45 protein-coding genes and 1 tRNA gene (2 of these 46 running past the window's edge) are annotated in these 57,671 nt (G+C 60.9%); 23 read left to right on the forward strand and 23 right to left on the reverse strand.

Annotated features, from left to right (window positions below; translation table 11 throughout):
• Together GGU46_RS04040 and GGU46_RS04045 are read right to left on the reverse strand one after the other, a co-directional pair.
• On the reverse strand, positions 1 to 19 hold the beginning of the coding sequence (locus GGU46_RS04040; protein ID WP_183402252.1) for an NAD(P)/FAD-dependent oxidoreductase. The gene continues 995 nt to the left of window position 1, outside the view; the window shows 19 of its 1,014 coding nt (coding positions 1-19); it begins with the start codon at positions 17 to 19; its stop codon lies beyond the left edge, outside the window.
• A 148-nt stretch (positions 20 to 167) separates the two neighbouring features.
• The gene (locus tag GGU46_RS04045) at positions 168 to 473 is read right to left on the reverse strand and encodes a hypothetical protein (RefSeq protein ID WP_215906249.1); all 306 of its coding nucleotides are present in this window, start codon (positions 471 to 473) and stop codon (positions 168 to 170) included.
• A gap of 420 nt (positions 474 to 893) precedes the next feature.
• Between GGU46_RS04045 and GGU46_RS04050 the strand changes: the two genes are divergently transcribed.
• Entirely contained in the window at positions 894 to 2,165 is a 1,272-nt protein-coding gene (locus tag GGU46_RS04050; protein WP_215906250.1) for an MFS transporter, read from the forward strand.
• Between the two features lie 108 nt (positions 2,166 to 2,273).
• Here the strand turns inward: GGU46_RS04050 and GGU46_RS04055 are convergent.
• Both GGU46_RS04055 and GGU46_RS04060 read right to left on the reverse strand, forming a co-directional pair.
• Positions 2,274 to 2,347, reverse strand: a tRNA-Arg gene (locus GGU46_RS04055).
• A gap of 131 nt (positions 2,348 to 2,478) precedes the next feature.
• The gene (locus tag GGU46_RS04060; RefSeq protein WP_183402254.1) at positions 2,479 to 3,204 is read right to left on the reverse strand and encodes a TVP38/TMEM64 family protein; all 726 of its coding nucleotides are present in this window, start codon (positions 3,202 to 3,204) and stop codon (positions 2,479 to 2,481) included.
• Between the two features lie 161 nt (positions 3,205 to 3,365).
• Between GGU46_RS04060 and GGU46_RS04065 the strand changes: the two genes are divergently transcribed.
• The 4 genes from GGU46_RS04065 (at position 3,366) to GGU46_RS04080 (ending at position 9,241) form a co-directional block, all read left to right on the forward strand.
• A complete protein-coding gene (locus GGU46_RS04065) occupies positions 3,366 to 4,538 on the forward strand; it encodes a cystathionine gamma-synthase (RefSeq protein ID WP_317171863.1) in 1,173 nt (390 codons plus the stop codon).
• On the forward strand, positions 4,538 to 5,062 hold the full coding sequence (locus GGU46_RS04070) for a hypothetical protein (protein ID WP_183402256.1): 525 nt from the start codon (positions 4,538 to 4,540) through the stop codon (positions 5,060 to 5,062). The genes GGU46_RS04065 and GGU46_RS04070 overlap by 1 nt, the downstream gene beginning before the upstream one ends.
• A gap of 181 nt (positions 5,063 to 5,243) precedes the next feature.
• Positions 5,244 to 5,948, forward strand: a complete 705-nt coding sequence (locus tag GGU46_RS04075; protein ID WP_183402257.1) for an SGNH/GDSL hydrolase family protein — start codon at positions 5,244 to 5,246, stop codon at positions 5,946 to 5,948.
• 536 nt (positions 5,949 to 6,484) lie between these two features.
• Positions 6,485 to 9,241: a TonB-dependent receptor gene (locus GGU46_RS04080; protein WP_183402258.1), complete on the forward strand. Its 2,757-nt coding sequence runs from the start codon at positions 6,485 to 6,487 to the stop codon at positions 9,239 to 9,241.
• A gap of 82 nt (positions 9,242 to 9,323) precedes the next feature.
• On the opposite strand, the gene GGU46_RS04085 is transcribed toward GGU46_RS04080, so the two are convergent.
• Together GGU46_RS04085 and GGU46_RS04090 are read right to left on the reverse strand one after the other, a co-directional pair.
• On the reverse strand, positions 9,324 to 10,580 hold the full coding sequence (locus tag GGU46_RS04085) for a hypothetical protein (protein ID WP_215906251.1): 1,257 nt from the start codon (positions 10,578 to 10,580) through the stop codon (positions 9,324 to 9,326).
• Between the two features lie 248 nt (positions 10,581 to 10,828).
• Positions 10,829 to 11,836, reverse strand: a complete 1,008-nt coding sequence (locus GGU46_RS04090; RefSeq protein WP_317171849.1) for an OmpA/MotB family protein — start codon at positions 11,834 to 11,836, stop codon at positions 10,829 to 10,831.
• Between the two features lie 379 nt (positions 11,837 to 12,215).
• Here GGU46_RS04090 and accD point away from each other — a divergent pair, with 379 nt between their 5' ends.
• From accD to GGU46_RS04120, 6 genes are all read left to right on the forward strand, one after another.
• Entirely contained in the window at positions 12,216 to 13,103 is an 888-nt protein-coding gene (gene accD / locus GGU46_RS04095; protein ID WP_183402260.1) for an acetyl-CoA carboxylase, carboxyltransferase subunit beta, read from the forward strand.
• A 228-nt stretch (positions 13,104 to 13,331) separates the two neighbouring features.
• A complete protein-coding gene (locus tag GGU46_RS04100) occupies positions 13,332 to 14,075 on the forward strand; it encodes an OmpA family protein (RefSeq protein WP_246398637.1) in 744 nt (247 codons plus the stop codon).
• Positions 14,076 to 14,447: 372 nt separating this feature from the next.
• A complete protein-coding gene (locus GGU46_RS04105; protein WP_183402261.1) occupies positions 14,448 to 15,152 on the forward strand; it encodes an OmpA family protein in 705 nt (234 codons plus the stop codon).
• A gap of 133 nt (positions 15,153 to 15,285) precedes the next feature.
• Positions 15,286 to 16,047 (forward strand): endonuclease III domain-containing protein, encoded by a 762-nt coding sequence (locus GGU46_RS04110; protein WP_183402262.1) that lies wholly within the window; start codon positions 15,286 to 15,288, stop codon positions 16,045 to 16,047.
• 87 nt (positions 16,048 to 16,134) lie between these two features.
• Positions 16,135 to 17,118 carry a radical SAM protein gene (locus GGU46_RS04115; protein ID WP_183402263.1) on the forward strand — a complete coding sequence of 328 codons (984 nt, stop codon included), beginning with the start codon at positions 16,135 to 16,137 and terminating at the stop codon, positions 17,116 to 17,118.
• A gap of 85 nt (positions 17,119 to 17,203) precedes the next feature.
• Positions 17,204 to 17,719, forward strand: a complete 516-nt coding sequence (locus tag GGU46_RS04120) for a gamma carbonic anhydrase family protein (protein ID WP_183402264.1) — start codon at positions 17,204 to 17,206, stop codon at positions 17,717 to 17,719.
• Positions 17,720 to 17,801: 82 nt separating this feature from the next.
• Here the strand turns inward: GGU46_RS04120 and GGU46_RS04125 are convergent, their stop codons facing one another.
• Positions 17,802 to 19,157 (reverse strand): hemolysin family protein, encoded by a 1,356-nt coding sequence (locus GGU46_RS04125; protein ID WP_183402265.1) that lies wholly within the window; start codon positions 19,155 to 19,157, stop codon positions 17,802 to 17,804.
• Between the two features lie 228 nt (positions 19,158 to 19,385).
• Here GGU46_RS04125 and GGU46_RS04130 point away from each other — a divergent pair, with 228 nt between their 5' ends.
• The 3 genes from GGU46_RS04130 (at position 19,386) to GGU46_RS04140 (ending at position 23,929) form a co-directional block, all read left to right on the forward strand.
• Complete coding sequence (locus GGU46_RS04130; RefSeq protein WP_183402266.1) at positions 19,386 to 21,614, forward strand: protein-disulfide reductase DsbD family protein; 2,229 nt, start codon at positions 19,386 to 19,388, stop codon at positions 21,612 to 21,614.
• A 648-nt stretch (positions 21,615 to 22,262) separates the two neighbouring features.
• On the forward strand, positions 22,263 to 22,748 hold the full coding sequence (locus GGU46_RS04135) for an AsnC family transcriptional regulator (protein ID WP_139925867.1): 486 nt from the start codon (positions 22,263 to 22,265) through the stop codon (positions 22,746 to 22,748).
• A 221-nt stretch (positions 22,749 to 22,969) separates the two neighbouring features.
• On the forward strand, positions 22,970 to 23,929 hold the full coding sequence (locus GGU46_RS04140; protein WP_183402267.1) for an energy transducer TonB: 960 nt from the start codon (positions 22,970 to 22,972) through the stop codon (positions 23,927 to 23,929).
• A 76-nt stretch (positions 23,930 to 24,005) separates the two neighbouring features.
• Here the strand turns inward: GGU46_RS04140 and trxA are convergent, their stop codons facing one another.
• The 5 genes from trxA to dnaE all read right to left on the reverse strand — a co-directional run bounded on the left by trxA (position 24,006) and on the right by dnaE (position 30,812).
• Entirely contained in the window at positions 24,006 to 24,335 is a 330-nt protein-coding gene (gene trxA, locus GGU46_RS04145; protein ID WP_044003005.1) for a thioredoxin, read from the reverse strand.
• A gap of 208 nt (positions 24,336 to 24,543) precedes the next feature.
• Positions 24,544 to 24,912 (reverse strand): hypothetical protein, encoded by a 369-nt coding sequence (locus GGU46_RS04150; RefSeq protein WP_183402268.1) that lies wholly within the window; start codon positions 24,910 to 24,912, stop codon positions 24,544 to 24,546.
• A gap of 65 nt (positions 24,913 to 24,977) precedes the next feature.
• Entirely contained in the window at positions 24,978 to 25,898 is a 921-nt protein-coding gene (locus tag GGU46_RS04155; protein WP_183402269.1) for a TIGR01777 family oxidoreductase, read from the reverse strand.
• Positions 25,899 to 26,002: 104 nt separating this feature from the next.
• Complete coding sequence (locus GGU46_RS04160; RefSeq protein ID WP_183402270.1) at positions 26,003 to 26,524, reverse strand: GbsR/MarR family transcriptional regulator; 522 nt, start codon at positions 26,522 to 26,524, stop codon at positions 26,003 to 26,005.
• 571 nt (positions 26,525 to 27,095) lie between these two features.
• Positions 27,096 to 30,812: a DNA polymerase III subunit alpha gene (gene dnaE / locus GGU46_RS04165; protein WP_183402271.1), complete on the reverse strand. Its 3,717-nt coding sequence runs from the start codon at positions 30,810 to 30,812 to the stop codon at positions 27,096 to 27,098.
• Between the two features lie 286 nt (positions 30,813 to 31,098).
• On the opposite strand from dnaE, the gene GGU46_RS04170 reads away from it, so the two are divergent.
• On the forward strand, positions 31,099 to 32,280 hold the full coding sequence (locus tag GGU46_RS04170; RefSeq protein ID WP_183402272.1) for a DUF4249 domain-containing protein: 1,182 nt from the start codon (positions 31,099 to 31,101) through the stop codon (positions 32,278 to 32,280).
• Between the two features lie 132 nt (positions 32,281 to 32,412).
• Here GGU46_RS04170 and GGU46_RS04175 read toward each other — a convergent pair whose 3' ends face one another.
• The 7 genes from GGU46_RS04175 to GGU46_RS04205 form a co-directional block, all read right to left on the reverse strand.
• Complete coding sequence (locus GGU46_RS04175) at positions 32,413 to 33,153, reverse strand: LysM peptidoglycan-binding domain-containing protein (RefSeq protein WP_183402273.1); 741 nt, start codon at positions 33,151 to 33,153, stop codon at positions 32,413 to 32,415.
• Positions 33,154 to 33,201: 48 nt separating this feature from the next.
• On the reverse strand, positions 33,202 to 35,439 hold the full coding sequence (locus GGU46_RS04180) for a LysM peptidoglycan-binding domain-containing protein (RefSeq protein ID WP_183402274.1): 2,238 nt from the start codon (positions 35,437 to 35,439) through the stop codon (positions 33,202 to 33,204).
• A 232-nt stretch (positions 35,440 to 35,671) separates the two neighbouring features.
• Entirely contained in the window at positions 35,672 to 38,656 is a 2,985-nt protein-coding gene (locus GGU46_RS04185) for a TonB-dependent receptor (protein ID WP_183402275.1), read from the reverse strand.
• A gap of 450 nt (positions 38,657 to 39,106) precedes the next feature.
• Positions 39,107 to 39,751, reverse strand: a complete 645-nt coding sequence (locus tag GGU46_RS04190) for an O-methyltransferase (protein WP_183402276.1) — start codon at positions 39,749 to 39,751, stop codon at positions 39,107 to 39,109.
• 159 nt (positions 39,752 to 39,910) lie between these two features.
• Positions 39,911 to 40,348 (reverse strand): YDG/SRA domain-containing protein, encoded by a 438-nt coding sequence (locus tag GGU46_RS04195; protein ID WP_183402277.1) that lies wholly within the window; start codon positions 40,346 to 40,348, stop codon positions 39,911 to 39,913.
• 178 nt (positions 40,349 to 40,526) lie between these two features.
• A complete protein-coding gene (locus tag GGU46_RS04200) occupies positions 40,527 to 41,759 on the reverse strand; it encodes a M16 family metallopeptidase (RefSeq protein ID WP_183402278.1) in 1,233 nt (410 codons plus the stop codon).
• Between the two features lie 307 nt (positions 41,760 to 42,066).
• Positions 42,067 to 43,104: a glycosyltransferase family 9 protein gene (locus tag GGU46_RS04205; RefSeq protein ID WP_183402279.1), complete on the reverse strand. Its 1,038-nt coding sequence runs from the start codon at positions 43,102 to 43,104 to the stop codon at positions 42,067 to 42,069.
• Positions 43,105 to 43,569: 465 nt separating this feature from the next.
• On the opposite strand from GGU46_RS04205, the gene GGU46_RS04210 reads away from it, so the two are divergent.
• The 3 genes from GGU46_RS04210 (at position 43,570) to GGU46_RS04220 (ending at position 47,395) form a co-directional block, all read left to right on the forward strand.
• The gene (locus GGU46_RS04210) at positions 43,570 to 44,859 is read left to right on the forward strand and encodes an aminopeptidase P N-terminal domain-containing protein (RefSeq protein ID WP_183402280.1); all 1,290 of its coding nucleotides are present in this window, start codon (positions 43,570 to 43,572) and stop codon (positions 44,857 to 44,859) included.
• A gap of 339 nt (positions 44,860 to 45,198) precedes the next feature.
• Positions 45,199 to 46,680 (forward strand): OmpA family protein, encoded by a 1,482-nt coding sequence (locus GGU46_RS22420; protein ID WP_183402281.1) that lies wholly within the window; start codon positions 45,199 to 45,201, stop codon positions 46,678 to 46,680.
• Between the two features lie 154 nt (positions 46,681 to 46,834).
• Entirely contained in the window at positions 46,835 to 47,395 is a 561-nt protein-coding gene (locus GGU46_RS04220) for a DUF4252 domain-containing protein (RefSeq protein WP_183402282.1), read from the forward strand.
• 143 nt (positions 47,396 to 47,538) lie between these two features.
• On the opposite strand, the gene GGU46_RS04225 is transcribed toward GGU46_RS04220, so the two are convergent.
• The 3 genes from GGU46_RS04225 to GGU46_RS04235 all read right to left on the reverse strand — a co-directional run bounded on the left by GGU46_RS04225 (position 47,539) and on the right by GGU46_RS04235 (position 50,525).
• The gene (locus tag GGU46_RS04225; RefSeq protein WP_183402283.1) at positions 47,539 to 49,119 is read right to left on the reverse strand and encodes a hypothetical protein; all 1,581 of its coding nucleotides are present in this window, start codon (positions 49,117 to 49,119) and stop codon (positions 47,539 to 47,541) included.
• Positions 49,120 to 49,307: 188 nt separating this feature from the next.
• Positions 49,308 to 49,715, reverse strand: a complete 408-nt coding sequence (locus tag GGU46_RS04230) for an EVE domain-containing protein (protein ID WP_183402284.1) — start codon at positions 49,713 to 49,715, stop codon at positions 49,308 to 49,310.
• A 408-nt stretch (positions 49,716 to 50,123) separates the two neighbouring features.
• Entirely contained in the window at positions 50,124 to 50,525 is a 402-nt protein-coding gene (locus GGU46_RS04235; RefSeq protein ID WP_183402285.1) for a hypothetical protein, read from the reverse strand.
• Positions 50,526 to 50,711: 186 nt separating this feature from the next.
• Here GGU46_RS04235 and GGU46_RS04240 point away from each other — a divergent pair, with 186 nt between their 5' ends.
• The 4 genes from GGU46_RS04240 to GGU46_RS04255 all read left to right on the forward strand — a co-directional run bounded on the left by GGU46_RS04240 (position 50,712) and on the right by GGU46_RS04255 (position 54,688).
• Complete coding sequence (locus tag GGU46_RS04240) at positions 50,712 to 52,466, forward strand: helix-hairpin-helix domain-containing protein (RefSeq protein ID WP_183402286.1); 1,755 nt, start codon at positions 50,712 to 50,714, stop codon at positions 52,464 to 52,466.
• A gap of 83 nt (positions 52,467 to 52,549) precedes the next feature.
• Positions 52,550 to 53,614, forward strand: a complete 1,065-nt coding sequence (locus tag GGU46_RS04245) for a glycosyltransferase family 9 protein (protein ID WP_183402287.1) — start codon at positions 52,550 to 52,552, stop codon at positions 53,612 to 53,614.
• 311 nt (positions 53,615 to 53,925) lie between these two features.
• Positions 53,926 to 54,375 (forward strand): OsmC family protein, encoded by a 450-nt coding sequence (locus tag GGU46_RS04250; protein WP_183402288.1) that lies wholly within the window; start codon positions 53,926 to 53,928, stop codon positions 54,373 to 54,375.
• Between the two features lie 46 nt (positions 54,376 to 54,421).
• On the forward strand, positions 54,422 to 54,688 hold the full coding sequence (locus tag GGU46_RS04255; RefSeq protein WP_183402289.1) for a UBP-type zinc finger domain-containing protein: 267 nt from the start codon (positions 54,422 to 54,424) through the stop codon (positions 54,686 to 54,688).
• A gap of 71 nt (positions 54,689 to 54,759) precedes the next feature.
• On the opposite strand, the gene serS is transcribed toward GGU46_RS04255, so the two are convergent.
• Positions 54,760 to 56,034, reverse strand: coding sequence for a serine--tRNA ligase (serS, locus tag GGU46_RS04260; RefSeq protein WP_183402290.1), 1,275 nt, complete (start codon positions 56,032 to 56,034; stop codon positions 54,760 to 54,762).
• A 499-nt stretch (positions 56,035 to 56,533) separates the two neighbouring features.
• Here serS and rho point away from each other — a divergent pair, with 499 nt between their 5' ends.
• Positions 56,534 to 57,671, forward strand: the 5' portion of a protein-coding gene (rho, locus tag GGU46_RS04265) for a transcription termination factor Rho (protein WP_183402291.1). Its footprint extends 1,085 nt past the window's final position; only the first 1,138 of its 2,223 coding nucleotides appear in the window; it begins with the start codon at positions 56,534 to 56,536; its stop codon lies beyond the right edge, outside the window.

Raw genomic sequence — 57,671 nt, forward strand, 5'->3', positions numbered from 1 at the left:
CAGTGGAAATAGAATTCATCAGCGAAAAGTGAAAACAAAACAACGAGCGGGCGAAGCGCCGGGGTACTAACCACCAAACCCGCCAAAACGTTGGGGGATGCCTCACTTGCGGGCGCAAAGATAGGCAGGCCACGGCAGCTAGCCCACCCCCGGCCTGTTCTACTTCGCTAAGCGGGCTGGGCCAGGCTGTAGCCCAGCAAAAAGTACTCGGCCTCAGCGCGGTCCGTAAACTGGTATACCGGTAAGGCCAGCCGCTCGCCCAGCAGGCGGCTCAACGACTGCATGGTGAGGGAGGAGGGGTGAACCTCGGCCATGACCGATATACCCGATTCCTTCAGCAACTCCCGCAGCTGCACGTACAGCGGAACGAGCCGCACGTTGGGGCCCAGCGTCCGCGAGACGTCGCAGAGCACCGTGAAGCCCGGCTGCACCCGTTGCAGAATGCGCTGCCAGTCAGCCAGGAAGTAGGGCATAGCCTGAGCAAGCGTTTGCTCTTCCCGGCGTTCGTAGGTGATGTGGTTGTGTAGAGAATCTAAATAAATCCGGTATTCGGGCCGATAGGCGACGAGTTGCATGAAGGTGTGTGCTATGAGGCCAGGAACGTGCCCCCGTAAACGCAGTCGGCGGCAAAAAAAGTCCATGGATGGGAAAATCGTCTGTCTACTATTGGGAAAGAGAAAGTGGAGACGGTTTTCCTGAGGCCAGTGGTTGGCTACGGGCAGTGCTGGTAAGAGTGCCTCCCGTTAATGGGTCCAATGTGCCGCTGTGGCAGGGCAGCTACTTTCAGCTGCTGCCGTAGGGTAGGCGGACAGCTGTAACGAAAAGCGTTAGGTACCTTCACCCAACCAACTTGTTCAGCTACGCCAGTGCTGCCTTCTCCAATCCACCCACCAGTGCCCCGCGCTCGGCTTTCCCGGGCTTCCCTGGTAGTAGCCGCCTGCTCTACCATCATTGAGTGGTACGACTTCACGCTGTGCCTGTACTTTGCCACCGTTCTTTCCCGGGTGTTTTTCGGGCCGGGCGAAACGTCACTGCTCACGGCCCTGGGCGGGTTTGCGGTATCCTATCTGATGCGGCCGCTGGGGGCACTGGTTTTCGGGCACATCGGCGACCGGTACGGCCGGCGGCGGATGATGCTGTTATCTATGGCCTTGATGACGGGCGCTATGCTCGCTACGGCGCTACTCCCCACCCACGCTCAGATTGGGAGCCTAGCCGGTTGGTTGCTCTTGGTGCTGCGGTGCCTGATGGCCTTTTCCGTGGGTGGCGAATACACCGGGGTGGTAGCCTACCTGCTGGAGGGCGCCCCACCCCGCCGCCGGGGGGCGGTTACCTCGCTGGCCGCGGCGGCCAGCGAGGTGGGGGCCTTGCTGGCCGTAGGGGTGTGCGCCCTGCTCGTGTACGCGCTACCCCCACCTAGCCTAGATACCTGGGGGTGGCGCCTACCCTTCCTGTTCGGGGCAGTTCTGGCCGGCGGCGTCTGGGCGGCCCGCTCTACCATGCAGGAGTCGCCGGACTTCGAGCGGCAGCAGCAAGCGGGTACGGTGCCTGCCGAGCCTCTGCTCCACACGCTACGGTACCACCGCGCGGCTATTCTGCGCACATTTTCCATTTCCGCCCTTGGCTCCATTACCTATTACGTGGGCATTACGTACGTGCCAACCTTTCTGGCTACCACCGGCCGGCGCGGCGAAGGGGAGGCGTTGGGCCTCTCGACTGTTGCCGCCGTCGTGGTCATTCTGGTAACCCCCTTCGTTGGGTTGCTATCCGACCGCCTGGGCCGTAAGCCGGTATTGGCTGTACTGGCCGGAGCCAGCGCCCTGCTACCCACCACCTTGTTTTCCTGGATGCGGGGCGGTAGCTCCGGGCAGGCTGTAGTGGGGGCAGTGATACTGGCGGCGGTGGCCGGCGGCGTGAGTGCCGTAGGTGCCGCTGCCACTGCTGAGCAGTTCCCCGGCGAGGGCCGATTAAGCGGATTAGCCTTGGGTGCCACGGTCGCCACGGCCGTTTTTGGCGGATTAACCCCCTTCTTGGCGGAACTGCTTATTGCCCGCACGGGTTGGCCGCTCGTGCCCGGAGCTATGATTGCCGTGGTGGCGTTGCTGGTGTTGCCCGTTCTGCTCACTATGCCCGAAACTGCCTTCTTGCACAGGAAACAGGCGTAAGCAAATCCAACCCCAGGATTGCCCCATCAGGCGTACTGAGAGCGGAAAGGAAATCAGAAAACCTGAAAAAACGAAAAAGCCCTTAGCAGCTTGCTAAGGGCTTTTCTGTGGTCACGTAGGGAGTCGAACCCCAAACCTTCTGATTCGTAGTCAGATGCTCTATCCAATTGAGCTACGCAACCATGTTGTTACCATTTCGGGAGCGTTCCACCGTTTTGGTTGTGCAAAGATAGCGGGTAAATTTCCGGACCTGCAAGCTGTAAGGTAAAATTCGTGCAGAAAAAGGGAGCGTAAGACTGCAAGATGCTGAAATTCAGCTGAAATTTTTTTGCTCTTTTTCAACACCTCGCTGCAGTGCCCGCTTGAGAGCCCGGGTAAACAGGAAGTACAAGCCAAATAACGACACGGCTACCAGCACTACCACCAGCACCTTGCCCGCCGTGCCCGTATCGGGGTCCTGAATAAGCAGGAGCACATCCTGCGCCTTGGTACCGAGCCAATAGAAAAACAGCGTCCGGGGCAGCATCCCGACCACTGAAGCAGTGAGAAACTGCTGGCGCGGCACCCCCATTACAGCCAGAATGAACGTGATAAGGGCAAACGGCAGCACCGGCGAAAGCCGGGTGAGCAACACCAGCCGCCAGCTGTCGGCGCGCAACTCGTGCATGATGGCGTGCGCCTTCGGGAATTTCTCTAGCAGGCCAATCAGCTTGCCCTTGTCCAAGGAGGTAGCCAGCATGTGCCCGAATAAAGCGGCCAGGATATAGGTTAACAGCATGCCCGCGAAACCAGGCCAGCCGAAGTAAAACGCCGTGACCAGTACTACCACCGTGGTATGGGTGAGGGCAAACGTCATGGTAAAAGCCACCACCACAAAGTACAGCAGCATCTGTAAGGCCGAGGGATGCCGCAGCCACTCGGCATTTTCGTGCAGGCCCCAGGCCAGAGCACTATCCCCGACCAGGGGCAGCACCGCCAGCAGAAACAGGGAAATCAGGGTGGAAGTATTCTGGTGAAAAAGCTCTTTCAGAAAAGCCATAGGCAGCAATAACACGCGGACCGGCAGTGTGCGGCCGGCCCGAAGGTAAGAACGTAAGAACCGGCGCGAAGGCTACAGGCTGCCACGCTTAGCCAAGCGCAGGGGGGAGCAACGCACCGGGTAACTAAAGCTTCCGGTGCGTGGTTACCTTTGCCAACACGATTACGGACTCTTATTCCTTCAGCTCCCGCCAGATGAAATTCGGAACCAAGGCTATTCACGCGGGCGTGCACCCCGACCCCACCACCGGGGCCATCATGACGCCCATTTACCAGACCTCAACCTACGTGCAACGCTCGCCCGGCGACCACAAAGGCTTCGAGTACTCGCGCACCCACAACCCTACCCGCTCCCAGCTCCAGGATGCGCTGGCCGCCCTCGATAACGGCAAGCACGGCCTGGCCTTCGCCACCGGCATGGCCGCCATCGACTGCATCGTGAAGCTGCTGCAGCCCGGCGACGAGGTGATTTCAACCAACGACCTGTACGGGGGCTCCTACCGCCTCTTCACGAAAGTGTACCAGAACTACGGCATCAAGTTTCACTTTGTGCCCATGCACGACATGACGGCCGTGGAAGCCGCCGTGACCGAGCGCACCAAGCTGATTTGGGTAGAAACGCCCACCAATCCGCTGCTGAACGTAATTGATATTGCCGCCGCCTCGGCCGTGGCCAAGAAAGCCGGTGCCCTGCTGGTGGTGGACAATACCTTCTCCACGCCCTACCTGCAAACCCCGCTGGAACTGGGCGCCGATATGGTGATGTACTCCCTGACCAAGTACATGGCCGGCCACTCCGATACGGTGATGGGCGCCGTGATTGTGAATGATGACGAGCTGCACCAGCGCCTGAGCTTCTACCAGAACGCCTGCGGCGGCACGCCCGGCCCCCAGGACTGCTTCCTGGTGCTGCGTGGCCTCAAAACCCTGCACGTGCGCATGCAGCGCCACTGCGAAAACGGCCGCAAAGTAGCCGAGTTCCTCAAGGCTCACCCTAAAGTGGAGAAAGTGTACTGGCCCGGCTTCGAGGATCACCCCAACCACGCCATTGCCGCGAAGCAAATGCGCGACTTCGGGGGCATGATTTCCTTTGTGCTCAAGGGCGACCGGCAGGCAGACGCCGTGGCCTGCCTGGAGAAATTCCAGCTGTTTTCCCTGGCCGAGAGCCTGGGCGGCGTGGAAAGCCTCTCGGGCCACCCGGCTACCATGACCCACGCCAGCATTCCGGCTGAGGAGCGCCGCAAAGCGGGCCTGTCGGACTCGCTGATTCGCCTGAGCGTGGGCATTGAGGACGCCGATGACCTGCTGGAGGACCTGCAGCAGGCCATTGGGTAGTGCGCGGCTTTGTGCTCCTGATGGGGGTAGGCCGGTTGCTGGGCCCGGCTGGTGCGGCCGTGGCTCAGCAGCCGGGCCCACCCGCCGCTACCCCGTTTAGTCGGGCCAACATCATTCGGGTGCAGACTGCCGCTCCGCCGGATTCTGTGCTGGCGCAGCTCAGGCAGCACCTAACTGCCCGCGGCTATACCATCGACAGCCTGGATGCCGCCCGCGGCCTGCTGACTACCAGGGTGGTAGTGCCCGCCACACGCCCGGCGGAACAGCTGAAACTGCGCGCCGTGCGCGGGGCCTTTGGCTGGAAAATAACTGGCCTGTTCACCCTGGAAGGCCCCATGCGCGGCAGTGCAACGGCGTTTCCGGCTCAGTTTCTCGGGCTGGAAAATGCACCGGCCAAAACGGCTTTTCGGGAGGTAGAGGCTCTGGCCCGCGCCGTGCCGCGAGGCACCCTAAGCTACGACCGGGCTAAGGTCAGCTTCGGGCCTTTCACGAAGCTGGAGGAGGCCTTGAAAGCGGTATGGTAACGAAATGCACGTAATGCTCAAACGCCCGGCCTGCTGGCCGGGCGTTTGTTTTACCGGGTGGCGTAGCGCACGTGCCGGTCGGGCGGGCTTGGTCCTGGGGGCGCCCGGGAATCAGCCGGTGCAATCTGGGAGCTTTACCAGCCCGTATATGATGGCCTTGTTCTCTGCTGTGTTTCTGCGTATGCGCCTTCTGGTTTTGTTTTTCCTGCTGCTTGGCTTTGGCTGCACCGAGCCGGCCACCGACCCGGCCCCGCGTACTACCCCGCCCCAGGCGCCAAAGCCGGCCGCGGCCCAGATCCGCTACCTGGCCCTCGGCGACTCGTACACCATTGGGGAGGGCGTGCCCGCCACGGACCGTTGGGGCGTGCAGCTGGCCCAGCTGGGCCAATCCGATGGCATTCAGCCGCCCGATATCATTGCCCGCACCGGCTGGACCACCGCCGAGCTGCAGCAGGCCATCAGGGCGGCCGACAACCGCAACACCTACGAGCTGGTTTCCCTGATGATTGGAGTCAATAACCAGTACCGGGGCCAACCGGTAGCCACTTACCGTACCGAGTTGCGGGAACTGCTGCAAACGGCTATTCGCTTTGCCGGCGGCCGGCCGGGCCGGGTGTTTATGCTGTCCATTCCGGACTGGGGCCGCTCGCCCTACGCCCGCAACCACGACCAGGAGCAGATTACCGCGCAAATAAACCAGTTCAATGCCGCGGCTCAGCAGGAGTGCCGGCAGGCGGGAGTAACCTACCTGAACATCACCGACCTGACCCGCACCGCTGCCCCCGACGCTACCCAGTTCGCCCCCGACGGCCTGCATTACTCAGGCAAGCATATGCAGCAGTGGGCGCAGCTGGCCTTGCCGGTAGCCCGGCAACTGCTGCAGTAAGGCTCGCCCTCAGGCCTGCCAGGCTGCCACAAACTGCACCGGGCCGGGCAAACAAAATCAGCCGACGGCTGTAGTAGTGCACAGGTAGCGCCTCTGCCCCGCAGTAAGGGTAGGGCGCTTTCTACCTGGTGCCGCGTGAAAAATCACTTCCTTGTTAGTCTCACTGCTCAGGAAAGCCGGTTGGATACAGCCTCTGGCTTCCGGAGCCCCCTTGATTTGCTTACCCCCTCGAAGCAGCTGGGGTGTTGTTGCTGTTGGTAGCAGGGCCGGCTGCGGGCCTGAAGTAAACTGCCGCCTCAATGCGGTTTTCCCGGTGACGTTGCTGGTAAGCTGAACCCTACCAGCCCTTGAGCGCCCCGGTGCGTATGGGGCAGAAGGAGCCAGTAAAAGTAGGTGAAACGTCCGCCGCAAAGCGGTTGCTCTGGTGTCGTTGGGCTGCCCGTGAGGCCGGCGCGCCTCTTTCCTGTGTTGGGCTGGCCGCTGACTTCCGTGGGGGAAGCCGGCGGCAGTACGTGTTTTTCTTTTTCTCTTTTCCTATGAATCACTTATCCGCAAGCCGAATGGGGCTGGTAACGGCGTTGTCGCTGACCAGTTTTGTTGCCGTGGCCCAGAACATCAGCGTGTCGGGGCGCGTGACCAACGCGGCCGGTCAGGGCCAGCCCGGCGTAACGGTGCTGGAGCGCGGCACCACCAACGGTACCAGCACCGATGCCGACGGCCGCTACCGCCTGGAAGTGGCGCCCACCGCTACCCTCGTCTTCTCGGCCATCGGCTCTACTACCCAGCAGCTGCCGCTCAACGGCCGTACTACCCTCGATGCCCGGCTCACGGATAATGAAACGGCGCTGAATGAAGTGGTAGTAACCGGCTCCCGGGCCACCGAGGGGCGCTCCAACATCCTGACCACTTCGCCCGTGGATGTTATTTCGGCCCGCGAAATCAAGGCCTACGCCCAGACCGACGTCACCCAGATTCTCACCTACATTGCCCCGTCGTTCCAGAGCAGCCGCCAGACCGTGACGGACGGTACCGACTTTGTGGACCCCGCAACCCTGCGCGGCCTCGGGCCCGATCAGGTGCTGGTGCTGGTGAATGGGAAGCGCCGCCACACCTCGGCCCTGGTGAACATCAACGGCACGCCCGGCCGCGGCTCGGTGGGTACCGATATGAACGTAATTCCGCCGGCGGCCATCAAGCGCATTGAGGTACTGCGCGAGGGCGCGGCGGCCCAGTACGGCTCCGACGCCATTGCCGGCGTCATCAACATTCAGCTCAAGGACGACACCACCGGCGTATTTGCCAGCAGCACCGTGGGCCAGACCGTGGAAGGCGACGGGGAGCTGGTGCAGGCCGATGCCAACGCCGGCTTTGGGCTGGGCCGCCGGGGCTACGTGAACGTGAGCGGACAGTTCAGCAACCGCTCCTTCGTGGACCGCAGCCGCCCCGATACGGCCCCCCTGATTTACCTGGGCAGCAACGGCACCTATCCCGGCAACCTCTCCGACCAGCAGAAGCGCGAGCTGAAAGCCCAGGACGATGCCCTGGTGGCCGGGCGGGGCTTCAACCGCCGCAACATCCGGGTGGGCAGCTCCGACGTGCGCACCTACGGGGGCTTTCTGAATGCCGCCTACACGGTAGCCCCGCGCCTGGGGCTGGAGGTGTACGTAACGGGCGGCCTGACCCGGCGCACCGGCCGGGCCGGGGCCCTCTACCGCCTACCCAACCAAGCCACCCAGAGCGACCTGACGATTTACCCCAACGGCTACCTGCCCTTCATCAACAGCACCGTGGATGATGCCTCGCTCATTACCGGCATCCGGGGCACGGTGCTGGGCTTCGCGGCTGATCTGAGCAATACCTACGGCCGCAACAGCCTCCGCTACGACGTCACGAACACGCTGAACGCCTCCCTACCTCAGGGCACCAGCCCCACCGAGTTTTATGCCGGCACGCTTACCTTCCAGCAGAACACCGTGAACCTGGGCTTCTCGCGCAAGTTTACCAGCGTACCGGCCCTGAGCACCCTGAACGTGGCCTTCGGGGGCGAATTCCGAACGGATATGTTTGAGATTGAGGCTGGCGAAGAGGGCTCTTACCTGGCGGGCACCCGCACCGTGACCGTGAACGGGGCCAGCGCCCGCGCCGCCTTCGGTTCCCAGGGTTTCCCCGGCTACACCCCCCGCGACGCCACCAACCGCACCCGCACCAACGTGGCCGGCTACCTGGATCTGGAAAGCGACATCACCGAGAAGCTGCTGGTGAGCGTGGCCGGCCGGGCCGAGCGGTATTCCGATTTCGGCAACAACGTAAGCGGCAAGCTGGCCGCCCGCTATAGCATTCTGCCCGATCTGGCCGTGCGCGGTAACCTGGGCAACGGCTTCCGGGCCCCCTCCTTGCAGCAGCGCTACTTTACCAACTCCAGCACCCAGTTTACAAGCGGGGAGCTGCGCGAGGTGCTCACCACCAACAACGACAACCCCCTGACCCGGGCCTTCGGCATTGGCTCCCTGAAGCAGGAGAAATCGAAGAACTACAGCCTGGGCCTGACGGCACGCATCCTCAAAACAATTACGCTGACGGTGGATGCCTACCAAATTGATATTAAGGACCGGATTGTACTCAGCAGCCAGTTCAACCGCGGCAACGCGGCCGTAAATACCATTCTGGGCACACTGCCGGTGCAGGGCATTCAGTTCTTTGCCAACGCCGTGAACACCCGCACCCGGGGCCTGGATATTGTGGCCAATGAGCGCCTGCAGCTCGGGCCCGACAGCCGCCTGACCCTGACGGCGGCGGCCAACTTCAACGAAACCACCGTGCGCAGCTTCAACAGCTCGGCTTTCATTGATGCCAACCCCAGCCTGCAGAACACCCTCTTCGACCGGGCCCAGCGCGCCCGCCTCGAAAACGGCCAGCCCCGCAGCAAAATCAACCTCAGCGCCGACTACGGCTACAAGATGTTCAGTGCCAACCTGCGCACCGTGCGCTTCGGGGAAATCCAGACCAAGGACGCCAACCCCGACCGGTCCTACATTGACCAGACCTTCTCGGCCAAGTGGGTGACGGACCTGGTGCTGAGCGCCCAGGTAATGAAGAATGTAGGCCTGAGCATCGGGGTTAACAACCTGTTCAACGTGTACCCGGACCGCCTCTACCAGGACCCCAACAACAACGAGCAGAGCCTGACCTACTCCACCCTGGATGCTACCAACCGGGGCCGCTTCCCCTACAGCTCCAACCAGTTCGGCTACAGCGGGGCCTTCTACTTCGGCCGCCTGAACCTGTCGTTCTAACCGATAGCAGCGCACCGCACCAACAGCAACGGCCGGCTTCCCACCTGGGGAGCCGGCCGTTGCTTTGGGTAGGGAAGCCGCGCTACTCGCGCAGCAAACGGACTTGCTCTTGCCCGTCGGCGGTGCGGGCCAGGTACAGGCCAGGTGTCAGGGCAGGGCCGGGCTGCCACAGCACGCTGCCATCGGGGCGGCTGGTGAGCTGGGCTACCGCGCGGCCGAGGCCATCTACTACCGTCAGGGAACGGCTACCCGGCTGGCTGAGCTGAAAGCGTACCTGCTCATGGAAGGGGGTAGGGTAGGCCTCCATAGCTCTGTCAGCGGCCCGTTTGGTGCCTGCAATCACCTGATTGGTTACCACAAAGGTGATGGGGCGGATTTCCTGGCCATACTGCTGGCAAAAATCATCTGTTACCGCCAGGCCAAACTGGTAGCGGCCCACGGGCAGCGAGGCCGGTATCTGCCAGGTCAGGCGGGCCTGGGTAGCCGATAGTTTCTGTATGGTAGGGAAGCTAGCGGAGGGGTATAAGGCCGAGTAAAGCATGGGAGTGAGGCTGCTGAAAGTCAGCTGTTGCCCGGCATCGGGGTCAGTAGCGGTCAGGGTTAGCTCAACCGTCTGGCCCGGATTTACGGGAATGGGCCGCGCGAAATCCAGTGTAGCATTGCCACGCTGCAGCGCACTGAAACGAGGGTTACTATTGGCGGTGGAAACACTGCGCACCAAGTACATGAAATCATGCTGCACGCTGCCGATTTTAGTCCAGCCGCCATTCAGCCGCCGAAATTCATTGGCCTGAATGGTAGTTACGTAATGGCCTTGCACCAGTGTGAAGGGCACGGTCTCTAGCACGCCCGTAACCGCATCGAGGCGGAAATGAGGCGGCTGAAAAAACCCATCTGCCGGCCGGGGGCAGCTCCGGGCGCTAAGGCCCTGTTGTGGCGTCACGAATTCGTACGCAACCGAATCACCGTCAACATCAATGGCCCTGGCCGTTAAACGGTGATACTGATTGCCGTTTAGGCTGGGGATTTCGGTAGAAATAAACTCCGCTGAGTTATTCACCAAGCCGGTAGAGTTATCCAGGGTTGTGGCAATGGTACCGGTGGTCGCAACCGAGTTGGAGATGTTGACAATGCCGCCTCGTCGGTTGACGTTATCAACCAGGAGTGTCCAGCGGTTAGGCGGAAGCGTAATCAGAGCAGTATAAAAGTTCTTTCTGACGGTGAGCGCGCCGCACTGGGCCGAGATAAGCTCAAAGCGCTGCCGCGGTATTCGCACCGTTACCTCATTTTGAAGAGCATCAGCGCAGCCTGCCTCCAGGTTGGGCAGGCAATGAAGCACGGTTTCTGGCTCGTCAGCGCTGGGTTGGCCAGAAGAAGTAACATAGTCTGTGTAGAGAACGACCTGGACTGCGTACTGATTGGCTTGGATGTGACGGTACGTAATGGTACCGCTCAGGTAATGCGTTGCACTGGCGGCCAAGCTGCCACACAGCAGCAGGGCACAAATACTTAGGCGGAGTAGGTTATAAGCTGACTTCATAGGGTAGATTGTGTTGTTTGTTATCGGTATCAAGATACAAGAATAGATTACTTGGTACCTACTGATGAATTGGAATCCAGAATCTTAAGCAGCTCGTTGAGCTTGGGCGTCAGGATGATTTCGGTGCGGCGGTTCAGGGCCTTGTTCTGGGGCGAGTCGTTGGGGGCGACGGGCACGTACTGGGAGCGGCCCGAAGCTGTGATGCGGGCCGGGGCTACCCCGCCTACCGTCAGCAGCCGGGCAATTTCGGTGGCCCGCAGCACGCTCAGGTCCCAGTTGTCCTGCATGGCGCCGGCGGGCCGGCTAAAGGGCACGTTGTCGGTGTGGCCTTCCACCACCACGTTCACGTCGGGCTGCTGCTGAAGCACGGCAGCCAGCTGCTTCAGGGCCTCCTGGCCCTTGGGGTCCACCTTGGTAGAGCCCGATTTGAACAACAGCTGCTCCGAGAGCGACACGTACACCTTGCCGTCCTTCATCTGCACCTGCAGATCGGTGCCCTGGAAGCCGCGCAGGGCGTTGCTCACGCTGGCTTTCAGGTTATCCACGGCCTTATCTTTCTCGGCCAGCGCCTGCTGCAGCTCCGCCAGCCGGGCCTCGCGCACTTTCAGGTCGGCGTTCAGCTTATCAATATCGGTGCGGCTTTTCCGGAGGGTGGTTTCCAGCTCGCCCAGCTCGGCCTCGCGGCGGGCCAGGTCGCGGGCCACCTTGTTGTAGTCGGCCGACTTATCGGCCATGGCGCGGTCGGAGTTCTTGAGCAGCTTGTCGTAGGAGTCCGTGAGCTGGGCGTTTAGCTGCTGCAGGCGGCGCAGGCTACGGCCGGTTTCCGTCGAGTCGTCCACGAGGCGGCGGGTATCGAGGCGCAGCTGGGCCAGCTCATCCGACGCCTTTTTCAGCTCCGCCACGGCCTGGCGCTGTTGGCGCTCCAGGTCGGTTTTGGCTTGCTCGGTGGCCATTTGGCGGGCTTTCAGGTCGTCGTATTTCTTGGAGGCCACGCAGCCGGGTAGGGCAGAGGCGGTAAGCAAGGTAGCAACCGCGAGAAAGGAAATGTTTTTCACGAAAAAAGCCTGGGTTGTGCAAGGTGGGGGCGGTAGGCCGCAAGGTCGGGCTTCCCGCGGCAAGGTAAGGCGCCCGGCCGGGAAGTGCTACCCCGGCCTCGCCCCGGAACGCTGGTGAAAGTACAAGAAGGAGCCGGCCGGCTCTTGCCTGTCGCGCTGAGGCAGCAGAGGATGGCTTCGGGAAGGTAGCAGGGGTAGGAAACCGAATGGCCGCCCCGGCAGCGGCTTTTCTGCGGGCGGGCCGGAAAGCAAACTCGCTTGCCTGGCATCTCACTATTTCCGCATCTGGCTTAACTTGCACCGAGGAAGCCGCTGCTGCCCGGCGGTAGCGGCTTTGCCTGCCTTCCCCCCTCTCACTGACTCAAGCATCTCCCTACCTATGTCCTCCTGGTTTAAGCGTAAAGAAAAAGGCATCGTCACGCCCACGGAACAGAAGAAGGAAACGCCCGACGGCCTCTGGTACAAGTGCCCCGAATGCAAAACCGTGGCCACCATGGCCGAGCACAAGCGCCTGCTCTCCACCTGCGGCAACTGCGGCCACCACGACCGGATTGACGCCGTCGATTACTTCGATTTCCTGTTCGACAATCACGAGTACCAGGAGCTGGACGCTGATTTGCGCTCCGCCGACCCGCTGAACTTCGTGGACACCAAGGCCTACCCCCAGCGCGTGGCCGCCACCGAAAAGAGCACCGGCCTGAAGGACGCCGTGCGTGCGGCCCACGGCCAGATGAACGGCCTGGGCCTGGTGGTTGCCGCCATGGATTTCAAGTTCATTGGCGGCTCCATGGGCTCGGTGGTGGGCGAGAAGATTGCCCGCGCCATCGACTATGCCCGCCAGAACCGCCTGCCCTTTCTCATGATTTCGCGCTCCGGTGGGGCCCGCATGATGGAAGCCGGCTATTCCCTGATGCAGATGGCCAAAACCTCGGCCAAGCTGGCCCTGCTCTCCGAAGCCGGCCTGCCCTACATTTCCTTGCTGACCGACCCCACCACGGGCGGCGTAACGGCCTCGTTTGCCATGCTCGGCGACTTCAACATTGCCGAGCCGGGCGCCCTGATTGGGTTTGCCGGCCCGCGCGTTATTCGCGAAACCATTGGCAAGGATCTGCCCAAGGGCTTCCAGAGCGCCGAGTTTGTGCTGGAGCACGGCTTCCTCGATTTTATTGTGGACCGCAAGGAGCTTAAGCACAAGCTCACGGATTTGCTGCTTATGCTCAAGCCGGCCGAAGTGCCTGCTGCTGAGCCGGCTGAGCTGGTACGATAGGCCCGCGCGCCAGCGGCCTTCTATTTTTCGGCAAGCTTTTTGGAAAATGCCCGTTGCGTGCACAGATGGTGCCTGCGGCGGGCATTTTTACTGGCCCGCGCCTCTGCCCGGAGCGGGGCAGGTAGCAGCACCGGCCTCGCCACGTTTGCCGAACATTTTTTGCTCAACCCAAGTAAGTACCCCCAACAGCTCATCGAGCCTCTTTCCCTTCACCCTATTTTCAAGCACATGACCTCTCGCACTTCCCTTCTTACGCTACTCATGGCCCTGGTGCTGTTTGTTAGCTCCTGCGCCAGCACCAACACCCGCAACCCCAACATTCCGGAAGCCGACACCAACGGTACCGGCCCGCGTAAAACCGGCACCAGCCGCACCGTGAAAGGCGGCGCCATTGGCGCCGGCGCTGGCGCCGTAGCCGGCGCCGTGCTGGGCCGCGTAATCGGGGGCAAATCGGGTACCGCCGCTGGTGCCATCATTGGGGCCGCCGTGGGCGGCACGGGTGGCGCCCTCATCGGCCGCAAAATGGACAAGCAGGCCGAAGAGCTGCAGCGCGACATGCAGAACGCCCGGGTTGAGCGCGTAGGCGAAGGCATCAAAATCACCTTCGACGCGGGCATCCTCTTCGATACCAACAAGAGCGACCTGCGCCCGGCTTCCATGAGTGAAATCCAGAAGATGGCCGAGGTGCTGAAAAAGTACCCCGACACCAACGTACTGGTAGAAGGCCACACCGACAACACCGGCTCCGATGCCATCAACCAGCCGCTCTCCGAGCGCCGGGCCCAGGCCGTGGCCAACTACACCACGTCGCAGGGGGTAGATGCCGCCCGCATCACGACCCGAGGCTACGGTTCGTCGCAGCCCCTGGCCGACAACACCACCGCCGAAGGTCGCCAGGCGAACCGCCGCGTAGAAATTGCCATCTTCGCCAACGAGAAAATGAAGAAAGCTGCCGAAAACGGCACGCTCTAATCTTCACGCTCGCAACCACTAAAAAAAAGCCGCTTCCCTCGGGGGCGGCTTTTTTAGTGCCCCTACTACCCCCGGGTAGGGTAGGCAGGGCCAGACAATCAAAAAGGATTATTACAGGTTGCGGCCACCAGGGAGGGTAGGGAAATAGCTTGGTTCAGAGTTGATTCAGACCTGCAGAATGGCTCGCGAAAGCAGCCTGAGAGGTAGTTAGAGCGGGGTTGCGGATAATTTTCCGGCGGTACGCACGTTTTTGGCAAGGTGGTTGCAATTCGGGTATTTACGGAAGAAGTATTCGAATGAAAGTTGTACCGAATACCTTTGCCGACACATTTTTCCGCACAGTCAAACCAATACACGCTAACTCCCCACGTCATGAAAAATCTTCGTTCCTTGTTTGCCTTGCTGCTGGCCGTGCTGCTGCTGGGCACCAGCGCTGCTGAAGCACAAACCACTACCACGAAAAAGCCCTGGAGCAAAACGGCTAAAGGCGCCGTTATTGGTGGGTTGGGCGGCGCGGCCGGCGGGGCTGTGCTGGGCCGCGTAATCGGCGGTAAGTCGGGCACGGCCAAAGGCGCCATCATTGGGGCCGCCGTAGGCGGTGCCGGCGGCGCCCTGATTGGTCGCCGGATGGACAAGCAGGCCGCTGAGCTACAGAAGGAAATGGCCGGCGCTAAAGTGGAGCGCGTAGGCGAGGGTATCAAAATCACCTTCGATTCGGGCCTGCTGTTCGCTAAAAACTCGTCGGCTCTGACTTCGTCGGCGCAGGAGAACATCAAAGACTTGGCAAAAACCCTCGTTAAGTACGGCGACACCAACGTTATTGTGGAGGGCCACACCGACAACACCGGCTCCGATGCCATCAACGACCCGCTTTCGCAGCGCCGGGCTCAGGCCGTAGCCAACTACGCCCAGCAGCAAGGCGTGGATGCTTCGCGCTTCACGGTATCGGGCTACGGCTCTAAGCAGCCCATTGCCGACAACTCGACGGAAGCCGGCCGCCAGGCCAACCGCCGCGTAGAAGTAGCCATCTTCGCCAATGAGAAGCTGAAGAAGGCTGCCGAAAAAGGCACCATCTAAGCTCTGGCAGCTTGCAAGCACCTGGCCCGGTGGCCCCTAGTGTTGGGGCCACCGGGTTTTTTGTTGGGCCAGCCCGCGCCGCGGGCCTAGCCAAGCGTGTAACCTGCCGCCCGGCCCGGCGGTACAACCGGCTATGCCTACCACCTACACCGCACCCGCCGCCGAGAAAACCACCGAAAATCAACGGATTCTGCAGGAGTTCTACCCCCCGCTAACCCAGGAAACCACCCGCCGCTCACCCATGCGGGAGCTGATTTCTACGGTTCTTTCGCACCGGACCACCCACGCCGATGAGGAGCTGGCCTACGACCGGATGCTGGAAGCCTTCGGCGACTGGGAGGGGGTAGTAAACGCGCCCACTCAGGAGTTGGCCCACGCCATCCGGACCACCCGCTGGCCCGATACCCAGGCCCCCCGGATTCAGGAAATTCTGCGCCGCATCAAGGCCGAGCGGGGCGAGTACAACCTGGATTTTCTGGAAGAATGGCCCACGGAGAAGGGCATGCAGTGGTTGAATGACATGCCCGGCATTGGGCTGAAAACGGCTTCTTTGGTGCTCCTGTTTAACTTCCGCAAGCCCGTACTGCCCGTGGATACGCACGTGCACCGGGTGGCCCAGCGCGTGGGCATGATCGGGCCAAAAGCCTCCGTGGAAAAAGCTCACCAGGTGCTGCTGGATCAGCTGCCGAAGGATTCCTTATTACTGCTCAACTTCCATAAGCACAACTACTGGCACGGCCAGAAAATCTGTTTTTTCACCAAGCCCAACTGCGCCCGCTGCCCGCTGAAAGGCTTCTGCAACTACTACCTGGAGCACTACGGCCCTGCTACGCCCGAGGCGCTGGCCGCCACCCCCGCCTGCTGGGATACGGCCTGGGGCGCGCTGCCGCACTAGCGGGGGTAGGCTAGCGCCTATCCTTTCGGTGGTTTCAGTGGTTGTAGGGCGGCGGCTTGTGTTTCCGCGCTGTACCTTTACTGCCCTATGCGCCTCGTTCGTCATCCGGTTTTGTGCAACTACTACGTCACCTACCGGTGCAATGCGCGGTGTTCGTTCTGCGACATCTGGGAGAAACCCTCGCCCTATATTCAGCTGGCGGACGTGGAGCGCAACCTGCGGGACCTGAAGCGTCTGGGCGTGTCGGTGGTGGACTTCACCGGGGGCGAGCCCCTGCTGCACCGCCAGATTCATGAGTTTGTGGGATTGGCGCACGACATGGGCTTCATCACTACGCTCACTACCAACTGCCTGCTCTATCCCAAATACGCCGAGAAGCTGCGCGGCAAGGTCGATATGCTGCACTTCTCCCTCGATGCCTCCGAGAAGGAAGTGCACGACAAGGGGAGGGGGGTAGCCTGCTTTGATTTCGTGCTGGAAAGCATTCGGGTAGCCCGGGAGTTGGGCGAGCGTCCCGACGTGCTGTTCACCGTGTTCCGCGAAAACCTGGCCGACCTGGAAAAGGTGTACCAGCATATAACCCAGCCCAATAAGCTGGTGCTGATCCTGAACCCCGCCTTCGAGTACAACGCCGTGAACACCGGCGAGCAGCTCACGCCTCAGGAGCTGAACTACCTTTCGGCTTTCGGCAAGCTGCCCGGCGTGTACCTCAACGAGGCCTTCATTCAGCTGCGGCGCGACGGTGGCAACCACGTAGCCGCGCCCGTGTGCCGGGCTGCCAGCACTACCCTGGTTATTTCGCCCAGCAATGAGCTGGTGCTGCCTTGCTACCACCTGGGCGAGCAGAAATTCCCGATTGACGGCCAGCTGTACGACCTCTACAACTCGGAGCCGGTACAGCAGCTGGCCGCGCTGGAGGGCCGCCTACCCCAGTGCGAAGGCTGCACCATTAACTGCTACATGCAGCCCAGCTTCGCGGTAGAAACCAGTAAGTATTTCTGGCAGGCCCTGCCCAGCACCCTCAAGTACAACTGGGAAAAAGGCACCTGGAAACGCATGGTGAAGTGGTGAGTTTGCTGTTCGGAAGGCGCCACCAGCGTAGTTTGCGCCACCAGAACGTCAAACTCACCATCTCACTATTTCACCACCCCACCATATGCCTCTCATTCTTCCGGTTCAGGGCAAACATCCGCAGCTGGGCCCCGACTGCTTCGTGGCGGAAAATGCCACTATTGTTGGCGACGTGACCCTGGGAGCCAGCTGCACCGTATGGTTCAACGCCGTAATTCGGGGCGACGTGAACAGCATCCGCATCGGTGACAAAAGCAACGTGCAGGACGGAGCCGTGATACATTGCACGTATCAGAAGGCGGCTACTACCATCGGCTCCCGCGTCAGTATCGGGCACAAGGCCATCGTGCACGGCTGCACCGTGCAGGACGACGTGCTGATTGGCATGGGCGCCATTGTGATGGACCAGGCCGTGGTAGGGGCAGGCTGCATTATTGCGGCCGGCGCCGTGGTACTGGAAAACACCCAGTGCGAACCGGGCTACCTCTACGCCGGCATCCCGGCCCGGAAAATCAAACCCGTAACCGAGGAGCAGCGCGCCAACATGCTCCGCACCGCCGACAACTATGTGATGTATGCCGGCTGGTTTAAGGCTGAATAAGGAGTAGGTTCTTTACAAAAGAAAAGGCCCGCAACTGATGCTGCGGGCCTTTTCTTGATGTGTAATATGTGGTTGAGGTGGTTTACAGATCCAGCGCTTCCTCGGTATCCTCGGTTTCTGTTTGGGTAGTAACCCGGAGCTGCACCAGCTCCACGGAGCGGCGGGAGCGTTGCAGCACCCGGAACTCGTAGTTGTCGAGCACGGCCACGTCGCCGACCTCCGGAATGTTGCCGTAGAGCACGTTCAGCAGGCCGCCCACGGTTTCGTAGTCGTCGCCCTCGGGCAGGGGGTAGGGGAGGTACTCGTTGGCGTCGGGAATGGCGGTAGCAGTGTTTACGCGGTACTCGGTTTCCGAAACCTTCTCTACTACCGGCACCTCGTTGTCGTATTCGTCCTGGATTTCGCCTACCAGCTCCTCCATGATGTCCTCGATGGTCACGATGCCCGACACGCCCCCAAACTCGTCGGAAACAATGGCCATGTGCATGTGCTTGCGCTGAAACTGGCGGAGCAGGCGGTTAATTTTCTTGGTTTCCGGCACGAAGTAGGCCGGCCGGATAATCTTGGCCAGCTCAATAGGCTCCTGGCGGCGGATAATCTGGAGCAGGTCCTTCACGTAGAGCACGCCCACAATGTTGTCGATGTTGCCCTCGTACACCGGAATGCGCGAATAGCCTTCGTTGTACACGGCTTCCAGCACCTCGTCCTGGGGCGTGCTTACATCAATGGCCGAGAGCTTGGTGCGCGGCACCATAATCTGCTTCACCATCCGGTCGTTGAACTCGAACACGTTTTCCAGCAGCTCGTGCTCCGACTCCTGAATTTCGCCGCTTTGCTTGCTCTGGTCCAGCAGCAGGCGCAGCTCCTCGGTGGTGTGCACCTCGTGCTCCGAAGCGGGCTGAATACCCACCAGGCGCAGAATGGCGTTGCTGAGCATGTTCATCAGCCCGATGATGGGGGAGAGAATCTTGTAGAACACCTTCAGCGGGCCGGCCACGATCAGGCTGACCGCTTCGGAGCGCTGAATAGCCAGGGATTTAGGCACCAGCTCGCCCAGCACAATGTGCATGATGGTAATCAGGGCAAAGGAAATCGGGACGGCAATGCGGTGGGCCAGGGCCTCGTTAACAACCACCCCGAAGTTTTCCAGCAGCGGCTTCAGGCCCGTGTAGGGCAGCACATCCAGCACAATTTCGGCCATTACTTCTTCGCCCACCCATCCCAGTGCCAGCGAGGCCAGCGTAATGCCCAGCTGCGTGGCCGAGAGGTAGGCATCGAGCTTGTGCACCAGGCCCAGTGTCAGCTTGGCCCAGCGGTTGCCTTCCTGCGCCCGCAGCTCCAGCTGCGAAACCCTGACTTTAACAAGTGCAAACTCAGCAGCCACAAAAAAGCCGTTGGCTACAACGAGCAGAATAGTAAATAAGATGTCTAAGCCCATGGGTGCGGAAGCAAGACTCGACCGGCCTGCCTTCCTTTGTAAGGCAAAAGTACGACATTCGGCGCAAGCGGTTCGGAATGAATGACGCACCGGCCCCGCAGAAGGTTTCTGCTCAGCCCGAAAGGAAACCGGCGGGTTGGTAAAACTCGTAGCCTAGCGTGGCTGTTGCGGTTTCTGCCGACCTTTGTTTTTTCATCGGCTTGTTCCTGTCGTTTCTTCCCTGAATTCATGCCTCGCAGTAAATTTCTGTTGCTTCCGCTGGTGCTGCTGCTCCTGGCCTTCTGGCCGGCGGCGGCCCAAATCCTGACGCCCACTAAGCTCTCCAGCGCCGTTAGCAAGTCGGCGGCGAAGGTGGGCGAGGAAGTGGAGCTTATCGTCAATGCCCGCATCGACGATAAGTGGCACCTGTACGCCACCAACTTCGACCCCGACCTGGGCCCCACAGTATTTACCTTCACCTTCGCCAAAAGCCCCGCCTACGAGCTGGTGGGCAAGCCGCAATCCATCGGCACCAAAAAGAAATTCGACGAAGTTTTCAAGGGCGACGTCACCTATTTCGAGCGCACCGGCCTGATCAAGCAGCGCATCCGGGTGCTGCAGCCCGGCACGCTCACCATTAAGGCGGAAACCGAGTTCCAGACCTGCACCGACGTGGATGGCCGCTGCATTCCCGGCGAGGAAAGCCTGAGCTTCGGCCCCATTGAAGTAACCGGCAAGGCTGCCGCACCCGCGTCTGCCCCCTCCGGTTCCCCGGGGGCCAGCGTAACGCCGGTTGCTCCCACTACCCCTGCTACCGCAACAGCTGTTGCACCTGCTGATACAGCCACGTCCGCCACGGCTTCCGCTGCCCCCGCTGCTACCCCCGATACGGCCGCAAACCCTACCGCAGTTGCTCCGGCTACCACCGCAGCCTCGGCCGCTACCCCGGCAGTAGCTGCCACAGCGCCCACGGCCGCGGCCACTGATACGTCGGCTGGCGGACTGTGGAGCTTCGCCCTGGCAGCCTTCATGTTCGGGTTAAGCGCGTTGCTGACACCCTGCGTATTCCCTTTGATTCCGATGACGGTGTCGTTCTTTACCAGCGGTAATGACAGCCGGCCCCGAGGTATCCTGAAAGCCTTTGTGTATGGCCTCAGCATCATCGGTATTTATGTTTTGGTTGGAGTAGTAGTAGCGGCTCTCCTGGGTGAGGATGGCCCGAACCTGATTGCCACCCATTGGCTGCCAAACCTGATTTTCTTCGCCGTATTCATGGTGTTTGGCTTGTCGTTTTTGGGCCTATTTGAAATCACCCTACCCCACGGTATGGTCAATAAGATTGATGCTCAGGCTGACAAAGGCGGCTGGGGCGGCGTATTCTTTATGGCCCTGACTCTGGTAGTCGTGTCGTTTTCGTGCACTGGGCCTATTGTTGCAACAATATTAGGTCTGGCCTCCCGGGGTGAGCGGCTGCAACCCGTAATTGGTATGCTGGGCTTTTCCCTGGCTTTTGCCCTACCGTTCACTCTGTTCGCCATTTTTCCGGCCTGGCTGAAAAGTTTGCCCCGCTCCGGTGGCTGGTTGAACACGGTAAAGGTGGTGATGGGCTTTGTGGAGCTGATGCTGGCCCTCAAGTTCCTGAGCATGGCCGACCTGGCGTACCACTGGAATCTGCTCCCGCGTGATATTTACTTGGTACTCTGGATTGCTTTGTCGGGCCTGCTGGGCTTCTACCTGCTGGGCCGCTTCAAACTCTCCCACGACTCCGATCTGACTCACCTGAGCGTAGGCCGCCTGCTGATGGCCGTGCTGGCCTTTAGCTTCATGACCTACCTCGTGCCCGGCCTGTTCGGGGCGCCGCTGCCCCTGCTGGCTGGCTACTTGCCGCCCCAGAGCCGCAACGACTTTACCCTGGCCGGTGGCGAAACCGCTGCCGCCGCAGTGCCTGCTACCACAGCTGCCAACGCCCTCTGCGAAGCCCCGCGCCACGCCGAGTTTCTGGAGCTTCCCCACGGCCTGCCGGGCTACTTCGATCTGGAACAGGCCCGCCGCTGCGCCCGCGCCGAGAACAAACCCATCTTTATTGATTTCACGGGGCACGCCTGCGTGAACTGCCGCAAAATGGAAGCTACCGTCTGGAAAGACCCGCGGGTGCTCAAGCGCCTGCGCGAAGATTTTGTAGTTGTGGCTCTTTACGTGGACGATAAAACGGAGCTGCCGCAGAAAGAGCACTACGTATCTGCCTACGACGGAAAGACCAAAGCTACCCTGGGCAAGAAAAACGCCGATATTCAGCTCACCGGCTTCAACGTAAACGCCCAACCCTACTACGTGCTCCTCGACCCGAATGCTAACCCGGACCTGGCGCACACCCTGGCGCCCCCCATTGGCTATGAGCCCGATGCCACTGCCTTCGTGCAGTTTCTGGATGCCGGCCTGGCCCGGTTCCGGCAGCAGGCAGCCTTGGCCGGACGGTAAGTTCACGAAAACATCATCTTCAAAAGCCTCACTTTATTCCAGGATAAGGTGGGGCTTTCTCTTTACCAGCTAGTAGTACAGCTGACAGCATCGGCTATGCCAACTACAATTGGGAGCAACCCAGATATAACACGCTTATTCTATGTAGTTGAGCGCTTTTTTGCCATAATCAGCGCTTATCCGGGAACAAACTGCGAACTTTGCGGCCGATTTGGGCCGGAAGCGCCAAGGATGAACAGAATGACAACCTGCGCGCACAAACGCCCGGAAAAAATAAAAGGCGGCACCCACCCAGATGCCGCCTCTCGATTCAGAACGTACCCACCCAGATACGTCCCGTTTTCCCTCCTCACGAAGTCCACCCAATACCATTGTGCTGTAGAAGAAGGAGTCGAACCTTCACGGAGTAGTTAGCCGGCCGCCGGACCAGTTTTTCCCGAATCTCCACCCCCGAGAGAGGAGGGCATGTCTGCCAGTTTCATCATTCTACAGTGTGTAAAACAATCCACTGCCGTTCGCGTTGGATTATGACAAATGTACCAGCTTAATCGAACTAATAAAATAATTACAGACATTTGAAGGAAAATTTACATTCTTTTTAAAAATTGCTCCTCCACATTGTAATATATACAATCAACTTGTAAAAAAATGGCCCGCAATTACGAACTTGACGACACTGACCGGAAAATTCTGGCCTTGTTAATTGAAGATGCCAAAATGCCCTACACTGAAATTGCCCGCAAGGTGCACGTTTCGGGTGGCACGGTGCACGTTCGCATGGCCCGGTTAGAGGAATTGGGTATTGTGCAGGGCGCAACCCTCAAAATCGACTATCAGAAGCTGGGGTATGGGGTCCGGGCCTTTCTGGGAATTTACCTGCAGAAAAGCTCCGTGTACGAAAGCGTGGTAGCCGCGCTGCGGCAGATTCCGGAAGTAGTCAGCATCGACTTCACAACGGGCGCGTATGGCATCTTCGCCCGCTTGATTTGCCGCGATACCAACCATCTGCGGGAAGTGCTGCACGAGCAGATTCAGCTGATTGAGGGCATTGAACGTACGGAAACGCTTATTTCGCTGGAAGAAGCCTTCAACAGGCCCATTCAGTTGCAGGAAGTAGAAGAACGGGCCAGCTAAGGCGCCCGGTCGGGCTTGTTTACCAGGTGCCGCTGCTCCGCTTTATCGGGGTAGCGGCCGCTGCCTTTTAGGGGCGGGGCAAAGAAACCACGGACCTTTGTTGATAGTCTCGTAACTAGCTGAAATAGTATTTTTTAAGTGAAGTTGGACAAGGCCTTGGGCCCTGCTTAAGTGTTCGGTATATTTCGTACTACCACTTTCTGGCCCCTAACTGGTTGCCCATGAGAATACACTACGCTTTTCTCTTGTCATGTTTGCTGGCGGCCCGGGGCGGTGTTGCCCAAAGCCTGCCGGCCGTGTACCTAAACGACCGGGACGAAGCCACCGTGCCCGACAGCGCAACCCACTACCGCATTGTTGACCGGAAAAATGAGTTGCTGGGCACGTATGCCATGCGCGAATACGCGCTTTCCGGCACACTGCTTTTGCGCGGTACCCTGTCTTCCATTGATCCCCCGGTGCGCAACGGCCTACTCACGTGGTATCACCCCAGCGGCAGCAAGGCCGGCCAGGTGCACTACCACAACGACGAGGCCGACGGCCTATACGTAGGCTGGTACGAGGATGGCCGCGTGAGCCAGCGCGGCGACTACGCCGACGGGCAGCGGGTAGGCCGCTGGATTTCCGTGCACCGCAACGGGCAGAAACGCTCCGAGGGACGCTACAACGCTGGCCGGGCCGTGGGAGAGTGGCACTACTATTATGACACCGGCGAGCTGAGCGCCATTGAGATGCCCGATCGGCAGGGCAAGCCCCTGGCCCTGGCTTTTTTCAATAAGGATGGCTCACCCTACATGGGCAAGGTGCGTACCCGCGAGCTGCCCCAGTTTCCGGGGGGCGAGGCTGCCTTGCTCAACTACGTAGCCCGCAATACCACCTACCCCCGCAACATTCGTCGCAAAGGCATCACCGGGAATGTGTACGTAAGCTACACCGTGGGCGAAGACGGCCGCGTGGGGCAGGTACGGGTGGTGCAGGGCCTGGCCCCGGAGGCCGACCAGGAAGCGCGCCGGGTAGTGGCCAGCCTACCCGCCTTCGAGCCGGGCCGGGAGTACAACCTGCCTACGGCCATGACGTTCACCATTCCAATATACTTCGCGCCTAATTTCTCGCTGCTTTCCGGCTTGCGGCCGCCCCAGGTGCCGCCTTCCGAGGCCCGCGCTTCGGCCCCGGCGGAGTAGCCGAACCGGCAGCCCACTAAAAAGCCCCGCTTCCAACTGGTAAAAGCGGGGCTTTTTAGTATGCCGGGGGCTGGAGTTAAGCCGTTACCTGAGCATCCAGCTTTTGAGCCAGTACGTGCTTCGGAACGGCACCTACCTGCTTGTCAACTACCTGGCCGTTCTTGAATACCAGCAGCGTAGGGATGCTGCGGATGCCGAACTTGGCCGAAGTCTGGGGGTTAGAATCTACGTCAACTTTGCCGATAACGGCTTTGCCTTCGTATTCACCGGCCAGCTCTTCTACTACCGGGCCTACCATGCGGCAGGGGCCGCACCACTCGGCCCAGAAGTCCACGAGTACGGGTTTATCGGAGTTGATAATCTGGTCGAAGTTAGCATCGGTAATTTCGATGGCTTTATGTCCCATAACAGTGAGGGGTTTGATGGAATGTGTGTGCTGTTTACGGTCAACCGGGCCGCAAGGTAGCAGATTGCGTTTCAACAAGCAGCGGGCCGGAAAGTTCATTCGGCCAGCGTGGCAGTACGGCCGCCCAACAGCGCCAGGGCCCCGGTAGCTCCCGCTGCGCTCAGGCGGGGGCCCCGGGGCCGGATAAGCTTACGTAACAATCAGCGGGCTAAGAATGGTAAGCCCGGGCATATTCCTGGGCCCGGTGCCGAAGCTTATAGAACACATAAAGGTTAAAGAAGTGCATACCGCCCAGAATCAGGATGATGGTACCCACCTTGATGCTGAGCGTTTCCACACTCTGCTGGTAGCTGGTAATGGCCTCAGCACTGCGCAGGGTAAGCGTGGCGTACCCGATATTGATGAGGTAAAAGCCCGTGAGCAGCAGCTTGTTCACGGAGTCGGCCAGCTGCTCGTTGCCGTGGAAAATGTCAATCAAAAACAGGCGGCCGTTTTTGAAAAGCGTGCGCGCTACCCACACCGTAACCAACACCGTAACGGGCAGATACACCCCGTACACCAGCAGATGATAGTTCATGGCTTTTGAAAATTTGGAAGTGAAAAAGAAGGACTAGAGGCGCATAAAGAAATTGGATGATGGTCCTACCCTAGCTGGGGCAGCAAATCGTTCAGGGCTAGCTCGCAGGTAGGGTAGTTGAACCGAAAGCCCGCATCCAGCAGGCGCTGGGGCATTACTTTGCGGCTTTTTAAAATCAGCTCGGTTTCGGTGCGGAGCAGAAAGGCACCTAGTTCCAGCAGCCACCGGGGCTGCGGCAGGTGCCAGCGCGGCTGGTAATGTTGGTCAAGCAGGGCGTTGAACTCGTAGTTGCGGAGGGGCTGCGGAGCACAGAGGTTGACGGCTCCCTCGAGGGTAGGGTGGTTCAGCAGAAACTCCACGGCCCGGCAGAAATCTACCACGTGCAGCCAGCTAATCCACTGCTGTCCGTCGCCTTGGGGTGTGCAAAGTCCTACCCGGGCCAGGCGGGCCATTACCGGCAAAGCTCCACCGTCGGCGCCCAGCACGATGGCCGTGCGCAAGGCCACGCGGCGGGTATGTGACACCTGCGCCAGCCAGAACTCTGCCTCCCACCGCTGTGCCACCATCTCCGAAAAGCCACGCCCAATCACTCCGGCTGCTTCGGTATTAGCGGGCTGCGCGCCCTCGGTATGCTGGTAGATAGTAGCCGTAGAAGAGTTCAGCCATACGGCAGGTGGGCGCTGGCAGCGGGCAATAGCTTCCCCCAACACGCGCGTGCTCTCAGTGCGGCTGCGCGTTATAGCGTATTTGTTTACTGTGTTATAGCGGCAATCCACTGACTTGCCCGCTAGGTTCAGCACTACGGCGGCTCCTTCCAAACTGGCTGCCCAGGAGCCCAGTGTACGACCATCCCAGGCTACTTCGCCGAAGCGCCGGGCATGGCGCGTGAGCATTAGTACCTCATAGCCCAACTGGCGGAAGTGCTGAGCTACGTGCCGGCCCAGAAACCCGGTGCCGCCAGCTAAAATCATCAGGGGCTGATTCATACTTACCGTGGGGGGTAGGGAAGTGAGGGAATAGATAGTGTCTTATTCTGTTTGTATTAAACTTTCAATAAAATTTGAAATAAAGGCACAAAAAAATAATGCGATTATTGGCTTGGGCGCATCAGCTTCATGAAGGTGCTGAGAAACCAGTTTTCGTCGGCTTTGATGAGGGTAGAGGCCGCTCCATCGGCAAACTCCGCGAAGCTGTGGATGCTGTCAATCATCTTGGTGAAGCTTTCCGTTTCCTCGGAGGTAGCGCCGGGTGTAGGCTCCACCTGCTTGATTTCGCTGAGCACGCGCATAATGGGCTCCAGTTCCCGCTTGCGCCGCTCCTTCAGAATCAGGGTGGCCACCCGGTGAATATCCTTTTCGGCCGAGAAAAACTCGCGCCGCTCGCCGGGGCGTAATTCCTTGCGCACAATGCCCCAGTCCATGAGGGCACGCACGTTCATGTTGGCGTTGCCCCGCGAAATTTGCAGCTGCTCCATCAGGTCCTCGGTGCTCAAGGCCCCCGGGGACACCAGCAACAACGCGTGCACCTGCGCCATCGTCCGGCTCACGCCCCAGGCCGAGCCCAAAGTGCCCCAGCCTTCAATGAACTTGCTTTTGGCTTCGTCGAGTTGCATGGTGTAAATGTAAAAGAGTATTCTAAACTTTCAATAATAATTGAAACAATATTTTTCTGCTGATTGGCAAGAGTTAGCGCGCTAATGAAGGAGCGTTCTAGCGGCTTTCTAGGAATGCGCGCCTTTCTTCCTTGAACTGGGCAGAGTCCATGCGTACGTATCGTATAGCTTCGGCGAAAATTAAGCTGTCTTCACTAGGAGAAAGCCTGACCGCAAACTTGTATCCCAAGCAGCCCTGAGATACTGTAATAGAGTCGTTATGGTGGCTGAACCAGATGGTATTGACTCCCGAGGAATTGAGTGTTAACATGCGCAATTGCCCACCAGCTCTAGTAAAGAATATGTTATCGTTCCGCTCACCTGATATGGAAACTTCCGATACGCTACGCCACGCCCCTAGCACTGCTGCTTCATGGTCAGGGAGTGGCTTACCGCAGCTACATACAAGCAGCAGGCTTGCTAAACGGATAAGGTTCTGCAGCATTTGTCAATGGCGTTAACGACAGCGACGCGGGTAGTGTGTGTTAAACTAAGCACTACCCGCGTCGGCTGGGGCATTATCGAATCTACTTTATATCAGCTGGCAGGCGTCAATTTCCATTTCGCGCATTTTGCGGATAAACTCTTTGGGTTCGATGCGGTAGCGGCGGGAGTAGGTATCCACGGTCAGGTGTTCGTGGGGCTCGGCGAACTTGATTTCCAGCTTCTTGGAGCCGGCACAGCCTTCCACGGCTTCCATGAACCGGTCCATGAAGGGCTCGGTGATGGTGCGCAGGTCGAGCTGTACGCGCACGCCGTTGGCGAGCTTTTCGGCCACGTTGAACAGGGGCTCCATGGTCAGAATCTTGAACTCGAACTGGTCGGAGTCGCGGAAGCGCTGGGCGTACTTGCCCCGGATGTACATGGGCGGCACCTGCTCCTTATCGTAGTTGCGCGGGTTAATCAGGGCCGAGAACCGGGAATAATCGTCGCGGAATAAGGCCAGGTTCAGGCTCGACTCGTAGTCTTCCACGCTGAACGAGACGAAGGGCTGGCCGGTCTTGGTGGTTTTGAACAGGACGTTGGAAATCAGCCCGGCTACCGTCACCTCGCGGTTTTTGTAGTTCTCCACCTTGTCCAGAGAGCAGGTGCAGTAAGAGTCGATTTCCAGCTTGAAGTCATCCAGGGGGTGGCCCGAGAGGTAGAAGCCTACTACCTCCTTTTCGCGGCGCAGCAGTTCGGTGGCGGGCCAGGGCTCCATATCGGCCACTTTAGGCAAAGGCATGGCTACCGCCCCAAAGGCCCCGCCGCCAAACAGGCTCTGCTGGGCTGAATCCTGGTCGGCCTGGTACTGCTGACCCATTTTCACCGCCTTGTCGATGAGGTTCTGGTCATTAGCCGGAGCCTCTACAAACTGCCGACGGTGGTACCGCTCAAACGAATCAAAAGCACCGGAAAGGGCCAGGCTTTCAAACGTCTTCTTGTTGACGGCCCGCAGGTTTACGCGCTTCGAGAAGTCGAAAATATCGGTGTACGGGCCTTTCTTCTCCCGCTCGGCTACAATGCTCTCAATAGCAGCCTCGCCGGCGCCCTTCACAGCGGCCATGCCAAAACGGATCTGGCCCTTCTCGTTTACGTTGAACTTGAGAATGGATTCGTTCACGTCGGGGCCGAGTACCTGCACGCCTTGGCGGCGGGCTTCCTCAATAAAGAAGGTTACCTTCTTGATATCCGACATGTTGTTGGTGAGCACGGCGGCCATGTACTCGGCGGGGTAGTTGGCCTTGAGGTAGCCGGTCTGGTAGGCCACTACGGAGTAGGCGGCGGAGTGGGAGCGGTTGAAGCCGTAGGCCGCAAACTTCTCCATCACGTCGAACACTTCGTTGGCCTTTTTGGGCTTGATGCCGTGCAGCTTCTCGGCGCCGGCGCAGAATTTCTCCCGCTCCTGGGCCATCTTCTTCATGTCCTTTTTCCCCATGGCCCGGCGCAAGAGGTCGGCGCCGCCGAGGGAGTAGCCGGCCAGAATCTGGGCGGCCTGCATGATCTGCTCCTGGTACACCATAATGCCCTGGGAGTAGTTCAGAATGGGCTCCAGCAGCTCGTGGGGGTACTCAATCTCCTCGCGGCCGTGCTTGCGGTTGATGAAGTTCGGGATGAACTGCATGGGGCCCGGCCGGTACAGGGCGTTCATGGCAATCAGGTCCTCGATGTTGGTGGGTTTGAGGTCCTTGAGGTACATGCGCATGCCCTCGGACTCAAACTGGAACGTGCCGATGGTGTCGCCGCGCTGGTACAGCTCGTAGGTTTTGGGGTCGTCCAGGGGGATGTCGTCGATGTTGATATCGACGCCGTGGTTTTTCTTGATAAGCTCCAGGGCATCGACAATAATTGTCAGCGTCTTCAGCCCCAGAAAGTCCATCTTTAGCATCCCGGCCGATTCAATCACCTTCCCATCAAACTGGGTCACGAGCAGGTCCGAGTCTTTCGACGTCGAAACCGGAATGTACTTCGTGATGTCGTCGGGGGCGATGATGACGCCGGCGGCGTGAATGCCGGTGTTGCGCACCGAGCCTTCCAGCTTTTCCGCCAGGCGCAGAATCTGGCCCCGTAGGTTGTCGGGCGCGTCGTCGCGCCGGATCATGTCGAGCTCCTGGTTTTCGGCAAAGGCCCCGGCCAGGGTAGTGCCGGGCTTTTCGGGTACCATCTTGGCCAGCTCGTTCGTGACGGGCAGGGGTAGCTCCATGGCCCGGGCCACGTCCTTGATGCTGGACTTGGCGGCCATGGTACCGAAGGTGATAATCTGGGCTACCTGCGTCTTGCCGTACTTGTCCACCACGTAGTCAATCACCCGCTGGCGGTTCACGTCGTCAAAGTCAATGTCGATATCGGGCATCGACACGCGCTCCGGGTTCAGAAAACGCTCGAACAGCAGGCTGTACTTAATCGGGTCGATGTTGGTAATGCCCACGCAATAGGCTACGGCCGAGCCGGCCGCCGAACCCCGGCCCGGGCCCACGGCCACGCCCATATCCCGGCCGCGGTTGATGAAGTCCTGCACAATGAGGAAGTAGCCCGCGAAGCCCATCGTCTCGATGATGCGCAGCTCATAATCCAGCCGTTCTTCAATTTCCGGGGTGCGCTCCGCGTAACGGGGCGGCTTGGTCATCGTCAGGTTGCCCTTGCCGGCCGAGGGGCCGAAGGCGCCCACGTAGGTCAGCTCGCGCAGAAACTCGTCGGCGTTGGCGAAGGGCGCCGGAATGGGGAAGTTGGGCAGCAGAATGTCGCGCGCCAGCTTGGGCGGCGTGATTTTGTCGATGATGTCGTTGGTGTTGTCCAGGCTTTCCGGCACGTCGCGGAACAGCTGGCTCATTTCCTCCTGGGTCTTGAAGTAGAACTGGTCGTTGGGGAAGCCGAAGCGGGAGCGGGGCCGGGGCATCTGGGCTTCCTCGTCGATGCGCATGAGCTGGCGGCGGATCTGGTCGTCAGAAGAAGCCAGGGGGCGCAGGTTGTCGAGGTGGTCGTAGAGCACCTTGTTGTCCGACGACATCAGGCGGAAGTACTTGGTCTGGAAGTCACCGACCGGAATGCTGTGTTCCTCGCCCGTATTCACGCACAAAAGCAAATCGTGGGGGGCAAAGTCCTCCTGATTCACGTAGTGCGAGTCGTTGGTGCAGATAACCTTGACGTTGTACTTCCGGGCCCACTTCAGCAGAATCTGGTTGAGGTCCTCCTGGCTTTTGCCCGTGTTATCGATGTTTTCAATACCGTGGCGCTGAATCTCGATGTAGTAGTCCTCGCCAAACACGTCCAGCCACCACTGCAGCAGCTTCTCGGCTTCGTCTTCCGATTTCCAGAGCAAGGCCTGCGGAATCTCGGCCCCGATGCAGCAGGAAGTGGCAATCAGACCCTCGTGGTACTGCAGCAGCAGCTCCTTATCAATGCGCGGGTACTTGGAGTACACGCCTTCAATGAAGCTCATGGAGCAGAGCTTGGCCAGGTTCTGGTAGCCGGCCTGGTCTTTGGCCAGCAGCAGCTGGTGGTGGCGCACGTCCCGCTCGCCCTTCTCGCGGCTGAAGCTTTTCTTGTGCCGGTCCTCCACCAGGTAAAACTCGCAGCCCACAATGGGCTTCACGTTGTACTTGTTCGCCTCGGCCACGAAGTTGAAGGCCCCGAACATGTTGCCGTGGTCGGTGAGGGCTACGGCGGGCATGCCGTCGGCCTGGGCCTTTTTCATCAGGGCCGAAATGCTGGCCTGACCATCAAGCAGGGAATATTGCGTGTGGCAGTGGAGGTGCGAGAATACGGGCATGGGCAAACAAACTCCGCACCGTTAGGGGGCGAAGCGGAAGTAAAGTTACCGCCGAGGCAGGGGAAAGGAAACGTTGCAGCGGCCGATGTTTTTGTGTATTGTCGGTCGGGCTACTTCCCTCGGCTGCGGTGGCGTAACGCTCTAACAACGAAACCGGCTACGGGGGTTCGGCCGGGGCCCGGGGGTAGGGGCGAGCTTGGCGCAACTCCTGTTACCGCCGGCAAATTAAGGCGGCTATTCTGGCTGATCTGCCCTATCTTCCCGCTTCTCCGACTAGTGGCAGAATATGATATCCCGAACTATGTTGCGCCGGCTGCTGGGCGCGGGCCTGGCGTTGCTGGCCGGCTGCATTGAGCCGTTTGCGCCCGATGTGGTACAGGCTTCGGCCAACTACCTGGTGGTAGATGGCAGCATCAACAGCCAGGGCGTGAGCAGCATTCGCCTCTCGCGTACGCAAAGTCTGAACCAGAGCGGCCCACCACCGCCCGAAACCCAGGCGCGTATTTACATTGAGGAAGAAGGCGGGCGGCGGTACGCGCTGGCAGAAAGCCCCGCCGGTACCTATACCTCGGCGGCACTGGCGCTGAGCCCGGGCACCCGCGTGCGCCTGCACCTGACTACGGCCGACCAGAAAGAGTACGCGTCCGACTTTGCCACCGCCAAGCGTACACCGCCTATCGACTCGGTTTCCTGGCAGGCGGGTAGCCAGGGGGTGCAGCTCTACGTAAATGCCCACGACGACTCCCGCCAGAGCCGTTACTACCGCTGGAGCTACGAGGAAACCTGGGAGTTTACCTCGGCAGCCAACTCCGTGCTGGAATACCAGAACGGGCGGCTCGTGGACCGCAAGGAAGACATTTACCACTGCTGGGCTTCCGAAATCTCCACCGCCATTAAGCTGGGTACTACCGCCCGCCTGAGCCAGGACGTGGTTTCGCGCCAGCCCCTGACGCTGCTGCCGCCTACCTCCGGCAAGCTCCGCTTCAAGTACAGCATTCTGGTAAAGCAGTATGCCCTGACCGCCGAGGAGTACACCTACTGGGAACTGCTGCGCAAGAACACCGAGGACATCGGGACGCTGTTTGACCCCTTGCCTTCGGAGCTGACGGGCAACATCCGCTGCCTAACTGATGCCGGGGAAAAGGTGCTGGGGTTTGTGGGGGTGCAGTCGGTAACCGAGAAGCGCCTCTTTATCACGCCCGAGCAGCTGCCGGGCGACTGGCGCTTCCGGACCGGTTACGAAGGCTGCTATCCGCTCGATACAATTCCGCAGTTTACTACCACGCCTACCTCCGGCTCGCAGCCCTCGCCGGAACAGGTTATCGACTTTTTTCGGTCCGGTATTGCCATTCCGGTTAATGTGCTCTATAAGCGAGGCAACCCCACGCCCTACTATTTGTACGAGACGGTGGAGTGCATCGACTGCCGGCGGCGCGGTACCAACGTGCGGCCCCGCTTCTGGCAGTAGCTGGCAGGTGGTGCTGATTTTCTTGAGGTCGGATAAATACTTGTCAGGTAAATAACTATAACAAGTAACAAGCAAGAAGGCAGCCCAAACGGGCTGCCTTCTTGCTTGTTAAGACCCGGAAATAGCCCCGGCTTACTTGGCGGCTTCCACCACCAGCACTTCGCCTACCTTCACCCCATTGTCGGGCTTATCATTCCACTCCTGCAGCTGAGCGGGCGTAACGCCGTACTGCCGCGAGATGCTGAACAGGGTTTCCCCCTTCTGCACGGTGTGATGGGCCGCGTTGGCCGCCGCTTTCGGGGTAGGGGCGGGGGCTTGGGTTTTGGGCGCGGCGGCAGCCACTACTACGGCCGTCTGGGGCTTGGCCGGGGCCGCGGTAGCCGCCGGAGCAGCCGCTACGCCGGGCGCGGCCGGACTGGTTGCAGCGGTGGCCGCCCGGGAAGTGCCCAGAAAACCGGAGGCGCGGAGGCGTTCGGCCGCGAGCTTGAGGCCCGGATTTTTGGCGGCGCGGGCGTCAAAGCCCTTAAACTGCGGGCTGCGCAGCAGCGTGTTCAGCTCAACCTGCCAGGGCTGGCGGCGCAGGCGCTGGGCCAGCTGCTGCTGCTGCTCGCGCGGCAGGCTGGCGGTGTAATGGCTCAGGCGCTGGTTCAGAACCGGAATTTCGACCAGAGCCTTATCGATGAGCTCCGTGGCGCGGGCATCATTGGGCTCGAAGTAAATGGCCCGGAGCTGCCGGACGCTGGTTTGCACCAGCCCGGACATTACCCGCACTGAGTCGTCGGAGAGGGTAGGGGTTGTTTGCTGGGCCTGCGCCGCAAAAGCGCCAAAAGACAAGCCAACCAGCGGCACCAGAGTGCGGAAAACGAAACGCATGGGGTAATAAAAACGAACTCGAAAAAGAATATATAAAAGGGGCATCGGCTATTGGGCCGGCTTAATCAGGAGCACTTCCCCGGGCTTCACGGCGAAATCGGGCTTGCTGTTCCACTCCATAATCTGCTTGATGGTGACTTTGTACTTGCGGGAGATGCTGTACATCGTCTCGCCGGGCTGCACCGTGTGCTGTACACTGGCGGCTGCAGCCGGTGCCGGGGCAGGCGCCGGGGCGGCGGGTTTGGGAGTTGCCGGAGCGGGGCGGGAAACGGGCGCCGGGGTAGCCGGAGCGGCCGGCGTAGGTGCGCCGGGTGCCGCCACCCGCAGCACTTGCCCAATTCGCAGCGAAGGATTCTGGGGCAGGTTGTTCCACAAAACAATATCGGCGGGGCGCAGGCCAAAGCGCCGCGCCACCGAATACAGGTTCTCCTTGGGCTGTACCGTGTGCAGGCCGTTGGCCGGAACTGCCTCTACCGGGGTGGCAGCCGGCGCGGCTATAGCGGGCGGCGCCGGCCGGTTGGTGGGCGCCGCCGCGCTGGCGGCGGGAGCCTCTGGCTTGGTAATGGGGGTAGGAGCCGGGGCGGGAGCAGCAGTTGGTCGCGTTGCCGGGGGCAGGGGCTGCGCGGCCGCCTCGGTTGGGGCTTCGCTTACCTCTGGCTCGTCGGCCACTGGGGCTGCCGTGGGCAGTGGCTTTTTAGGAGCCGGGGGTGCCGTAGTAGGGCGGTCGGTAGCGCCCGGCGTAGCCGCGGCAGGAAGAGCCGGCGGCAGGTTGTTGAGGTTTTCGGTATGCTCATCGGTGGCGCTATCGGGCTGCACAACGGTGCTACTCTCTTCCTCCACGGCATCTTCCAGAATACGGGCCGAGCCGGCGGTGCGGCCCATATAGGGCTCGGCCTCATCGGCTTTGCGCTTTTTCTCGGGTTGTTTGGTAGCCGCCGGGGCTGGGGTAGCGGCGGCCGGCGCGGGGGCCACAGCCGGAGCAGCAGCCGTTACCGGCTTTTCAAAGGCCGCCATGGCCGTGGCGTTGTTACCATCGGCGTACTCCACGGGCACGTTTTTGGGGCGGGTGTGCTGCAGCCACAGCACGCGGCCCGGCCGCAATTCCTCGTTGCGGGGCATGCGGTTTTTGCTCCAGATGGCCTTGGCCCGCACCCCGTATTTCTGCGACACGGTGGCTACACTTTCGCCGGGGCGGGCTACGTGGTATTCCACGGCCGCTTTGTCGCGCTTTTTCTGCACGAAGTAGGGCTGGCCGGGCACGATGTTGTCGAAGGCAAACAGGTCGTTGTACTGCATGAACTTCTTCATCTTCAGGCCCGCCCGCTTGGCCAGGCTTTCCTTGGTGTCGCCGGGTAGGGCTATCAAGGCGCGCAAGCCATTTACCCGCACGAAATCGGCGTTTTCGGGGTCAGCGGTGGGTTGGTTGAGCAGCTGGCCGGCGGTAGCGTTTTTCTGCTGGGCGGCCAGGGCCGTGAGCTGCAGCGGATCGGTGATGGGCACCAGCATGGTGTACACCCGGTCGGTGGGCACGGTGGGGGCCAGCAGCCAGCGGTTGTGCTTGGCCAGGTCCTCGGGGTTTTGCTGCAGGGCCTGGGCCATAATGGACAGGGGCTTACCGGCCGGGGCCGGAAACTCCTGGAACAGCAGCGGCGGCCGCGTATTCAGCCCCACAGCCGACTCAAACGCCACTTTGTGGGCCAGAAAAGTGAGTATGTAGGGGTGGGTCTGCTCCGAGATTTCCACCTCGGTGGCGTCGGCGTCGGTGGGCAGGGTGTAGGGCTTGGTGCCGGTGAGGCCGAGGTTGTAGCTGAGCAGAGAGTTGGCCCAGTTGCGCAGCACTTTGTTGTTGCGCAGCAGGTACTGGGCCGCCGCCTTCGAAGAGGCCACAATGTGCTTGCGCTCATCCACGGCGTCGTTCATGAGCAGACCAAAATCGGCGGCCGATTCCCGCTTGAACTGCCAGTAGCCCACAGCATCGTGTATGCTCTGCGCGTCGCCCTGCAAACCGCTTTCCTGCAGGGCCAGAAAGTGAAAGTCCAGGGGCAGTCCTTCCTGCTGAAACACGCGGTCAATCAGCGGGAAGTAGGCATCGGCCAGCACCACCCGGGCCTGAAAGGACGCCGGGTGCCGACGCAGGGCATCTACTTTCTGCTGAATGGCGGTGCGGCCTCCCTCGGTCAGGCGCAGGCGCAGGCCCGCCAGGCTGAGGTTTGTGGGAACCGGAACGGTTTGTGCGGCGGCCAGCAGCGGCAGCAGCAAAAAAAGCAGGAGTACAATTCGTCTCATAAACAGGCAGGCAAACGGCAGGGCCGCCCTCGGATGCGCTGCCGGCCCTGTCAGCTTACAAAGTAGAGGAAAAATCGGGTGCCGATGAGCCTCTCCGGCGCAAATCCAACAGAATGGCAAAATACTACTCTGGGGTAGCCTGCCTGGTAACGCGTACTCTGCCTACCCCCTCAAAAAGCGCAAGGCCCCTACCGGAAGCAGGAGCCTTGCGCTTTTTGAGAGGGGTAGGGCGCTACAGGCCCCCACCAGGCGGCGGCCCGAACCCGCCCGGCCGCAGCCCACCGGGGCGGGGGCCATCGGGGCCGGGCAGGGCCTCGCCGCGGCCCGCACCCGCGCCAAAGCTGCGGATGTTGTAAGTGAACATCAGCATGAAGTAGCGCTGCAGGATGTTGGTCTGGATGTCCTCGGTGTAGGCGGCCGTGATGTTGCGCTGGATGCTGTTGTTCTGGCCCAGCAAGTCAAAGGCAAACAGCTTGATTTCAGCCTGCTGCTTCTGACCCAGCTTTTTGCCCACCGAGGCGTTCCAGAGCACAAAGTTCTGGTTGTAGCCGGCCGAGAGGCCCGTGAACAGCTGGTGGTTCACGTCGGACTGTACCGTGACGCCCTTCACCACAATCCAGTTGAAGCGCAGGCTGGTGGTTTGGCGGAAAAAGCGGCTGTTAAGCTGCTGGCGCAGGGTGTTGCGCACGTAGCTCTGGCTGGAGTTGGAGGAGAGCGTAAAGTCCAGCTCGGGGCTGATGTTGCTGCTGAGCACGGCGCCCAGCCCCACGTTGGGCGTACGGCTGTAGTTCAGCTCCCCGAACACCAGACCCGGCGTTTGGGAGTAAGTGGCGTTGGCGTTCAGGTTCAGATTGGATTTGATGAAGGCCAGCGGCAGGCTGTAGTTGATGAAAGAGCGCAGCGAGTACTGCTGGTTCAGGTTGACGGGGCGCGTAAGCTGACCCCCCGCCGGAATGACTACCCCATCCACTACCACGGGCTCCGTGCCGGCGTAAATGGTATTGTTGGTGATGTAGTTATCAATGTAGGAGCCCCCAAGCAGGGCAAAAAACGACGTCGATTTTTCGGGCACGGCCGCGGAGTAGCGCACGAACAGATTGTGGCGGTTTTCCTGGCGCAGGTCGGGGTTGCCGGTGGTCAGCTGCAGCGGGTTGGAGTTGTTGACTACCTCCTGCAGCTGGCTGATGCTGGGCGGATTGGTGTTCATGCGGTAGTTTACCCGCAGGTTCTGCTGCCGCGAGAAGTTGTAGCGCAGCTGGGCGTTGGGCAGCACGTTCAGGAAGGTGCGGCGGGTAGTGCCGGGCCGCGGAAACTCCTGCTCACTCCGCAGCTGGGCGCTCTGCACGGCCGCGCCCACGGCCCACTGCAGTTCCTTGGTCTGGAAGCGGTACGTGACTTCGCCCGTGTTCGTGAGGTAGCGGCTCTGGAACACGTTGCTCAGCGTATCATTCAGGATGGTGTAGCGCTGCTCGCCGGGCGAGAAGTTGTAAGTTTTCTTGTCGGAGTCGTTGGGCGTGTACGAAATGGTGTAGCCCAGCTGCAGAATGCTGTTCTGGCCCAGCGGCTCGGTGTAATTAGCGTTGCCGGTCCAGGCCCAGCCGGTTTGCGCCAGCTCCGAGAATTGGTTGAGGGTAGTGGTGCGCAGCGTGTCCCGGCGCCGGAACGACGTGTTGGAGAACAGGTTATTGTCGCCGTCCTTGTTGTTGTAGCTGGTGTTCAGGCCCAGCGAAAAGGTGCGGCCCCGGCGCTGGAAGCGGTGCCGGTAGAGCAGCTGGTTGGTGGCCGTCAGCCCCGTCAGGGCCGAGCGGTAAGTGCTGTTGTTGGTGCCCTGATCCAGGCCGGCCTCGTTACCGGTCACTTCAAAGGTGCGGCCATCGAGCAGGCTGTTGCCCGTGTTGCGCTGCACCGACAAGCTGGGTCGCCAGAGCAGGGAGTTCAGGGAGTCGAACTTGTGGTCGAGGCGCAGGTTGAAGCGGTTGTTGATGTTGCGGCTGCTGGCCAGGGAGTTTTCGTTGTAGCGCAAGTCCTGGGTCTGGCCGGCGGGAGCCACGTAGCGGCGCAGCAGGCTGGTGCGGCTGGTATTGTCGCTGAGGTTAAAGAAGTAGCTGCCCTGCACTTCGGTTTTGGTGCCCCAGCTGTCGGAGTAGTTCAGGCCCAGGGCGTGGGTTTTCGAGATGCCGCCCTGCTGGCTCACCAGAAAGTCGCCGGCATTGTTGCCGCCGCCCCCTCCGCCGCCCTGGCCGCCCCCGCCCACACGGCCGCCGCCCTGGCCGCGCTGGCCCTGGCCGCCCCCGCCGCCCTGGCGTGAGTTGCCCACTACCCCCAGCAAATCCTCGGTTCCGAAGTTCTGCTCGTTCACGTTGTTGCTCTGGGCTACCACCGAAAGGCGCTGCTTGCCCTTGAACTGGTTGAGGTTGCCGCTCACCCGGTACCGGTCGTCCTGGGGGCCGTAGCCAGCCAGCACCCGCCCGAACGTGCCGTTGCGGAAGCTGGGCTTGGTGACGATGTTGATGGTTTTCTGCTGGTTACCATCATCAAAACCTGTAAACTGGGCCTGGTCCGAAGACCGGTCGTAGACCTGAATCTTGTCGATGACTTCGGCCGGAATGTTCTTGAGCACGGCGTCGGGGTCGTTGCCGAAAAACTCCTTGCCATCTACCAGCACCCGCTGCACCTGCTCGCCCTGGGCCTGCACCCGCCCCGAGGTGGGGTCCACGGTGACACCGGGCATCTTGGTAATCAGGTCCTGGGCGTTGGCATCGGGGTTGGTTTTGAAGGAGCCGGCATTGAACTGGGCCGTGTCGCCCTTCTGCACGGCAGCGGCGGCCCGGCCTACCACTTCCACCCCTTTCAGGGCAATGCCCCCGCCCGCCTGCAGGGCCAGCGTACCTAGGGCCAGGGGCTGGCTGGCGCCTACCTCTACGGTGCGGCGCAGGTTCTGGTAGCCCAGAAAAGAAACCGTCAGCACGTAGCGGCCTGGCCCTACCCCCGGTACCACGAAGGAACCATCGACTTCCACGGCGGCCCCCCGCTTGGTGGAGTCCGGAATCTGGGTCAGCAGCACGTTGGCCCCAATCAGCGGCGACTGGTCTTTGCCATCCACTACCCGCCCGCTGACGGTAGTAGTTTGCGCCAGTGCAGCCTGGCTAAACGCCACAAGTAACAGGAGCAGCAGGAATAGGAAACGTCTTGGCATCAGGCGGAGAGAAGTAGTCACTAGCCGGAATAGACGCAGCTTTTCCCCCGATGTTTAATGTTGAGGCAATTTATTTCGAAGCTCCGCCGGGCGAATGGGTCTTTAAGTGATTGTAGATATGGCAGGACAGTTTCCGCCGCTGCCCGCACCCGCGGCGCAGGCGGCAGCCTGGTGCGCTGGTTGTGGGCCAGCTGTCCTAGCTAAACAGCACTCTGCCACGCCGGTAGCATCCGCATAGCGTATGCTGGTTGGCGCGACCAGGATGGGGTAGCAGTTGCCGCAAAATCAGGCTGAGGCGAAGCGGGAGCGTCTCATCCGGTTAATATCCTGAGTTAAGAGAACGTCAGCACGCGAGCTTGTCGAGACACCTCGCGTGCTGGTTGGGGTAGTAACTCAACGTCAGCACGCGAGATGTCTCGACAAGCTCGACATGGCATACGCTGCTTTACGTTACTGTACGCTATGCCTTACTTACTTCTTGCGCACCAGCAGCAGCCCGTCGCGCAGGGGGAGGAATACGTTTTCCACCCGCTCATCGGCCTGCACTTTATCGTTGAAGGCGCGCACGGCGTGGGTGTCCTTATCGGCGGGCTTTACGGGGTAGGAGTCCACCGCCTTGCCGCCCCACAGCACGTTATCAATCAGCAAGAAACCGCCCGGGCGCACCTGGGGTAGCACCAGCTCATAGTAAGTACCGTTGTTGATTTTATCGGCGTCGATGAACACCAAGTCCCAGGTTTCGGGCAGGGTAGGCAGCAGCTGGCGGGCGTCGCCGATGTGCAGCTGAATCTGGGTTTCCCGGCCGGCTTCGCGCACGTAGCGCCGGATGCGGTCCTCCAGCTCGGGGTTCTGCTCCACGGTATGCAGCACCCCGTCGGGGGCCAGCCCCTCGGCCAGGCACAGGGCCGAGTAGCCCGTAAACGTACCCAACTCCAGCACCCGGCGGGGCCGCACCATGTGGCTGAGCATGCTCAGCAGCCGGCCCTGGGCGTGGCCCGAGAGCATGCGCGCATGCAGCAGCTGCACGTGGGTTTCGCGGTTGAGGCGGGCCAGCAGCGGGCTTTCGGGGGTGGTGTGGCGGTCGGCGTAGAGTTGGGCTTCGTCGGCAGAGTACATAAGGTAAAAGCAATACGGTTATTTCGGCCAGCACCGGCTTGCCGGCGGGTCAGGCAGGCAAGCCGGTGCGCTAACTCTTTGTCATTCCGAACGCAGCGAGGAATCTGGGGTAGCCTGTCGTGATAAACCCAGATTCCTCGCTGCGTTCGGAATGACAACCTAGTGAAACGGCACCAGCCGGAACTTCCACACCAAAAAGCCCGACTTACCGGGCTCGTAGGCGGCGTGCGTAACGTGGTAGAGGCCCTCGTAGCGGTAGCCGCTGCCGGTTTCGGTGGGTACTTTGCGGAAGACGCGCACGGGCTGGCCGGTTTCCAGGCTGCGGCGCAGCATCAGGTTGCGGCCACTCATGTCCTGGTTGGTCACCTGCTTGCCCGTGCGCGGGTCGCGCCCGCCGCTACCGGAGTAGATAATGTCCTCCTCGCGAAAGTCGTCGTCCTCGTACTGATCGGCCAGGATAATAGAGTCAGCCCCCTCCAGCTCGCTACCACTCACGCCCGCCCGGGTGGGCCGGTGCAGCCCCGCCCGACTCAGCGCCAGCCGGTTTTCCAGCACGTCGCCGGGCCGGTAGTAGCTGATGTGGCCGAAGTGGGGCATTTCTTTAGGGTAGGAGGGTAGGAGGGTATGAGGGTAGGGGGGAGGGAGCAGAGTTGCTCTATGGTTCCGAAATCGGGAATAATCTCACATCTAAGGGCGGCAATCTTCCCATTCAACTCCACTGCTTGTAGTTAGAATACCTCACGCCTTCTTACCCGCCTACCCCCATACCCTTAATCTACTCCGGCACGTACTGGAGCACGCTCAGGTTATCCTCGTGGAGGATGTCGTTGGCCAGCTCCAGCAACTGCGGGGCCGTAATGCTGTGCACCTGGTCGAAGATTTCGTTGATGCTTTCCACCCGGCCTAAGTCCAGGGTTCGGATGCCGAGCAGTTGCATGTAGCCCCCATTGCTTTCCTCCGCCATAGCCAACTGGCCCATCAGCTGAGCCTTGGCCTTATGCAGCTGGGAGGTGCTGAGGGCACATTCCCGCAGCTTTTTCAGTTCTTTCTGCACCAACGAAACAGTGCGGTCCAACTGCTTTTTTTCGGTACCGAAATAAATGCTGAATAGCCCCGTGTCGGTGTAGGGCGAATAACCAGCGTCAATAGTATACACCAGCCCGTATTTCTCACGCACGGCCAGGTTGAGGCGGGAGTTCATGCCGGGCCCGCCCAACAGGTTATTGAGCAGAATAAACGGAATCCGCCGCTCATCGTGCAAGGAATAAGCGGGGCCGCCAATGATGCAGTGGGCCTGGGTAATGGGCTTGTGCTCCATATGCTCCAGGCGCTGGTAGCCGCTGAACGGCACGCGGGGCCGCTCGCCCAGCTGGGCCGGCAGGGGCCGCAAAAACTTATCGGCCAGGCGCTTTACTTCCTTGAAGGGTAGGTTGCTCACGGAGCTGAACACCAGCCGGTCGGTGCGCACGTTGTCCTGCAGGAACTGCCGGAAATCGGCCTGCTGAAAGCCCGAGACACTTTCGCGGGTGCCCAGGATGTTGTGGCCCAGGGTGTGGCGGGCAAATACCACGTCGTCGAAGTCGTCGATGATGGCGTCCTCGGGGGCGTCGTGGTACATGGCCATTTCCTCCAGAATCACGCCGCGCTCCTTCTCAATTTCCTTTTCGGGGAACACCGAATGGAACGTCAGGTCGGTGAGCAGCTCGAAGGCCCGCTCGAAGTGGGTGCTGAGCAGGGAGGCGTAAAAGCAGATTTTCTCCTTGGTGGTGTAGGCGTTTAGCTCCCCGCCCACGGTTTCGAGGCGGTTAAGGATGTGGAAGCTCTTGCGCTTTTCGGTGCCCTTGAAGGCCATGTGCTCCCAGAAGTGCGCCAGGCCCAGCTGGTGGGGCTTTTCGTCGCGGGAGCCAATATCCAGCAGGAAGCCGCAGTGCGCGATTTTGGTGTGCGGAACGTGTTTATGCAGAACCCGGATGCCGTTAGGCAACTCGTACAGGTCGTAATCAGACATTTAGATAGGGACTTAGGGACTTGGGAACCCAGGGACTTGGTTGTGCACCACGTACAGCCCCGGCCCTGTATAACCACGCAAGCGCGCGGCTGGTTGCAAAGGTACGAGTAGTGAAACGGTGATTGAGCGAGTTGGTAAGTAAACCGCCCGTCATCCTGAGCCCCGCGAAGGACCTTATCACGAAAGCACGACCTCGTAGCAACTACTCGTTCAGGCGTAATAAGGTCCTTCGCGGGGCTCAGGATGACGGGCGGTTTACTTACCAACTCGCTCACTCACTCACTCACTCACTTACTCACTCACTCACTCACCGTTTCACCAACTCGCTTTCCGCCAGGGCAGCCAGCAGCTGCTGGGTATCGATGCCGTGGGCGCAGCGGAAGTGGCCCAGCGGGCACTTGCGGTAGCCATGCAGGCCGCAGGGCTGGCAGGCCAGCTTCTCCTCAATCTGCACTACCCTCGAAAACGGACTGAGCGGTCCGAACCCGAAGTAGGGCACCGTGGAGCAGTACACGGCGCACACCGGCGCGCCCACCGCCGAGCACAGGTGCATGGGCGCCGAGTCGTTGACATAGTTGAGGGTGGCGCCGCGCATGAGAGCCGCCGAGGCCAGCAGGGAAAGTTTACCGGCCAGGTTTACTACCCCCGGCCGGGGACTAAGGCTTTTGATTCGCGCACAGTCGGCCACATCGGGCGGGCCCCCGAGCAGGAACACAGTGTACTTGGGCGGCAGCGCGGCCAGCAGCTTCAGCCACTGCTCCTCCGGAAACTGCTTGGTAAACCACACCGAAGTAGGCGCAAGGCAGAGGTAGGGCCGGCCGCCGGCCAGGGCCGCCGCTTCGGCCGCGGCGGCTTCGTCGGCGGGGGTAGGGTAGAGGCGGGGCGGCACCACCGAGCCGGCGTAGGCGGGGTCCAGCAGGTGCAGATTCCGGGATACCTCGTGCACCCCCGAGCCAATAACGTGCGGAATGGCTCTGGTGAACCGGAAGGCAAACGGGTTCTTATTGAACCCAATGCGCTCCGGCGCGCCCGAAAAAGCCGTCAGAAAGCCCGTGGAGGCGAAGCGCTGCAGCGTTACCACCCGCCCGTAGCCAGTGCGCCGGATTTGCTGCAGCAGCTGCCACAGCCCGTGGTACTTGTCTTTTTTCTTGTCCCAGATGAGCACCTGCCGCACGTGCGGGTGGTTTCTGAGCAGGCCTTCGTTGCCCTTGCGCACCAGAAAATCGACGGGCGTACCAGGCTCCGTGCGGTGCAGATGCTCCAGCAGCGCCGTAGCCAAAATCACGTCGCCGATGAAAGCGGTTTGAATAAGCAGAACGGCAGGATGGTCAGTTAGCTCGGGCATAGTGCAATAGCGGGCCACAAAGATACCGCTTAACGGCAGGTTCGCCATCCTTTTGTCTAATCCTCCGGCATAGGTAGCAATTTCCTCTTCCATTCCTGCCGCTGCCCAAGGCAACGTGCTGGCTCCGGCCGCCCGCCGGACCGGACGCGCAGCGTCCGACCGGTTCGCTTCGTGCTGACACTCGGCTCGCCCACTTCGGCAGGGCTTTCCATTCCAACACCAACCAGCAAGTCGCTTCGGGGGTGCGGCGGCCGAGGGTTCCTACCCCCTGCCAGCAGGCAAAACCGGCCGGGCGGAGGCCAGCACGAAGCCAACCGTTCGGGCGGCAACCGGTCGGACGGACTCCGCCCGCCGGACCGGACGGGCCAGAATCTGCTAAAGCCGCCGGCTTCTGCCTAACTTGCCCCGGCCGCTCCGGCGGCTTTTTCTGGTTTTCGTTTGTGCCACCTTACCCGTGTTTCGCTTATGCGCTACGGCTCTATTTCGCCCGATCTGTTTGTTGAAAACCGCCGCCGCTTCACCCAGCAGCTGCCGCCCGCGTCCCTGGCCATCTTCCACTCCAACGACATCATGCCGACCAACGCCGACGGCACGATGCCCTTCCGCCAGAACAACGACCTGTTCTACCTATCCGGCGTGGATCAGGAGGAAAGCATCCTGGTGCTCTTCCCCGACGCCGTGCTGCCCCAGTACCGCGAAATCCTGTTTCTGAAGGAAACATCGGAGCATATTCTGGTCTGGGAGGGCTACAAGCTGACCAAGGAGCAGGCCCGGGAGCAAACCGGCGTGCGCACCATCCTGTGGCTCGACTCCTTCCAGACGGTGCTGCCCGCCCTCATGAACGAGGCCGAAAACGTGTTCCTGAACACCAACGAGCACATCCGCTCCGTGGTGGAGGTGGAAACCCGCGACGCCCGCTTTATTAAGTGGATCCGGGAGGCCTACCCCCTGCACCAGTACCGCCGCGCCGCCCCCATTCTGCACCATCTGCGCGCCATCAAGAGCGAGGAGGAAATCCGGCTGATGCGCCGCGCCTGCGACATCACCGAAAAAGCCTTCCGCCGCCTGCTGGGCTTCGTGCGGCCGGGCGTGATGGAGTACGAAATCGAGGCCGAAATCTTCCACGAGTTTCTGCGCAACGCCTCCCGCGGCCCGGCCTACGGTTCCATCATTGCCAGCGGGGCCAACGCCTGCATCCTGCACTACGTGAGCAACGACCGGCCCTGCCAGGACGGCGACGTGCTGCTACTGGACTTCGGGGCCGAGTACGCCAACTACGCCGCCGACCTCTCGCGCTCCATCCCCGTCAGCGGCAAATTCACGAAGCGCCAGCGCGACGTGTACGAGGCCGTGCTGCGCGTTATGAAATTTGCTACCTCCCGGCTGGTGGCTGGCGGTAACATTGAAGAATACCACGCCGCCGTGGGCCGCCAGATGGAGCAGGAGCTCATTAAGCTGGATTTGCTCAATGAGTCCGACGTAAAAAACCAGGACCCCGCCGCTCCGCTTTACAAGAAGTATTTCATGCACGGCACCAGCCACTACCTCGGCCTCGATGTGCACGACGTAGGCGCCAAGTACCGCGTGTTCGAGCCGGGGATGGTGTACACCTGCGAGCCGGGCATCTATATCCGAGAGGAAGGCCTTGGTATCCGGCTGGAAAATGATATTCTCATCACCAAATCCGGCAATGAGGACCTGATGAAAAACATCCCGCTGGAAGCCGCCGATATTGAGCGCCTGATGCAGCGCTAGCCCCCGCCACAGACGCCGGTAAGTAGAATGTAGTACCCGAAGGAAGACGCTTCAGCGAAGAAGCGTCTTCTTTTTTTACAGTTTATTTTATTGACCTTATCCTAGAAAAAGTTTTCCTGTTGAGCTGCAAGTACAATAGTGCCTCATATCATCCTGCTCGAATATAATTAACTGAATATGTAGGTCTTGAACCAAGAAAAATACGTCCGAAAATGGCTTTTCACTAGTGCTGGGGCAACTTTATTAGCCAAGGGTAGGTATAGGCGGATAGTTCGGATGCATCTGATCTGAACGGTGGCGGCTTCCGCCTGTGCAATTCTTCCACCTAATTTCGCCCCCATGAGACATCTTTTAACAACATCTACGGCCCTGGGTCTGACGCTTCTGGCGGCAGCCCCGAAGGCCCAGGCCCAGACTGCCGACCGCCGGACGGCTATTGGCCTCAATGTGAGTGCCATGCAGTACAAAGGCAACTTCGGCTCCGACTACTGGAAGTGGAGCGAAAACAAGTACGCACCCGGCATTACCATCAGCCGTTACCTCTCCAGCGGCCTCGATCTGCAGCTGAGTGGCAACTACGTGGAGCTCAAGAAGAATGCGCCGGCGGGTGCCCCCTACTTTGGCAGCAACTTCGCTACCAACGTGGTAAACGTAAACCTGGGCCTGAAGCTGAAGCTCAATAACGGCTGGGCCCTGAAGGAAGATGCCTTCATTCAGCCCTACCTGCTGGCGGCGCCGGGCCTGACGTACACCAGCCGCGAAGGCACCATTTTCCGCAACAACCAAAGCATCAACACCGACCAGGATAAGAGCTACTTCGATTTGTTCGGGGCCGCTGGTATCAACTTCCGGTTGGGCGAGGGGGTAGGCTTGTTTGTGCAAACCGGCCAGCATATTCCGCTGAACGCCAACCTCGACGGCGACCCCGCCCGCGACGACAACAAGTGGGACGACAAGTTCCTGCAGCATACCGTGGGCCTGAACTTTGCCCTGGGTAAAGCCAAGGATACCGACAACGACGGCGTTTCGGACCGCAAAGACAAGTGCCCCGACACGCCCGCTGGCGTATCAGTGGACGAAAACGGCTGCCCGCTCGATGGCGACAAAGACGGCGTGCCAGATTACCAGGATCAGTGCCCGACGGAAGCCGGTACGGCCGCCATGCAAGGCTGCCCCGACCGTGACAACGACGGTGTGGCGGATAAAGACGACCAGTGCCCCGACCAGGCTGGCCTGCCCGCCCTGCGCGGCTGCCCCGATGCCGACGGTGACGGCGTAGCGGACCAGAACGACAAGTGCCCCGGCACGCCGGCTGGTACCCAAGTAGATGCCAACGGCTGCCCGCTGGTAGTGGACGCCGACGGTGACGGTGTTCCGGACAACGCCGATAAGTGCCCCGATACGCCCCGCGGTGCCCGCGTAGATGCCAACGGCTGCCCCATGGAAATTGATCCGGGCGTGCGTAAGCTGGAGCAACCCATCCGCTTCGAAACCAACAGCACCGTGATTAAGCGCACCTCGTACGGCACGCTCGATAAGATGGTGAAAGCCCTCAACGACCACCCCGAGTACAGCCTGCGCGTTATCGGCCACGCCGACTCACGCGGCACCGACGAGTACAACCAGGCCCTGTCCGAACGTCGGGCCGGCTCGGTGAAGCGCTACTTCACCGGCAAGCAGGTTGATCCGGCTCGCATCGTGACGGAAGGCCGCGGCGAATCGGAGCCCGCCGCTCCGAACACCTCGTCGAAAAATATGTCGCAAAACCGTCGGGTAGAGTTCAAGTTTGAATTCTTCATCCCGAATGCTCCCCAGCCGTAAGGCGCGGTAGCCCCCGAAAAAGCGGCGCGCCATGTGGTGCGCCGCTTTTTTTGTGCCACTGCCCGCCAGCAGGGCGGGCAGTGGCGCCCGGTTGCCGGAACGGTTGTCCCGGGGCTTCGTAGAAACCCGAAAATTCCTCCTTATTTCAACCCTTATGAAACTTCGTCACTTCTCCTTTCTGCTCGCTTTTGCCCTGCTGGTGCTGGCGGGCTGCCGCGCCAGTGGGCCCGGCTCGCCGGCGCGCACCGTTGCCGAGTTCTTCAACAAATACGAAAACCGTCCGGGCTTTAAGGCAACCGACTGGAGTGCCGGCCTGACTACCCGCTTCCTGCTGGGCCGCATTGCCAAAATCGGGGGCGACAACGACATCAGTCAGGCCCTGACTTCTATTCGCAGTGCCAAAATCATCACCTTCGCACCTACCACCGGCAGCGCCCGCAACCTGGTTACGGAGGGTCTGGACAAGGAGGTAGAGGGCCTGCTGGCCAACGAGCGGTACACGCCGCTGCCTATTTCCGCCTCCGCCGATAACCCCAACCAGCTGCGCTACTCGGTGCGGGAGCAGGGCGGTCGGGTTACGGAGTTTGTAGCGGTGGGCAAGCAGGACGCCGCCGACTCGTTTGTGCTGGTGTCGGTGGCCGGCAATTTCACCCGCGAGCAGGTTAGCCAGCTCTCCAAAGTGCTGCCCAACGTAATAAGCCAGACGGGTAACTAGCATACGCCGGAAGAGCCCACCTGAGGCGCTTCGGGCCGCCCCATTCTTTGCTGGCTGCAGCCCGACGCCCAGGTATAGCAAAGACAGAAAAGGCTACCCCGCTCATGTGGGGTAGCCTTTTCTGTGAAGTGCTGGTGAACCAGTTACCGAAACTCTATCACATTAACAAAAAACACCTCCCGGCTTTGGCCCTTCTCGGGGTTGACGTGCTGATAGCCCGACGCCAGAAAGCGGCTGCCGTACCAGGCCGTCAGGTGCTCCTGCTGCGTGTTAACCGTCTTTTCCGAAACGCCCGACGTGTTGGTTTGCACTTTTACTTGCCAGTCGTTGGGGGCGGGGGCCGCCTGATCTACTAGCTTGTAGTACAGGTTATCATCTTTCAGGTAAGCCATAACCAGCCGCCGGCCATCGGCGAGGGGCCGCACCCGCACCGTTTCGCGCAGGGAAAACTGTTCAACCTCCTGCATCAAAAAGGAGTTGTCCCAGAGCAGATTGCCCTGCCGGTCGAAGCCGCAGATCAGGGCGTGGGTGGTGCGGTAGCCATCGTTGCGGCGGCTGCCCAGGGGGCTGTAGGCGCGCGAAAAAGCCCCCATACCGGGATAACCGTAGTTGTAGAGGCTCCCGAAGTTGCTGTAGGTACTGCTGTAGTTGTAGCGCGGGTAATACACCTCGGCCACCAGCACGTAGCCGTTGGGGGTGGGGAGCATGTCGTGCATGAGCAGGCGGTAGCGGTGGCGGTACTGGCGGTCGGTGGCCTTCAGCCGCTCACTGCGCTGGCGCATACGCGCTACCCGGGCCGGCTTCATGAAGTCGAAAAAGTGCTTCAGGTTCAGAAAGTCGTAGTAGCGCAGGGAGCGGCGCTGGCCGGTGGGGGTTACGCCCGCGTTCAAATCGGCGGCAAACAGGCCCTGGGAATAGCGGGAGTCGCGCAGGGTGTAGGTGCCGGCCAGCAGGCGGGCGGCGCTGTCGCCGGGGCTGAGTTGAGCTTCCAGCAGGCCCCGCTCGCTGCCGGCCTGCACAAACTCGGAGTGCAGCAGTTGCCCGTTGTCGGAGAGCTGCTTGAGCTGCAGCCGCGACTTAAAGCCGTTGGTTTCGCTCAGAATCAGCTCGGCCCGTTTCGTAACGGAATCGGCCAGGAAGGTAAAGCTGGCGGGCAGGGGCTCGTACACGGAGGGCAGAAACCGGAACGTGGCTTCCTTCAAATCCAGCAGCAGCAGCGTCAGGTGCATGTCCACTTCCACGGTTACAAACAAGTTGCCGTCCAGGGCTTTCAGGTCGTGCACCTCGCGGGCCCGCTTGGTTTTGAACTCGCCGGCGCCCAACTCGCCCGTCCGGGTGTCGAAGGCCGCCACCCACAGGGTGCCTTCCGTAGTGCCCTGAAACAGAGCGTACACATCGGTGCCTTCCGCGCAGATCTGCCGGAACTCGTAGCCCCGCGGCACGGATAAGGGAACAATCTGGCCGGGCCGCAGGCGGGAGTCAAACTTCTGAAAGGTGTACTCCGTTTTGCCAGTCAGCACGGGGTCTTTTTCTACCAGTAGCACCACGCTGCTGTCTTCGGGCAGAGGTTGCACTAGCACGTCGCTGGTGTAGCGCTCCAGCGGAAGCTCCAGCCGATAGGGCTGCGCGGGCTCTACGGGGGGCTTGGGCGGTAGCTTCGAGTTCTGGGCCAGCCCTGCCGACACGCAAAGAAACAAGCTGAGCAACACGTACAAACGTTTCATAGCAAAGACCAGAAAAGATAGAAACTACAGGCTAAGTAAGATACAGCGAAAGCCGCGTAACACCTAGCCGACGCCGTACTGCGTACGGCATTTTTGCAGAAACAACGCAACGGAACCGCGCCTGAAAAAAACACTACCCCCACTGATGGCAGCGGGGGTAGCGGGTAGGTCAGAAACAGAGCCGCCGCTTAGCTGCCCAACTCTAACAGCACATCGAACTCTTCGGGTTTCAAGGGCATCACGGAAAGCCGCGACTGGCGTAGCAGCCCGATTTGGGTGAGGCGGGCGTCCTGCTTGATCTGGGCCAGGGACACGGGGCGGGAGAGGGGCTGGTGCGGCCGTAGGTGCACGGCTACCCAGTTGCTGCCCGGCTCGGCGGTAGCATCGGGGGCGGCGGGCGCGGCCACGGTGGCAATGCCCACTACCTGCTTGTCCGTGACGCTGTGGTAGTACAGCACAAGGTCGCCGGGCTGCATCTGCTGCAGAAAGTTGCGGGCCTGGAAGTTGCGGACGCCGGTCCAGTCGGTGCCGCCGTCGCGGGTGAAGTCGGCCCAGGAGTAGGCCGCGGGTTCGGATTTAACGAGCCAGTAATTCAAGTGGTGAAATAGTGAGAGGGTGATGAGGTGAATAGTGACAGGTAGCAGGAGTGGCGGCCGCCAACGGCGGCTATCCCGTGGCCCCTGGCGGCGGACTTCTGGCCGGAGGCCAGGCGTCTGCCCGCCGGCCAATGGGGCAAGTCTCCTGACTTGCGGCCGCCAACGGCGGCCAGCTCGCGCCCGAGTTCAGCCGCGCCGCTGGGGTAGCAGGGAAATGCGCTGCGAAGTTTCACTTCGCGCACTGCTCAAACAAGCATCCGGCTGTAATTGCCCTGGCGGCGCGGGCGGCCCCAACGCGAGCTGGCCGCCGTTGGCGGCCGCAAGTCGGGAGACTTGCCCCATTGGCCGGCGGGCAGACGCCTGGCCTCCGGCCAGAAGTCTGCCGCCAGGGGTTACTTCACTCATTCACTATTTTACCTCTTCCACCCAGCGCACCCTCAGCACGTCGTTTTCCAGGGACACAATTTCCAGCGTGTAGTCGGGGTCCTTTTTGTCGTCGAGGGTGATGCGCAAAGTGTGGTCGTTGGTGACCGTCCAGCGGCCTTTGCGGCCCTCAATGCCATCAGTGGGGGCAATATCGTACTGCGTGAACAGGCCGTTGTGGTCGAAGGCAAAGCCCGTGCGCCCCCGGGAGGGCGGGAAAGCGTAGGTATTGGGCCGGTACACCCGCACGTCGCCCTGGTCTTCTTCGTGCGCGTGCAGCCAAGTGCGCTCCAGCTGCTTTAGCTGACTGGCGGCGCGAGGGTCACTTTGGCAGGTAGCCGCCAGGAGCAATACGCTGAGGGAGCACAACAGGACGAACAGACGCATGGGTGTACGGTTTCAGGGAGGGTAAGAAGAAGTGGAAAGCGGAAGTACCCGTTTGTGTACGGCTTTCGTACCAAAGATGCCGTTGCTAGCCTGTTTTCCGTTCCCAAGGTAGTAAATAGGGGGCGGGGAATCCTGTTGGGGCCGCCCGCATCCGAAAGCCTTTCCTACAAGTTACCTTTGCCCGCCATGGACAACCGCGCCCTTATCCGAGCCTTCCGCCTCACCGCTCAGCTGCTGGAGCTGCACGAGGAAAATCCGTTTAAAATCCGGGCCTACGAGGGCACCGTCAATGCCCTGGAACAGCTGAGCGTGCCCGTGGCCGACATGGAGCGCCACGGCCTCCCCGACCGCACTGGCCTGAGCAAAACCGCCGCCGCCAAGGTGGCCGAAATGCTGGATACGGGCTCATTTGAGGAACTCACCCGCCTGCTCAGCATCACGCCGCCCGGCGTAATTGAGCTGCTCAGCATCAAAGGCATCGGGCCTAAGAAAATCCGGGCCCTGTGGAAGGAGCTGGGCATCGAGAGTCCCGAGCAGCTGCGCCAGGCCGCCGAAAACGACGAGGTGAGCAAGCTCAAAGGCTTCGGCAAGAAAACCCAGGACTCGATTCTGGCCGCCCTGGAGTTTACCAGCCAAAGTCAGGGCAAGCTGCTCTACCCTCAGGCCGAGGAGCTGGCCGAAGACCTGGCCCGCCGCGTGCGCGAAGTGGCTGGTGTGGAGCAGGCCGCCGTGGCCGGTGAGGTGCGCCGTCGCCTCGAAACCGTGGAAACCGTGCTGCTGGTAGTGGCCACCACCCAGCCCGCCCAGGTGCACGAGCTGCTCGATCAGCTGGAAGGCATTACGCCCGATGCCCGCCGCAGCGGCCCCTTCGCGTGGCGCGGCACGGCTACTACCTCCGGCGTGAAGGTGGAAATTATCCTGGCTACCCCCGCCAGCTTCACCAACCAGTTGCTGCTGCACTCCGCCGCCGAGCCTCACCTCAGCGGCGCTATTGCGGAGGATGCCCGACCGGGCCAGCCCGCTACCCTGCGCCAGTGGCTGAAGCGGGAGCGGTTTTCTACGGAGCAGGATCTGTACCAGCGCGCCGGCCTGCAGTACGTGGAGCCCGAGCTGCGCGAAGGCCTCGGCGAGCTGGCCCTGGCCCGCGAAAACAAGCTGCCTACCCTGCTCACCGACGCCGACCTGCGCGGTTCCCTGCACAACCACAGCACCTACTCCGACGGCAGCCATAGCCTGCGCGAAATGGCCACGTTCCTGCGCGACCAGGGCTACGAGTACCTTGGCATCTGCGACCATTCGCAGGCGGCGCACTACGCCAACGGCCTGCAGCCGGAGCGCGTGCGCCAGCAGCAGCGCGAAATTGATGAGCTGAATCAGGAGCTGGCGCCCTTCCGCATTTTCAAGGGCATCGAGTCGGATATTCTCTCGGATGGGTCCCTGGACTACACTCCCTCGGTGCTCGAAACCTTCGATTTCATTGTGGCCTCGGTGCACTCCAACCTGAAAATGGACGAGCGCAAAGCCACCGCCCGCGTGCTGCGCGCCATCGAAAACCCCTATACCACCATGCTGGGCCACCCCACGGGGCGCCTGTTGCTGCGCCGCGAAGGCTACCCCCTCGACCACAAGGCCGTAATTGATGCCTGCGCCCAGCATAAGGTCATCATCGAAATCAACGCCAACCCCTGGCGCCTCGACCTGGACTGGCGCTGGGTGCATTACGCGTTGGATAAGGGCGTGCAGCTCAGCATCAACCCCGATGCCCACCACACCAACGGCTACGCCGACATGCGCTACGGGGTACTGATGGGCCGCAAAGGTGGCCTAACCAAGGAAATGACCTTCAACACGAAGTCGGCGGAGGAAGTAGCCGCGTATTTCGCCCAGCGCAAAGCCGGCATCAAGGCCCCGCTGGAGTTCAAGGATTCACTGTTTGGATAAACAGTTGTCGGTTGTCAGTTGCCAGTTGCCAGCTAGCAAAATCGCACTGGCAACCGGCAACTGACAACTGACAACTCACGCATATGAAAATTCTGGTTCTGCGCTTTTCTTCCATCGGCGACATTGTGCTGACGACGCCCGTGGTGCGGTGCCTGAAGCTGCAGGTGCCGGGGGCGCAGGTGCATTTCGCAACCAAGTCCGCCTTCCGCAGCTTCCTGGAGCCCAATCCCTACATCGATAAGGTACACTGCCTCAGTGGCTCGCTGCAGGAGCTGGTGGCCGAGCTGCGGGCCGAAAAATTCGATTTCATTGTGGACCTGCACCACAACCTGCGCACCACGCTCATCAAGGCGCAGCTCGGGGTGAAGTCGGCCGCGTTTGACAAGCTGAACTGGCGTAAGTGGCTGCTGGTGCGCTTTAAGGTAAACACCCTACCCCGCGTGCACATCGTGGACCGGTACCTGGCGGCGGCCGCGCCCTTGGGCGTGAAAAACGATGGGCAAGGGCTGGACTACTTTATTCCGGCCCGGGATGAGGTAGCAGTGGGTGCCGTGCTACCCCCGGGATTTCAGCAAGGCTACGTGGCCTTTGCCATTGGCGCCCAGCACGCCACCAAGCGCCTGCCCGTGGAGCGCATCGTAGAGCTGTGCGGCCTGCTCCGGCAGCCCGTAGTGCTGCTCGGCGGCCCCGAAGATGAAAGCACCGGCCACATTATTGAGCTGGCCTTCGACAGCCAGACGGCAGCCTCGCCGCCCGCGCCCGGCCACATTCCGGCCAGTCCGTACTATTTTCCTACCCCCACCAACCCCGGGAAGGCACAAACGGTAATTTTCAATGCTTGCGGCAAGTTCAACCTGAATCAGTCGGCCTCGCTGGTGCGGCAGGCCCGCTTCGTGGTCAGCCACGATACCGGCCTGATGCACATTGCGGCGGCATTTCGGAAGGAAATATTCAGCGTGTGGGGCAACACCGTGCCGGAGTTTGGTATGTACCCCTACCGCACCGAGTTCCGGGTGCTGGAAGTGCCGGGACTGCCCTGCCGGCCGTGCTCTAAAATCGGCTACGAAAAGTGCCCGCAGGGTCACTTCCGCTGCATGCGCGACATCACCTTCAACCTCGACCTGCCACCTGCCCGCGACGGTCGGTAAAATTCAATTTCTTTGGGGAACACGGTGCATTGGCAAAGTACGGGCTCCATTTGCCAGCTGGTTTATCCCACAGAATCCTAACACTGTGCGGTCTTGTCCCTATCAGGACAGACTGACTGCTTTGCTTCCTTGCCAGCGAAAGGAGGTGAGAATTTCACGGCAAGTTTTCTGGTTCCAGGCGCGCAGCATCCAGCGTGGGAGGCTTTGCACTACAGCAGGGGGTAGGGCGAGCCCACAAAGTGAGGCCGATTATGTTACTGTCGGCGGCCCCGCGTCGTATGCTGTAGCCAGGCTATTCTTCCTTCTTGCTAATGCCAATCGAACCCCCCGCTACCCCGTCCGTTCTGGTAAAAGTCGGGCCTGAGGCCTTGCTGGCCGAAATTCAGGCCGGCCGCCACACCTACCTTATTGATGAGCCCGTGGCGGTTGGTGGCCAGGACCGCGGCCCCACCCCCTACGACCTGCTGCTCTCGGCCCTGGGCGCCTGCACGGCCATTACGCTGCGGCTCTACGCCACCCAGAAAAGTTGGCCCCTGGAAGGCATTGAAGTGCGCCTGCGCCACCAGCGCGTGCACCACCACGACTGCGAGAAATGCGAGCAGGCCGGCGAAATGCTGGAGGAAATCCAGAAGGAGCTGCGGCTGCTGGGCCCCCTCACGCCGGAGCAGCGCCAGCGTCTCCAGCTGATTTCCGAGAAGTGCCCCGTCCAGAAAACCCTCACCAGCGGCGCCCTACGCGTTGTAACCACCGTGGTGGGGTAGCAACTTGGCGTCCGTACGCTAATCATATCAGTAAACGCCTCTTTGTATGCCTCTATGCCAGCACTTACAAGCCATTGAAACTGTAGCTCCTGTACCGGCTAACCCAGTGGGTACTGAGTGTCTGGCCTTGGGTGATACCTGGGTGCATCTGCGCGTGCGCCAGGATTGCGGCCATGTTGGCTGCTGTGATTCCTCAAAAAACAAGCACGCTACCCATCACTTTCAGGCCACCCAGCACCCCGTGGTTATTTCTGCCGAACCCGGTGAACAATGGGCCTGGTGCTATATGGATAGTCAGATGGGAGGGTACTGATCAGATCAGTAAGACTAAAAAAGCCCGTCCAAATTGCTTTGGACGGGCTTTCTTTGAATCAGGGAGAACCGCTAGCCAATCTTGCTGAAGCCGCAGTAGCTGTGCAGCACTTCCGGCAGGTGAATGCCGTCTTCCTGCTGGTTGTTTTCGAGCAGGGCCGCCACAATGCGGGGCAGGGCCAGAGCCGAGCCATTGAGCGTGTGCAGCAGCTGGGTTTTGCCGTTTTCGGCGCGGTAGCGCAGCTTGAGGCGGTTGGCCTGGTAGGTTTCGAAGTTAGAACACGACGATACTTCCAGCCACCGGCCTTGCGCCGCCGACCATACTTCCAGGTCGTAAGTCAGGGCCGAGGTGAAGCCCATGTCGCCGCCGCAGAGGCGCAGTACGCGGTAGGGCAGCTGCAGCTTCTGGAGCAGGCCTTCAATGTGGGCCAGCATTTCCTCCAGCTGGGTGTAGCTCTGCTCGGGGTGGGCAATCTGCACGATTTCGACCTTATCGAACTGGTGCAGGCGGTTGAGGCCGCGCACATCGGCGCCCCAGGAACCTGCCTCGCGGCGGAAGCAGGGCGTGTAGCCGGCGTTGCGGATGGGCAGCTTCTCCGCAGCGACAATCTCGTCGCGGTAGAGGTTGGTAATCGGGACTTCCGCCGTTGGGATGAGGTAGAGGTTGTCCTGGGCATCGTGGTACATCTGGCCCTCCTTGTCGGGCAGCTGGCCCGTGCCGTAGCCCGAGGCCTCATTTACCAGCACCGGCGGCTGAATTTCGGTGTAGCCGGCGTCGCGGGCCTCATCCAGGAAAAAGTTGATGAGGGCGCGCTGCAGGCGGGCGCCCTGGTTTTTGTACACCGGGAAACCCGCCCCCGTAATCTTAATGCCCAGGTCGAAGTCAATGATGTCGTACTTCTTGATCAGCTCCCAATGGGGCTGGGCATTGGCGGGCAGGGTAGGCTGCCGGCCTACCTCGCGCACTACCTCGTTGTCCTGGGCTGAGCGGCCCTCGGGCACGCTGCTGTGGGGCAGGTTAGGCAGTTTGTAGAGGGTCTGCTGCAGCGCGTCTTCCACCTGGCTAAGCTCCTCGGCGTGGGCTTTGGTTTGCTGCTTTAGCTCGGCCGTGCGCAGCTTCAGGGTTTCGGCCCCGGCCTTGTCGCCGCTTTTCATCAGGGCCCCAATCTGGCGGGCCAGGTCGTTGGCCTCGGCCTGCCCCGAGTCGTGGGCCGTTTGCAAATCCTTGCGCCGCTGGTCGAGGGCCAGAATAGCCTGCACGTCAGCTTCGGCGGTTTTGTAATGTTTTTTGGCCAGGCCGGCCAGCACCGCATCGGTGTACTCTCTCAGGACAGAAACTTGCAGCATAACAGCAGAAAACGCAGAATGGAATAAGACAAAAGTAAACGGCTTATTTAATAGATGCGGAGCCGGCCGTAAAAATCAGGGCCCGCGGGCAGGGCGGCCGGCCGCTGACTCATCCCGAATCAGGGCCCGCGGGGAATGATAACTACCCCGGAAAAGTTAGAGAGTAATTACCTGGCTGGGTGTATCCTTTTGGGCCGAAGCTGCGTTATGAACCCGAGCAGCAAAATCTCTGCTGTAATTTGGCAGTTCCGGCACATTGCGTTAACATTGCAAGTAGTAGCCGGCGCTGGCTGCCGGACGCGTAGGGTTTCTTTTTCCCGCGTCTGGCCCGCAACATTATTCTGTGCCACCCGGCCCACCCACGGTTTTACCCCTCGCTTCTTTCTCGCGTCTGGCCCCGCGTTGCGGTTGTCCGTTGTGCCCGGAATGCCCTGTGCTGTCCCGTTTGGTTTCCTTTGGTTTCCGCTGCCCCGCCTGAATTTTTCGCTCAGCTTCTTATATGTACACTATTGACGAGTTGAAGGACCGATTGCTGTCCGAACTAAAGGAAATTGCTGAAAAACTGAATGTTGGCAATTTCAAAAAACTCAGCAAGCAGGATCTGATTTACAAGATTCTCGATCAGCAAGCCATTACTCCTCCGGATAAACTTCCTCAAAAAGTGAAATCAGCGGCGTCTGCAAGCTCTGCCGCGGAAGCACCCGCCCCGGCGGAGGCCCCGGCTGCGGAAGCGCCTGCCGCTAAAGCTGCACCTGCCCGCGCCGCCCGTGCCCCGCGTCCGGCCGCCCCGCGCCGGGAGCCTGCTGCCCGCGGCAAGGCTGCCGCCGCTCCCACGGAAGCTGCCCCCGATGCTCCCGTTACCGAGGTTGCCGTGGCCGCCCCGGAGCCCGCCCCTGTTGCTCCCGCTGCCCCGGAGGCTGCGCCTACCCCGGAAGTAGCTCCGGTAGCGGCGGCCGAAGTGGACGCGGGCCCCGACCGGCCCGTAAAGCTGTACCAGCGCCCCGAGCGGCGCACCCGCACCGACCGCGCTGGTCGGCCCATTGTGGCCCCGGCGGCCAGTGAGGCCCCGGCCAGCGCCGAAGCTGCTACGGCGGTAGCGGAGGCGCCTGCCGCAGAAATCCTGGAACCCGCCGCTGCCCCGCAGGATGCTCCGGCTGGTCGTGAAGCGCGCCCCGCTGAGGCGCCGGCTCCCGCCCGCGAGGGTCGGGCCGACCAGCCCCGCATTTTCCGCGAGGGCCGCGAATACCGTAACGATGCCCCGCGTGAGGGCCGTAACGACGCTCCTCGCGCCGATTTTCGCCCCGATGGAGCCGCCCGGCCCGAAAGCAACGGCCGCGCCGAGCAGCCCCGGGAACGGGAGCTGCGCAACGACGCGCCCCGCGCTGACTTCCGCCCTGATGGAGCCGCCCGCGACGGCCGTTCCCTGGATCAGCCCCGTAACCTGCGCGAGGGTGGCCGCCCCGATGCCCGCGAGCAGCGCGAACAGCGCCGCGAGGAGCGCTACGCCGCCCGGGAGCTGCAGCGCCAGCAGCGCCAGGAGCAACGCCAGGCCGCCGGCGTAGCCGAGCAGCCCCGCCCCGAGCAGCGCCCCGCCCGCCAGGAAATGGACATCGTAATTCCGGGCGAAGGCACGCTGG

The sequence above is a fragment of the Hymenobacter latericoloratus genome, assembly GCF_014199535.1.
Lineage (GTDB): Bacteria > Bacteroidota > Bacteroidia > Cytophagales > Hymenobacteraceae > Hymenobacter > Hymenobacter latericoloratus.

Coding starts and splice junctions, on each gene's coding strand:
- GGU46_RS04045 (WP_215906249.1), bottom strand. CDS start 473: ATGCCCTACTTCCTGGCTGACTGGCAGCGCATTCTGCAACGGGTGCAG.
- GGU46_RS04060 (WP_183402254.1), bottom strand. CDS start 3,204: ATGGCTTTTCTGAAAGAGCTTTTTCACCAGAATACTTCCACCCTGATT.
- GGU46_RS04075 (WP_183402257.1), top strand. CDS start 5,244: ATGCGCCTTCTGGTTTTGTTTTTCCTGCTGCTTGGCTTTGGCTGCACC.
- GGU46_RS04080 (WP_183402258.1), top strand. CDS start 6,485: ATGAATCACTTATCCGCAAGCCGAATGGGGCTGGTAACGGCGTTGTCG.
- accD (WP_183402260.1), top strand. CDS start 12,216: ATGTCCTCCTGGTTTAAGCGTAAAGAAAAAGGCATCGTCACGCCCACG.
- GGU46_RS04100 (WP_246398637.1), top strand. CDS start 13,332: ATGACCTCTCGCACTTCCCTTCTTACGCTACTCATGGCCCTGGTGCTG.
- GGU46_RS04105 (WP_183402261.1), top strand. CDS start 14,448: ATGAAAAATCTTCGTTCCTTGTTTGCCTTGCTGCTGGCCGTGCTGCTG.
- GGU46_RS04110 (WP_183402262.1), top strand. CDS start 15,286: ATGCCTACCACCTACACCGCACCCGCCGCCGAGAAAACCACCGAAAAT.
- GGU46_RS04115 (WP_183402263.1), top strand. CDS start 16,135: ATGCGCCTCGTTCGTCATCCGGTTTTGTGCAACTACTACGTCACCTAC.
- GGU46_RS04120 (WP_183402264.1), top strand. CDS start 17,204: ATGCCTCTCATTCTTCCGGTTCAGGGCAAACATCCGCAGCTGGGCCCC.
- GGU46_RS04125 (WP_183402265.1), bottom strand. CDS start 19,157: ATGGGCTTAGACATCTTATTTACTATTCTGCTCGTTGTAGCCAACGGC.
- GGU46_RS04130 (WP_183402266.1), top strand. CDS start 19,386: ATGCCTCGCAGTAAATTTCTGTTGCTTCCGCTGGTGCTGCTGCTCCTG.
- GGU46_RS04135 (WP_139925867.1), top strand. CDS start 22,263: ATGGCCCGCAATTACGAACTTGACGACACTGACCGGAAAATTCTGGCC.
- GGU46_RS04140 (WP_183402267.1), top strand. CDS start 22,970: ATGAGAATACACTACGCTTTTCTCTTGTCATGTTTGCTGGCGGCCCGG.
- trxA (WP_044003005.1), bottom strand. CDS start 24,335: ATGGGACATAAAGCCATCGAAATTACCGATGCTAACTTCGACCAGATT.
- GGU46_RS04150 (WP_183402268.1), bottom strand. CDS start 24,912: ATGAACTATCATCTGCTGGTGTACGGGGTGTATCTGCCCGTTACGGTG.
- GGU46_RS04155 (WP_183402269.1), bottom strand. CDS start 25,898: ATGAATCAGCCCCTGATGATTTTAGCTGGCGGCACCGGGTTTCTGGGC.
- GGU46_RS04160 (WP_183402270.1), bottom strand. CDS start 26,524: ATGCAACTCGACGAAGCCAAAAGCAAGTTCATTGAAGGCTGGGGCACT.
- dnaE (WP_183402271.1), bottom strand. CDS start 30,812: ATGCCCGTATTCTCGCACCTCCACTGCCACACGCAATATTCCCTGCTT.
- GGU46_RS04170 (WP_183402272.1), top strand. CDS start 31,099: ATGATATCCCGAACTATGTTGCGCCGGCTGCTGGGCGCGGGCCTGGCG.
- GGU46_RS04175 (WP_183402273.1), bottom strand. CDS start 33,153: ATGCGTTTCGTTTTCCGCACTCTGGTGCCGCTGGTTGGCTTGTCTTTT.
- GGU46_RS04180 (WP_183402274.1), bottom strand. CDS start 35,439: ATGAGACGAATTGTACTCCTGCTTTTTTTGCTGCTGCCGCTGCTGGCC.
- GGU46_RS04190 (WP_183402276.1), bottom strand. CDS start 39,751: ATGTACTCTGCCGACGAAGCCCAACTCTACGCCGACCGCCACACCACC.
- GGU46_RS04195 (WP_183402277.1), bottom strand. CDS start 40,348: ATGCCCCACTTCGGCCACATCAGCTACTACCGGCCCGGCGACGTGCTG.
- GGU46_RS04200 (WP_183402278.1), bottom strand. CDS start 41,759: ATGTCTGATTACGACCTGTACGAGTTGCCTAACGGCATCCGGGTTCTG.
- GGU46_RS04205 (WP_183402279.1), bottom strand. CDS start 43,104: ATGCCCGAGCTAACTGACCATCCTGCCGTTCTGCTTATTCAAACCGCT.
- GGU46_RS04210 (WP_183402280.1), top strand. CDS start 43,570: ATGCGCTACGGCTCTATTTCGCCCGATCTGTTTGTTGAAAACCGCCGC.
- GGU46_RS22420 (WP_183402281.1), top strand. CDS start 45,199: ATGAGACATCTTTTAACAACATCTACGGCCCTGGGTCTGACGCTTCTG.
- GGU46_RS04220 (WP_183402282.1), top strand. CDS start 46,835: ATGAAACTTCGTCACTTCTCCTTTCTGCTCGCTTTTGCCCTGCTGGTG.
- GGU46_RS04225 (WP_183402283.1), bottom strand. CDS start 49,119: ATGAAACGTTTGTACGTGTTGCTCAGCTTGTTTCTTTGCGTGTCGGCA.
- GGU46_RS04235 (WP_183402285.1), bottom strand. CDS start 50,525: ATGCGTCTGTTCGTCCTGTTGTGCTCCCTCAGCGTATTGCTCCTGGCG.
- GGU46_RS04240 (WP_183402286.1), top strand. CDS start 50,712: ATGGACAACCGCGCCCTTATCCGAGCCTTCCGCCTCACCGCTCAGCTG.
- GGU46_RS04245 (WP_183402287.1), top strand. CDS start 52,550: ATGAAAATTCTGGTTCTGCGCTTTTCTTCCATCGGCGACATTGTGCTG.
- GGU46_RS04250 (WP_183402288.1), top strand. CDS start 53,926: ATGCCAATCGAACCCCCCGCTACCCCGTCCGTTCTGGTAAAAGTCGGG.
- GGU46_RS04255 (WP_183402289.1), top strand. CDS start 54,422: ATGCCTCTATGCCAGCACTTACAAGCCATTGAAACTGTAGCTCCTGTA.
- serS (WP_183402290.1), bottom strand. CDS start 56,034: ATGCTGCAAGTTTCTGTCCTGAGAGAGTACACCGATGCGGTGCTGGCC.